The sequence below is a fragment of the Verrucomicrobiia bacterium genome (genome assembly GCA_035577545.1).
Taxonomy (GTDB): domain Bacteria; phylum Verrucomicrobiota; class Verrucomicrobiia; order Palsa-1439; family Palsa-1439; genus Palsa-1439.
In genome coordinates this window covers 57,672-115,342 of the sequence record DATLVI010000044.1, presented here as the reverse complement: position 1 = coordinate 115,342, position 57,671 = coordinate 57,672, and the positions used below count along the sequence as shown (strand labels likewise).

At 58.5% G+C, this 57,671-nt stretch carries 49 protein-coding genes, 1 tRNA gene and 1 other RNA gene (2 of these 51 cut by a window edge); 26 read left to right on the top strand and 25 right to left on the bottom strand.

Features of this window, described 5'->3' with window-relative positions; translation table 11 throughout:
* The 4 genes from VNL17_16355 to VNL17_16340 form a co-directional block, all read right to left on the bottom strand.
* Window positions 1-752 carry the 5' portion of a hypothetical protein gene (locus VNL17_16355; GenBank protein ID HXI85653.1) on the bottom strand. Its footprint begins 238 nt before the window's first position, so the window shows 752 of its 990 coding nt (coding positions 1-752); the start codon lies at window positions 750-752; its stop codon lies off the left edge, out of view.
* A gap of 71 nt (window positions 753-823) precedes the next feature.
* Entirely contained in the window at window positions 824-1,177 is a 354-nt protein-coding gene (locus tag VNL17_16350) for a hypothetical protein (protein ID HXI85652.1), read from the bottom strand.
* Complete coding sequence (locus VNL17_16345; protein HXI85651.1) at window positions 1,164-1,433, bottom strand: hypothetical protein; 270 nt, start codon at window positions 1,431-1,433, stop codon at window positions 1,164-1,166. Before VNL17_16345 ends, VNL17_16350 begins: the two co-directional genes overlap by 14 nt.
* Before the next feature lie 107 nt (window positions 1,434-1,540).
* The gene (locus VNL17_16340; protein ID HXI85650.1) at window positions 1,541-2,056 is read right to left on the bottom strand and encodes a hypothetical protein; all 516 of its coding nucleotides are present in this window, start codon (window positions 2,054-2,056) and stop codon (window positions 1,541-1,543) included.
* A 372-nt stretch (window positions 2,057-2,428) separates the two neighbouring features.
* Here VNL17_16340 and aroF point away from each other — a divergent pair, with 372 nt between their 5' ends.
* Complete coding sequence (gene aroF, locus VNL17_16335) at window positions 2,429-3,454, top strand: 3-deoxy-7-phosphoheptulonate synthase (protein HXI85649.1); 1,026 nt, start codon at window positions 2,429-2,431, stop codon at window positions 3,452-3,454.
* On the opposite strand, the gene VNL17_16330 is transcribed toward aroF, so the two are convergent.
* Entirely contained in the window at window positions 3,451-4,563 is a 1,113-nt protein-coding gene (locus VNL17_16330) for an LptF/LptG family permease (protein ID HXI85648.1), read from the bottom strand. The genes aroF and VNL17_16330 overlap by 4 nt on opposite strands.
* Window positions 4,564-4,568: 5 nt before the next feature.
* Here VNL17_16330 and VNL17_16325 point away from each other — a divergent pair, with 5 nt between their 5' ends.
* Genes VNL17_16325 through VNL17_16315 form a run of 3 tightly spaced genes read left to right on the top strand, consistent with a single transcriptional unit; the run spans window position 4,569 to window position 11,223 of the window.
* Window positions 4,569-7,430, top strand: coding sequence for a PD-(D/E)XK nuclease family protein (locus VNL17_16325; GenBank protein HXI85647.1), 2,862 nt, complete (start codon window positions 4,569-4,571; stop codon window positions 7,428-7,430).
* Complete coding sequence (locus VNL17_16320; GenBank protein HXI85646.1) at window positions 7,427-10,507, top strand: UvrD-helicase domain-containing protein; 3,081 nt, start codon at window positions 7,427-7,429, stop codon at window positions 10,505-10,507. Before VNL17_16325 ends, VNL17_16320 begins: the two co-directional genes overlap by 4 nt.
* 20 nt (window positions 10,508-10,527) lie before the next feature.
* Complete coding sequence (locus tag VNL17_16315) at window positions 10,528-11,223, top strand: PHP domain-containing protein (GenBank protein HXI85645.1); 696 nt, start codon at window positions 10,528-10,530, stop codon at window positions 11,221-11,223.
* Between the two features lie 9 nt (window positions 11,224-11,232).
* Here the strand turns inward: VNL17_16315 and VNL17_16310 are convergent, their stop codons facing one another.
* From VNL17_16310 to VNL17_16295, 4 genes are all read right to left on the bottom strand, one after another.
* Window positions 11,233-12,111 carry a hypothetical protein gene (locus VNL17_16310; protein ID HXI85644.1) on the bottom strand — a complete coding sequence of 293 codons (879 nt, stop codon included), beginning with the start codon at window positions 12,109-12,111 and terminating at the stop codon, window positions 11,233-11,235.
* A complete protein-coding gene (locus tag VNL17_16305) occupies window positions 12,108-12,881 on the bottom strand; it encodes a hypothetical protein (protein ID HXI85643.1) in 774 nt (257 codons plus the stop codon). The genes VNL17_16310 and VNL17_16305 overlap by 4 nt, the downstream gene beginning before the upstream one ends.
* Window positions 12,865-13,533, bottom strand: a complete 669-nt coding sequence (locus VNL17_16300) for an LON peptidase substrate-binding domain-containing protein (protein ID HXI85642.1) — start codon at window positions 13,531-13,533, stop codon at window positions 12,865-12,867. Before VNL17_16300 ends, VNL17_16305 begins: the two co-directional genes overlap by 17 nt.
* Window positions 13,534-13,595: 62 nt before the next feature.
* A complete protein-coding gene (locus tag VNL17_16295; protein ID HXI85641.1) occupies window positions 13,596-14,072 on the bottom strand; it encodes an HIT domain-containing protein in 477 nt (158 codons plus the stop codon).
* A 1,076-nt stretch (window positions 14,073-15,148) separates the two neighbouring features.
* On the opposite strand from VNL17_16295, the gene VNL17_16290 reads away from it, so the two are divergent.
* From VNL17_16290 to VNL17_16280, 3 genes are all read left to right on the top strand, one after another.
* Window positions 15,149-16,258 (top strand): thrombospondin type 3 repeat-containing protein, encoded by a 1,110-nt coding sequence (locus tag VNL17_16290; GenBank protein ID HXI85640.1) that lies wholly within the window; start codon window positions 15,149-15,151, stop codon window positions 16,256-16,258.
* A 70-nt stretch (window positions 16,259-16,328) separates the two neighbouring features.
* The gene (locus VNL17_16285) at window positions 16,329-16,811 is read left to right on the top strand and encodes an isoprenylcysteine carboxylmethyltransferase family protein (GenBank protein ID HXI85639.1); all 483 of its coding nucleotides are present in this window, start codon (window positions 16,329-16,331) and stop codon (window positions 16,809-16,811) included.
* Between the two features lie 283 nt (window positions 16,812-17,094).
* Window positions 17,095-17,865 (top strand): rhamnogalacturonan acetylesterase, encoded by a 771-nt coding sequence (locus VNL17_16280; protein ID HXI85638.1) that lies wholly within the window; start codon window positions 17,095-17,097, stop codon window positions 17,863-17,865.
* Between the two features lie 19 nt (window positions 17,866-17,884).
* Here VNL17_16280 and VNL17_16275 read toward each other — a convergent pair whose 3' ends face one another.
* On the bottom strand, window positions 17,885-18,337 hold the full coding sequence (locus VNL17_16275) for a cupin domain-containing protein (GenBank protein ID HXI85637.1): 453 nt from the start codon (window positions 18,335-18,337) through the stop codon (window positions 17,885-17,887).
* 159 nt (window positions 18,338-18,496) lie between these two features.
* Between VNL17_16275 and VNL17_16270 the strand changes: the two genes are divergently transcribed.
* Window positions 18,497-19,303: a hypothetical protein gene (locus VNL17_16270; GenBank protein ID HXI85636.1), complete on the top strand. Its 807-nt coding sequence runs from the start codon at window positions 18,497-18,499 to the stop codon at window positions 19,301-19,303.
* Between the two features lie 377 nt (window positions 19,304-19,680).
* Window positions 19,681-20,799, top strand: a complete 1,119-nt coding sequence (gene holA / locus VNL17_16265; GenBank protein ID HXI85635.1) for a DNA polymerase III subunit delta — start codon at window positions 19,681-19,683, stop codon at window positions 20,797-20,799.
* 18 nt (window positions 20,800-20,817) lie between these two features.
* Here the strand turns inward: holA and VNL17_16260 are convergent, their stop codons facing one another.
* Both VNL17_16260 and VNL17_16255 read right to left on the bottom strand, forming a co-directional pair.
* Window positions 20,818-22,545, bottom strand: coding sequence for a cytochrome c biogenesis protein CcdA (locus VNL17_16260; protein ID HXI85634.1), 1,728 nt, complete (start codon window positions 22,543-22,545; stop codon window positions 20,818-20,820).
* Window positions 22,542-23,105, bottom strand: a complete 564-nt coding sequence (locus VNL17_16255) for a TlpA disulfide reductase family protein (protein HXI85633.1) — start codon at window positions 23,103-23,105, stop codon at window positions 22,542-22,544. The genes VNL17_16260 and VNL17_16255 overlap by 4 nt, the downstream gene beginning before the upstream one ends.
* A gap of 170 nt (window positions 23,106-23,275) precedes the next feature.
* On the opposite strand from VNL17_16255, the gene VNL17_16250 reads away from it, so the two are divergent.
* From VNL17_16250 to VNL17_16230, 5 genes are all read left to right on the top strand, one after another.
* On the top strand, window positions 23,276-23,641 hold the full coding sequence (locus tag VNL17_16250; GenBank protein ID HXI85632.1) for a hypothetical protein: 366 nt from the start codon (window positions 23,276-23,278) through the stop codon (window positions 23,639-23,641).
* A gap of 49 nt (window positions 23,642-23,690) precedes the next feature.
* Window positions 23,691-24,242 (top strand): sigma-70 family RNA polymerase sigma factor, encoded by a 552-nt coding sequence (locus VNL17_16245; GenBank protein HXI85631.1) that lies wholly within the window; start codon window positions 23,691-23,693, stop codon window positions 24,240-24,242.
* Between the two features lie 319 nt (window positions 24,243-24,561).
* On the top strand, window positions 24,562-24,897 hold the full coding sequence (locus tag VNL17_16240; protein ID HXI85630.1) for a hypothetical protein: 336 nt from the start codon (window positions 24,562-24,564) through the stop codon (window positions 24,895-24,897).
* Complete coding sequence (locus tag VNL17_16235) at window positions 24,894-25,346, top strand: periplasmic heavy metal sensor (GenBank protein ID HXI85629.1); 453 nt, start codon at window positions 24,894-24,896, stop codon at window positions 25,344-25,346. Before VNL17_16240 ends, VNL17_16235 begins: the two co-directional genes overlap by 4 nt.
* An 18-nt stretch (window positions 25,347-25,364) precedes the next feature.
* Window positions 25,365-26,678, top strand: a complete 1,314-nt coding sequence (locus tag VNL17_16230) for a TolC family protein (GenBank protein ID HXI85628.1) — start codon at window positions 25,365-25,367, stop codon at window positions 26,676-26,678.
* Window positions 26,679-26,715: 37 nt separating this feature from the next.
* On the opposite strand, the gene VNL17_16225 is transcribed toward VNL17_16230, so the two are convergent.
* Window positions 26,716-26,967, bottom strand: a complete 252-nt coding sequence (locus tag VNL17_16225; protein ID HXI85627.1) for a hypothetical protein — start codon at window positions 26,965-26,967, stop codon at window positions 26,716-26,718.
* Here VNL17_16225 and VNL17_16220 point away from each other — a divergent pair.
* The 4 genes from VNL17_16220 to VNL17_16205 all read left to right on the top strand — a co-directional run bounded on the left by VNL17_16220 (window position 26,966) and on the right by VNL17_16205 (window position 32,263).
* Entirely contained in the window at window positions 26,966-27,913 is a 948-nt protein-coding gene (locus tag VNL17_16220) for an efflux RND transporter periplasmic adaptor subunit (GenBank protein HXI85626.1), read from the top strand. The two genes, VNL17_16225 and VNL17_16220, sit on opposite strands and share 2 nt — an antisense overlap.
* 9 nt (window positions 27,914-27,922) lie before the next feature.
* A complete protein-coding gene (locus VNL17_16215) occupies window positions 27,923-31,210 on the top strand; it encodes a CusA/CzcA family heavy metal efflux RND transporter (GenBank protein HXI85625.1) in 3,288 nt (1,095 codons plus the stop codon).
* Between the two features lie 82 nt (window positions 31,211-31,292).
* A complete protein-coding gene (locus VNL17_16210; GenBank protein ID HXI85624.1) occupies window positions 31,293-31,658 on the top strand; it encodes a hypothetical protein in 366 nt (121 codons plus the stop codon).
* A gap of 89 nt (window positions 31,659-31,747) precedes the next feature.
* Complete coding sequence (locus tag VNL17_16205; GenBank protein HXI85623.1) at window positions 31,748-32,263, top strand: hypothetical protein; 516 nt, start codon at window positions 31,748-31,750, stop codon at window positions 32,261-32,263.
* A 6-nt stretch (window positions 32,264-32,269) separates the two neighbouring features.
* On the opposite strand, the gene VNL17_16200 is transcribed toward VNL17_16205, so the two are convergent.
* The 10 genes from VNL17_16200 to VNL17_16155 form a co-directional block, all read right to left on the bottom strand.
* Window positions 32,270-34,813 carry a beta-propeller fold lactonase family protein gene (locus VNL17_16200; GenBank protein HXI85622.1) on the bottom strand — a complete coding sequence of 848 codons (2,544 nt, stop codon included), beginning with the start codon at window positions 34,811-34,813 and terminating at the stop codon, window positions 32,270-32,272.
* 25 nt (window positions 34,814-34,838) lie between these two features.
* Window positions 34,839-36,239, bottom strand: a complete 1,401-nt coding sequence (locus VNL17_16195; GenBank protein HXI85621.1) for an MFS transporter — start codon at window positions 36,237-36,239, stop codon at window positions 34,839-34,841.
* 118 nt (window positions 36,240-36,357) lie between these two features.
* Window positions 36,358-38,361, bottom strand: coding sequence for a Calx-beta domain-containing protein (locus VNL17_16190; protein ID HXI85620.1), 2,004 nt, complete (start codon window positions 38,359-38,361; stop codon window positions 36,358-36,360).
* Between the two features lie 239 nt (window positions 38,362-38,600).
* Window positions 38,601-40,955, bottom strand: coding sequence for a response regulator (locus VNL17_16185; protein HXI85619.1), 2,355 nt, complete (start codon window positions 40,953-40,955; stop codon window positions 38,601-38,603).
* Window positions 40,956-40,961: 6 nt separating this feature from the next.
* Window positions 40,962-41,480, bottom strand: a complete 519-nt coding sequence (locus VNL17_16180; GenBank protein HXI85618.1) for a YfiR family protein — start codon at window positions 41,478-41,480, stop codon at window positions 40,962-40,964.
* Between the two features lie 95 nt (window positions 41,481-41,575).
* Window positions 41,576-43,594, bottom strand: a complete 2,019-nt coding sequence (locus tag VNL17_16175) for a TonB-dependent receptor (protein HXI85617.1) — start codon at window positions 43,592-43,594, stop codon at window positions 41,576-41,578.
* 9 nt (window positions 43,595-43,603) lie between these two features.
* The gene (locus tag VNL17_16170) at window positions 43,604-45,235 is read right to left on the bottom strand and encodes a response regulator (protein ID HXI85616.1); all 1,632 of its coding nucleotides are present in this window, start codon (window positions 45,233-45,235) and stop codon (window positions 43,604-43,606) included.
* 50 nt (window positions 45,236-45,285) lie between these two features.
* Window positions 45,286-45,744 (bottom strand): response regulator, encoded by a 459-nt coding sequence (locus VNL17_16165; protein ID HXI85615.1) that lies wholly within the window; start codon window positions 45,742-45,744, stop codon window positions 45,286-45,288.
* The gene (locus VNL17_16160; protein HXI85614.1) at window positions 45,745-47,331 is read right to left on the bottom strand and encodes a PAS domain S-box protein; all 1,587 of its coding nucleotides are present in this window, start codon (window positions 47,329-47,331) and stop codon (window positions 45,745-45,747) included.
* A gap of 305 nt (window positions 47,332-47,636) precedes the next feature.
* Window positions 47,637-47,873 carry a hypothetical protein gene (locus VNL17_16155; GenBank protein HXI85613.1) on the bottom strand — a complete coding sequence of 79 codons (237 nt, stop codon included), beginning with the start codon at window positions 47,871-47,873 and terminating at the stop codon, window positions 47,637-47,639.
* 60 nt (window positions 47,874-47,933) lie between these two features.
* Here VNL17_16155 and VNL17_16150 point away from each other — a divergent pair.
* The 5 genes from VNL17_16150 (at window position 47,934) to recR (ending at window position 50,909) form a co-directional block, all read left to right on the top strand.
* Window positions 47,934-48,009, top strand: a tRNA-Thr gene (locus VNL17_16150).
* A gap of 9 nt (window positions 48,010-48,018) precedes the next feature.
* An RNA gene (ffs, locus tag VNL17_16145) (signal recognition particle sRNA large type) lies at window positions 48,019-48,281 on the top strand.
* Between the two features lie 35 nt (window positions 48,282-48,316).
* Window positions 48,317-49,978, top strand: coding sequence for a DNA polymerase III subunit gamma/tau (dnaX, locus tag VNL17_16140; GenBank protein ID HXI85612.1), 1,662 nt, complete (start codon window positions 48,317-48,319; stop codon window positions 49,976-49,978).
* Window positions 49,979-49,987: 9 nt separating this feature from the next.
* Window positions 49,988-50,299: a YbaB/EbfC family nucleoid-associated protein gene (locus tag VNL17_16135; protein ID HXI85611.1), complete on the top strand. Its 312-nt coding sequence runs from the start codon at window positions 49,988-49,990 to the stop codon at window positions 50,297-50,299.
* Window positions 50,300-50,312: 13 nt separating this feature from the next.
* Window positions 50,313-50,909 (top strand): recombination mediator RecR, encoded by a 597-nt coding sequence (gene recR, locus VNL17_16130; protein ID HXI85610.1) that lies wholly within the window; start codon window positions 50,313-50,315, stop codon window positions 50,907-50,909.
* Window positions 50,910-50,923: 14 nt separating this feature from the next.
* On the opposite strand, the gene VNL17_16125 is transcribed toward recR, so the two are convergent.
* Window positions 50,924-52,306, bottom strand: a complete 1,383-nt coding sequence (locus VNL17_16125; GenBank protein HXI85609.1) for a PEP-CTERM sorting domain-containing protein — start codon at window positions 52,304-52,306, stop codon at window positions 50,924-50,926.
* A gap of 197 nt (window positions 52,307-52,503) precedes the next feature.
* Here VNL17_16125 and mtnA point away from each other — a divergent pair, with 197 nt between their 5' ends.
* Entirely contained in the window at window positions 52,504-53,523 is a 1,020-nt protein-coding gene (gene mtnA, locus VNL17_16120; protein ID HXI85608.1) for an S-methyl-5-thioribose-1-phosphate isomerase, read from the top strand.
* 45 nt (window positions 53,524-53,568) lie between these two features.
* Here the strand turns inward: mtnA and VNL17_16115 are convergent, their stop codons facing one another.
* Window positions 53,569-56,727, bottom strand: coding sequence for a LamG-like jellyroll fold domain-containing protein (locus tag VNL17_16115; protein HXI85607.1), 3,159 nt, complete (start codon window positions 56,725-56,727; stop codon window positions 53,569-53,571).
* 265 nt (window positions 56,728-56,992) lie between these two features.
* Between VNL17_16115 and VNL17_16110 the strand changes: the two genes are divergently transcribed.
* Window positions 56,993-57,556, top strand: a complete 564-nt coding sequence (locus VNL17_16110) for a class II aldolase/adducin family protein (protein HXI85606.1) — start codon at window positions 56,993-56,995, stop codon at window positions 57,554-57,556.
* A protein-coding gene (locus VNL17_16105; protein HXI85605.1) for an HAD family phosphatase crosses the window boundary here: on the top strand, window positions 57,553-57,671 show its 5' end (the start). The gene runs 493 nt beyond the window's last position; the window shows 119 of its 612 coding nt (coding positions 1-119); its start codon is at window positions 57,553-57,555; its stop codon lies off the right edge, out of view. The genes VNL17_16110 and VNL17_16105 overlap by 4 nt, the downstream gene beginning before the upstream one ends.

The following is a 57,671-nucleotide window of genomic DNA, read 5'->3' as shown; positions in this document are numbered from 1 at the left end:
TCGGCGATTTGCCGGTGCTCAAGAACTTCGTAGGTAAACGTCCGCTCTTCATCCGCGGTAGTCAGTTGCCGATTGTCGGAATAAGCGTACCGCACCAGCGCGAAATTCTTCTTGGGGTCGAGGACGAAATCGAATCCCACGCAAATCTCCGATGCCGTATAGTGTACCCGGGTCATGCCGTTTTTGGTGTCCGACACAACGATGCCCTTAAATATCGTCGGTGCTTGAACCGGAGTATGTCTGACGGCCCCCCATCCTGTAAAAGTAAGTCCCGAGAAAAGCGTCTCTGCCGGTTCCGTGGAGTACTCCGGCTCTTTCCTTCGACTAGCCTGGTAGCCCGCGCACCGCGACTGCGCTACGCCCAGGAATTGAGTGCCATCGTAAAGTTGGGTCGTCTTGCTCAAGTAGGTGATGAAACCATCCCCGTCTCGAAACTCCGTCGTCCACATGGCCAAATAAGGCGCTGTCCCGTCGATCCATCGGTTGACCGAGGGATTCTGATCTAGGACGTACCGGCCTTTCCATTTGTTCTCGATGACACAAGTGAAAGTGGACGTCACCGGGGTGATTTTCCATGATCCGGTCGCGGCATCCCACAAGTATTCATGGGTATGGCCTTCGGTCTTCACTACGCCGATCTGTCCGTCCACGTGCTCCAGCGCCTTGAGAATGTCCTCCAAGGGAGGCGCTGCCAGCAACCGGGCTGGTAACCCAGCCAGGAGGCTCAGGATGATGACCGCTGCACGCTTCATAGTTGTCGAACGTTCAGACAGAGCGACGCGGGCGCTCGGCTGTGTTCGCTCCAGCGATTTGTTAACGGCCATCATAGCCGCTCCTCCAGCTTCTGGCCATTTCGCGAATACTCGAGGATCGTACCGGCCGGTGCGCCCAGGCGCAACAACTCGCGCTTGAGAATCGGCAAACCTTTCTCGAAATCCGACAGGTCAACATCGAGACCGACCCATTCAATGCTCCTCGTGCCGTCTGCGTTGGAAGCAGACAATCGCGTATCTCCGCCGTTCACCTCACCAACTGCCTCCTTCTTGAGTGCCGCATCCAATGGATCCTCGTACTTCGCGCTTCTGTCGCGTGGCCCGATTTGCTCGGGGATCCATACCAATACGAGCTGCGGCTCGTCGGGAGCCGATTCGGATGAAGCGATGTCAGTCTTTGCCATCTGTCTTGCCGTTCGTCTCTGGCTTCCGTCTCATCGCCATCCGCTCCATCTGCTCCGTGTGCCGACGAAGGCGCCGCTCCTCCAATCTCTCGCTCATTTCACCGTCCTCGAACCAACCCATGGTGCGAACGAGACTGCGACTGAACCAGTAGGCCGGCCATACCAATAAAGAGAATACCCATCGAAGTCTCCAGCCTGTCAGGATAACAACAAATACAGCTACGATAACGCCGCACAGAGTCCACTTCGTCTTCATGTTCATCGATTTTCCCGGCTAACGACTGCAACGGAGTCACACCCGATGACACCTTCTTCATCTGCTGGCCTCATCCGAAGGAACCAGCCGTATCCCACGTTTGAAGTTCATGATTGCGTTGGCTCAATCACAAAGAACTTCATATAAACATCCCGTACCAGCCGGGCATCATGCAGCGCATGGTGTTGCGTGTATTGTTTCGTATTAATCCCGAGTTCCGCAGCGAACTCCAACAGCTTCTCGGGATCCTTGCCGACGCCAAATATGATCGACGATAGATCCACGGGCAGCCAATAACAAGGCTGGTTGTCCACACCGAACAACTTGTAGAAATACAGCGTGTCGTAGGCGTTCACATAGCTGACCGCATACGGCTTTCCATCGCCCACAAATTCCTTGATCCTTTGCCGGGCCTCTTCACGCGTAGCGCGTGGGCTCTTCAGTGTGGGGATGATATGCTCCTTCACCCAATCACCGACGGGACCAGTATGTTCCAGTTCAAGATAAAGTTCTTCTCCCGATATCTTCACCATCCCAATCGACAGAATCTCGCCCGTATACGGATCGAGATTTGAAAACTCGGTATCGTAGAAAATCACGTTGTTGGAGAAAGGCCTGCGCATTTTTGAGTCCCTGCATTTTACCATAGAGTTCCAGCCCGGTCGGATCGTGCGCTGATTTGAATTGCGAAGGCACTGGATCAGATCCGAGCCATTGAACCCGGGACGGAACCCCGAGAAAAGCGCAAAAATACGGCCTACCCGGGTCATCACCGCCATTGACAAACAGCCTCCCGCCTGCTATCCTGCTTCACGTAAATGAAGGCAATTTCTCAGCACAGCACCGCAGTTCAGGCGTGGTATTGGTTTTATTTTAGCCAGCCCTGTCTGCGGGCCGCGTGTTGATGTAGGTAACGTTGACACCAAACCGTCCCGCGGAAGCGGGGCGGTTTTTTTATTGCCAAAAACCGTACCGCGCGTGGAAGGAGCAAAGGAATGATTATCGTGCTAAGACCGGGAAGCAGCGAACAGGAAATTCAACAAGTGGCCGACGCCGTGAAGAAGTTCAACTATGAACCGCGCCTGATCCGTGGCGTCGAGCGGACGGTCGTCGCCTGCATCGGCGACGAGCGCAGCCATCACACCCTCGAATCGCTCGTGGTCTTCCCGCAGGTGGAGAGCGTTACCCCCATCCAAAAGAAGTACAAGCTCGTCAGCCGCGAATACCAGGCCCGTGACTCCGTGCTCGATGTGGCCGGGCGCAAAATTGGCGGCGGCACCTTCCACGTGGTGGCCGGCCCGTGTTCGGTCGAGACTGCCACGCAGACAATCGAAACCGCGAAAGCGGTGAAGTCGTACGGCGCAACCCTCTTCCGGGGCGGCGCGTTCAAGCCTCGCACTTCGCCGTACGACTTCCAGGGTTTGGGCCGCGAAGGGCTGGAACTCTTGCAACAAGCCCGCGCGGCCACCGGCCTGCCGATCGTCACCGAGGTCCTGTCGCCCCAGGACGTCGAGATGGTCGCAGCCTGCGCCGACGTGCTGCAAATCGGCGCGCGCAACGCGCAAAACGTCCCGCTGCTCGCCGCCGCCGCCGCTTCCGGCAAGACCATCCTGCTGAAACGCGGCGTCTCCGGCCTGGTCGATGAATGGCTCCTCGCCGCCGAATACATCTGTTTGCACGGCAACACCAAGGTCATCCTCTGCGAGCGGGGCATCCGCACCTTCGAACATGCCTGCCGCAACACGCTCGACCTGAGCGCCGTTGCCGTGGCGAAAAAGGAAACGCATCTGCCGGTGTTCGTCGACCCCAGCCACGCCGCCGGCCGCGCCGATATGGTCCTCCCGCTCGCGCGCGCCGCTGTCGCCGTCGGCGCCGACGGCCTGCTGGTGGAAGTCCATCCCGACCCCGCCACCGCCCTGAGCGACGGCGGCCAGCAGCTCACGCCAAAACAGTTCGGCCAGTTGATGGCGGAAATCAGCCCGCTGGTCGAAGTGATGGGGAAACAGATGGGTTCCGGCTAAGCCCGCGCGACACGCCAGAGCAGCCACAATCCGAGAAGTTCGAAAAAGAGGTTTGGCGACCAAAGGATCGCCTCGGGGTAGAGGTAGGGACGGCTCTTGAGCGTGTTCGCGAGGACCGTCACAAAGTAGAAACAAAGCGCCAACCCCAGGCTCAGGGCTATGCCAACGGATGTTTCGCGCCGACTCGTCTTGATGCCGAGCGGGATGCCGATCAGGGTGAACGCCAGGCACGCGACCGCTCCCGCCACGCGTTGATGGGCTTCCACCAGGGCGGCGGCAGGATAAATCCCCCGTCGGCGCAGATCACGGATTTCTCCCAGCAGTTCGGAAAAGACCAGGTCGCTCAATTGCCGGCTGGCGCGCGCCTGTCGCAGCGCCCGGCTCAGGTCCATCTCGATGGGATAGCGCGCGGCCGTGGTGTCGGGGTGGATCTTATGGACGTTGGTCGGGTCTTTCTGGTCACGCAGGTCGCCGCGCACGTTGTACAGGTCGAGCAACAGTTTGTGCTCCTCCGGTTTCGCCGTAACGACGCCTTTTTCCGCCCGCAGGCTGGAGATGACGTTGTTGCTGTCGTCGAGTGTGTAGAGCATCACATCCTCGATCAGGTTCTCCTTTTTTCGGCCGGCGTAGATCACGTAGCCCGGAAAATCCTTGATGTACGTTCCTTCCTGGATCAACGCCATCGGCCGCTCCGAGCCGAGCCGGACGAACATCGTCTTGAACTGGAATTTGCACCACGGCGCCACGTTCGCATTGATGTACAGGCACAACACGCTCATCACCGCCGCGAGCAGGATCACTGGCGCCATTACCTGCCCGAGGCTGACCCCGCACGAGCGCATGGCGGTGATCTCGTTGTCGGCGCTCATGCGACCGAACACCAGCAGCGCCGTCGCCAGCATTGCCATCGGCAACGAAAAGCTGAGAATATTCGGCGTCACCAGCAGCACGAAGTACCCGACGATGTCCAGCCCCACCTTCTGGTTCACCAGCATGTCGCTGAGCTGCTTCAATATGCGCGCCAGCAACAACACGAAAGTGAAGACGCCCATCGTGAAAAACAGCGTGATGACCGCCTGCCGTGTGATATACTTTGACAGAATCTTCATTCGCTGTGCGTACGACTAGCAACTTTTCGCCTCCAACGCCACGCAAAATCCATCTCGGCCCATTTCAGCCGACGCTCGAAACAGCTCTCGCTGCCGAAATCGTGGCATTTCGGAAGGCCAACGGCCCGCTCGCGCCGCTTACCATTGTCGTTCCCACCCGCTTGCTCGGTCTGCATTTGCGGCGAAAACTTGCGAAAGACCTGACCAATGGCCACGCCAATTTGCGGTTCAGCACGCTTACGGACCTGCTGCCACCCGCCCGTCTCGCCCCGCGGTTGGGGCTCGAACTTCTTTGCGGCCAGATCACAAAAACGGTGATCCCGGCGGATGGTTATTTCGCGCCTGTCCGTGAAACACGCGGTTTTCGCGGTGCACTGCTGGAGACTTTCAAGGACCTCGAACAAGCGGGTCTTGCGCCTGACACGTTCCGAAAGGCCGCGGGCCGGTCAAAGAAGCTTTCCGAATTGGCCGCCGCCTATGCCGCGTATCGCCAGTGGCTCACGGAACACGATTTTGTCACAGAACCTGATCTATATTTGAATTCTGAACTCTCCGGCCAAAAGTCCACGGTCCTGCTCTACGGCTTCTATGATCTCACCACCGTGCAACGCCAATTTGTGAGCAAGCTGGCTCCCACCACGATCTTCTTTCCGTGGACGGGTCCCAACGCCTACGCCGAGCCGCTTCTGGATTGGTTCAAGTCACAGGGCTACAAATCCGTCGCACCTCCTCCTGCGGACAATCATCCGCCCACCACGATTCTTTCCTGTCCGGGTGAAACCAGCGAAGTCCAGGAAGCGTTGCGCGAGGCCTTGGCATTTGTGGGCAAGGAAGGCCGCACGTTCAACGACGTGGCGATCCTTTGCCGTAGCCGCGATCAGTACGATGCGGTACTGCGCGACACGCTCGCCAATCTCGGGATCAAAACCTATTTCCGTGGCGGCCGTCCGCTCGCGGAACAAAGCGACGCGCGACTCCTCTTGTTGTTGCTGGAAACGATTCGCTCCGATTTCAGTCGCGCAACGGTGATGGAACTGGCCGGCCACCTGACCCCGAGTTCGCATTGGGACGCGCTCTCGGTGCAACTGGGCATTGTCGGCGGACAAGAACAATGGCTCACACGCTTGGAAGGCGTCGCCTCGGACCCGACCCATGAACGGCGTCAGCGCACCGCCCAGCAGTCGCTCGCATTTATGAAACAGCTCATCTCGTTACTCGGCGGCTTGCCCGACGAAGCGGGGTGGAATGAGTACGGCACGAAGCTCGTCCGGGCTTTTCGTGCGTTGGGCGGAAAAAACGAGGCCGTAGTCGCTTGCGTTGAGGAGCTGGCCGAGTTGGAAGTGTTCCAACCGCGTGTGCCATTCGATACGTTTGCCGAGTACTGCCAGAAGTCGCTCGAATCGGCCATGGACCAACCCGAAAAATTCCAGGGCGGCGGCATCTTCGCCGGCGACGTGATGAGCGCGCGCGGTTTGTCGTGGCCGCTGGTGATCGTGCCGGGCCTCGTCGAGAAACGGTTTCCGCGCGTCATCCGCGAAGACCCATTGCTGCTCGATGATGAGCGTGCACGCGTCAGCACCGAGTTGCCGCGCAAATTGGGCGGCTACGATGAAGAGCGATTGTTGTTCTCGCTCGCCGTCGCGGCGGCCCGCGAAGAACTCGTACTGAGCTGGCCGCGTCTGGAGCCCGCCACGTCGCGTCCCCGCCTTGCTTCATTCCTGCTGTTGGAACATGCCGGGGCAACCAGTTTCCCGGACCTGGAGAAACAGGCGCGCATTATTCCACTCTCGCCGATCCGTGCCGTTGACGAACCGCTGACCGAACGTGAGTTCGACCTCGCGGCGCTGGAATCGCTCGGGGACAGGTCCCCCTATCTGCGGCAGGTATCGCCGCTACTGGCCGACGGTGTAACCAATGTCCACACCCGCTGGCGCGAGCGCCAACTGACAGCATACGATGGATTGCTCACTACTCCCGAGGCGTTGAAACTCCTGCGGAGTCGGTTTGATCTGGAAAAACTCATCATCAGCACCACGTCGCTGGAGGATTTCTTTGGCTGTCCATTTTATTATTTCCAGAAACACGTGCTGGGAATCGAGTCTTGGGAGGAACCCGAGGCCGCGCTTTCCATCAACGCCCTCGATCTCGGCTCGCTCTATCATTCGATCTTGGAGGATTATTACAAGTCGCGCGCGCGCGACGTTGTCGCGGTCGCCGAAAAGCATTTCCGCGAGTTCGAGCGGCGCGGTGTAACGGGCTACCCGACCGTCTGGGAAATCAAAAAACAGGTGGTCGTGGAGGAGCTGAGCGCCTTCGTCGAGCGCGATCGTGCGACCGCCGCCGGCTGGCAGCCGGCAAAATTCGAAGAGGAGTTTAATGGCATCGCCGTCGCGCCCCCCATCCGCCTGCGCGGCAAGATCGACCGCATTGATCTCCATGACGACGGCTCACGGGCGCGGGTTCTCGATTACAAAACTGGCAAGCAACCCCGGGGAGTGCGTGACGACTCACTCGCAGGCGGCGAAGCGCTGCAGTTGCCGTTGTACATCCTCGCGGCGCAGCAGTTATTGCCGAAGGCCACGGTCGAATCGGCCAGTTACCTTTACTTCACCTTGCGCGGCGGTTATCGCACCGTCATCTTCTCGCGCTCCGCGCTGGATGAGCAACGTGCGGCTCTCACCCACTTGCTGGATACGGCGGCCACGATGATTCGCAGTGGTGTCTTCGCACAGCACGCCACCGTGGAAGGCTGTCGCCGCTGCGATTTCCGCCCCATCTGCGGCAACGGCATCTTGAAGCTGTACGGCCTGAAGCAGGGCGACGCGCACATGGAAGAGTTTCGTGCGATCAAGGAAAAAGTCGAATGAAACCCGTTGATCTCAAGGAACGCGAAGCCGCGGCCACCGATCTAGACACGACGTTCTTCGTCGAGGCGGCCGCCGGCACGGGCAAGACCACGGCGCTGGTCGCGCGTATCGTCTCCGCCGTAGAGAGCGGGCGCGCCAGCCTCAGCGAGATCGTGGCGATCACCTTCACCGAGAAGGCAGCCGGTGAATTGAAAGTGCGGTTACGCGAGAAGTTGGAGGAAGCGCTCAAGGGGAACAAACGGAGAGAAGCTCTCTCGGACCTGGAGCGCGCACACATCACAACGATCCATTCCTTCTGCGCCTGGGTCTTACGGGAGCGACCGATTGAGGCCGTCGTCGATCCCTTGTTTGCCGTCGCGGACGAGCTGCAGCGGCGACTGTTATTTGAAGAAGCATGGGACGAGTGGCTCGAAGCCGAATTGGGGAAAAATCCATCCGCTCTTCGCCAAGCACTGATGTTCGGGGTGGAGCTGGACACGCTTCCGGAACTGGCGACGCTGTTGGTAGAGCATCGTGACCGCCTCGCCGCGGTGAAGTGGCCGACACCGGAGCCGTTGGATGTTGACGCTATTGTGGCCGAATTGAAATCCGCCGCGCCGACGGTGGAGCGCTGCCTGAAACATTTCACAGCGCGGAGCGAGAATGCCTACCTGCGAACACGAACGTTGTTGGATAGCCTGCCGTCGCTGTCGCGCGCCCCTTCGGAACGCAGGATTGCCGTCCTTCGGTCACTGGAACTGACCCCTCCAAAGGCCATGGCGCATTTGGACGACAAGGATGCATTTCGTGAGTTGCGGGACACAATCAAGCAGCTTGGTTCACTGCTGGAAAGTTTTGTAGCTGCGGCGGACCACAATTTCCTTGTGGAGCTTGTCGCCTGGCTGCGCGGATTTGTCGATCACTTCCAGAAAGCCAAGCACGACCGCGCGCTGCTGGATTTCGACGACCTGTTGGTGAAAACGCGGGATTTGCTCCGCGCGAACGCTGCGGTAAGGCGCGAGCTGCAACAGCGGTTCAAATTCGTGCTCATCGACGAGTTTCAGGACACCGATCCGGTGCAAACCGAAGTCGTGCTGCTGCTCGGTGAAGGCGCACCCGGCAAGCTGTTCGTGGTCGGCGACCCGAAGCAGAGCATTTACGGATTCCGACGTGCAGACATCGAAATGTATGCCGGCACGCGCCGCGAGATCGAGCGTAAAGGAAGGGTCCTGACCTTCCGCCAGAATTTCCGAAGCGTGTCCACGATCCTCGATTGGGTGAACGACGTCTTCACGAAAATCCTCGTCAAATCCACGGACGGCGACTATCAGCCGGAGTACATCGGGCTGGCGTCCTGGCCGAAGTTGCAAACGACCGACGCCGCCGTCACGCTGCTTCGTCCGAAGCAGTTGCTCAAGGCTAGCGCGGAGGAACTCCGCAAGGTAGAAGCGGCAACCGTCGCGCGGTACCTTCGCCAACAGGTGGACAGCGGCTCGTGCGAATGGGGCGACGTGGCGCTACTATTCCGCAGCTTCACAGGTGTCGAGACGTATGGCGAGGTGCTGCAAGAGCAGGGCGTGCCATTTCGCGTTATTGGCGGGAAGGGCTACTACCAGCGACAGGAAATCCAGACGCTATCATCGCTCTTGTCGTGCCTCGATAATCCCGCGGACAAACTCAATCTCGTCGCCACTCTTCGCTCCCCTTTATTCGGCTGGGCGGATGAACTGGTGTTCCTCACTTCCGCGACGCAGGGGATGGATTATCTGGCCGAGACGGCGACGGACGCAACCGAGCAGGTGAAACAAACCTTTGCCCTCCTGCGCGAGTTGCATGGATGCCGACATGATTCTTCCGTCGCGGGTTACGTCGAGCGCGTCTTTGCGCGCACCCGGATTTGCGAGGCATTTTTCGCGTGTCAGCCGGACGGGGCCCAATGTGTGGCGAATCTACTAAAAGCGCTTGAATTGGCGCGACAACTTGAAACCGCTGGTGTTCGTTCGGTGCGCGCGTTTGTGCGGCGGCTGCGGGACACGGTTGTGGGTGGGGTTGAGGAAGAACCTTCCCCCGCGAGTGAAGAGAGCGAAAACGTGGTGCGCATCCTGACGATGCACAAGGCCAAAGGCCTGGAATTCCCCATGGTGGTGTTGCCGGATCTGGCGGGCCGCTCCTCGGATTCGGGCGCAAAGCTGTTGTTCCGCCGCGACGGCGGTTGCGAACTCCGGTTCGCCAGCCGTCGAACGACGGGATTCGATGATGCCGACGCGGACCGCAAGAAGCGCGAGGAGGCCGAAGAGATTCGGCTGCTGTATGTCGCCACCACGCGCGCGAAGAAACGGCTGGTGATTCCCTGGTTCGCTGAGAAAGGCGGGCGGATAGATCTGCTGGCGCGCGGATTTGTGCCCGCCGCAAGCGCATTGGTGGAAGCGCCCAACTTGGAATCGCTGACGGCAAAGCAAGCCGTAGCGAGAAAATCGGACCTCAAACGTGGTTCGTCGGCGCAATTGATTGATAGACGGCGCATGTGGGAGGCGTCTCGGGCGAAGTTGTTGGCCCGCGCCGTGCAGTCGACGGTGCGCAAGAGCCCGTCAAAACTGACCGGCGAGTCGGAGCCGTCCCAAGAGGAGCCGATCGACACAGAAAGGGCGCGGGCGATGGATTTTGGCGTTGCCGTGCACGGCGCGCTGGAGACCGTGGATTTGCAGGCGACCGTGGCGGAACAACGGAAACAAATCGAGCAGTTCCTTGCGCAGGCGGGTCTGAGTGATGAAGATAAGCGCCGCGCGGTCGAAATAGCCAGCAGTGCCATTGGTTCCGATTTGCTGGCTCGAGCCCGCAACGCGGAGCAGCTTTATCGCGAACTGCCGTTCACCCAGGTTCTGGACGGGGGATTAATGGAGGGCAAGATTGATTTGCTGTTTTGCGAGAAAGGTCAGTGGATATTGGTCGATTACAAGACAGACGCTCGCGTGGAAGTGGACAAGTACACAGAACAATTGCGCGCCTACGAGGCCGCGCTCCGGCAAGTGGCCGGCATCGATCTCGCCCAGAAATTGCTCTTCTTTCTGGTGAACGGGACGGTGCAACAGGTGAACTGATGATCAAAGTGGATATGCACATGCACACGGGCGAGGACCCCAAGGACGGGTTGCGCTATCCGGCGACCGCGTTGATCGACCGGGCCGTCGAGCTCGGTTACGACGCGATCGCCATCACGCTGCATGGCCAGGTGATTGCCGACGAACGCGTGTTCGATCACGCCCGCGAGAAAGGCCTGCTGCTCATCCGCGCGGTCGAATGGAATATCGACGGCGGCGACGTGCTGCTCTACAACATCACGCAACGCGAAGCGCAAAAACTGGTCACCTTCGACGCACTGCGCGCCTACAAGCGCGAACGCGGCAAGGACATACTCGTGATTGCCCCGCATCCGTTCTACCCGGCCGGACACAGCCTCCAGGGCAACCTCGAACCGAATATCGATTTGTTCGACGCGATCGAGTACGCCCAGATTCATCTTCCATGGTTCGACCGGTTCAACCAACAGGCAGTCCGCGTCGCTCAAAAACACAACAAGCCGATCATCGCCAACTCCGACTCGCATGGCCTCTGGATGTTCGGGCGTCACTACACGCTGGTGGATGCTGAGCCCACCATGCCCGCGCTTTTCGAAGCGATTCGCGCTGGCCGGCTCCAGCCTCACAGCCCGCCGGTGACGGTGCGCGACTGCCTGCGCATGTTTGTCTTCGACCGGTTGCTGGAACGCAAGCCAGGCGAGGTGATGGAGAGTTTCCCGCCGGCCCGCGCCGATTGAGCTTGTGGTTCAGATCTCGAGCGTATCGTGGCGCGTGAATGACGAGGCGACGAAGTGGAACATGACGAAATACTCGAGCGCGAAGGGCAGGAAACCGAGAAAGCCGAGCAACGGCATCTCAAAAAATTTCACGCTCTCGCCGTGCGGGAAGACGTAGATCCATTTCGTGTACGCCCACATATTCCAGAATTCCCACAGGAACCCGCAGATCGCCCCGGCGGCCAGCAACTGCAACGTGCGCGACCAGTCGCCATGTTCCCAATCGCGGTAGATGCTCTGGGCCCCGCGCCAGTAGTTGAATGGCTCCAGCAAGAGAAACCAACCCAGCCAGACGAAGGCCCACAGATACCCGCGCGTGTTCTGAGGCATGAACGGCGGCGCGATGACAAAAACAACGCCGATTGCGACCGAGGCGATGAGGAGACCCCGTCTCCAGTGGACACTCGCCATGCGGGCACGCGCCAGGAATTCGTAGCTCTGCAGCAGTTCGCACGTCAGGAACAGGCCCGGCATGATCGTGGCGAACGAGACGGCGTAACCGAGCAGGCGGAGCGACAGGTCCGACGGCAGATTCAGGTAGCGCCAGCCCGGTATCACGCGGTTGTACGCCTCGAACAAACACCAGAAGGCGACCGAAAGGATGCACTGAACGACAAGCGACTGCCGACGGTCCGTCAATAGCGATGTGCCTCTGCGGCGATAGATGCCCGCATCGACAATCAGGATGTACGCCCACCAACAGACCGGTGTAGCGCAGGAGGTGATTAGCCACCACGGCACATTGGGCAGCGCGTCCGTCCGCGCACAAAAGATCGCCGTCTCCATCAGGAGGAGAATCACCAGGCCGATCGTGCCGTATTGGGGAAAACGGTGGCGGTAGCCGTTCATGGGCGGTCGGAGTCGGGATCGCGGGGATGGTCGAGCGCGGAAAGTTGTCGCAGCACGGCGTCCTTGCAACTCCACGCCAGCGACAGTGTCAGCGAAAACGGAAGCAGCAGCACGACGATGATCAGCAGATTGGCGCGGCCAAGGAGGAATCTCAATTCAGAAATGGGATCACTGTGCTGGAGAACGGCCATGCCGATGATGTACGCGATGATGCAGGCAAACGGCAACAGCAAAAGCCCGATGTTGCCGGAGCCGAACATGCGCGATTCAAACACCATGTCTTTCCGTCCCAGGGCCGCGGCCAGCACGGCGACCACGCGGTTGAAGGCGATCACATAGACGATTCCAGTGGCTGCAAAGGCCAGCACGTTACCGAGTAAATACGTGCTCATCGGCACCCGCCGCCACCAGTAAAAGAACAGGCAGAAGTAGGTCATCAGCATCGCCAGGGCGAACGCCTGCCGTATTCGTTGACGCCATAAACTCCCCAAGCTTCGCACCTGGTACAACCGCCACGACCCAATCAACGTGGCCAGCACGCCCACGCCCAGGAACGCCTCTGCAAACGGGGGCATGTCGATGGGCATGAGCAGTTGCGCGCCGGTCAAAACCGTCAGCAACAGCCCCCAGAAAACGAAATAGAATCCCTGTGCCAGCCGCACGTAATCGCGCGCGGGAACGTGGAGATCGACGACCACAGGAGTCTCGACGGCGGCGTCTGGATCGAGCTGTGTGGTCGGCTGCACGGCCGCGTCAATTATGTCCGACATGTTTGTTGGGGAGTTTGCCCTGCAGTGTTTTCCACAGTTCGAACTGCTGGATTTTTTTCTGCAGCAGTGCCAGCAGCTTTTTGAGCCGCTCGTCCGTGTCGAGCGTTTCCAGCATCGCCTGCTTGTCGTAGTAATCGTCCAGCAACGTATAGCTTACCAGGTCTGACAAATAGTCCGCGTTCTTGACGGAACGCAACGCGCTGAGCACCGCTTTCGGCAGTTCCGCCCCCATGCGCGCCCGGGCTTTCGCCAGTTGCGTGACCGCTTTCAACAACGGTTCGCGCTTGCCCTCCACCACATCCTCGGGAGCTTCCAGCGAATCCACCAGCGCCACGCGATACGGACGCTGTCTTACGTAGTCGGAAATCCGCACCCGCGCCACGCCTTCCAGGATCACGTTGGCCGAACCATCGGGCCGGGCCATGCATGTGCGAATCACCCCGATGCTGGCGATGGGATGGGGCGTGGGATTGCGGCCTTCGTTTTCCCACCCCTTGCGTAGCAACGCCACCGCAAACATGCGCTCGCCTTTCAGGCAGTCGGCCAGCATTTGCTTGTAGCGCGGCTCGAAAATGTACAGCGGCAGCAACACGCGCGGGAAGAGGATCGCATTCGGCAACGGCATCACCGCGATTTGCTTCGGCAGCCTCACGCCGCATACTATAACCGCAGCCGCGGCGTGCGTCAAAGTGTTCCGTGAACAGGAGGTTACCACTACTGCAGGTTCTTCACGAGCAGCGCATACAACTCGTCCAACGCCTGCGGCACGACGTGCGTATCCGCCAAAACCGGCATGTAATTCGTGTCGCCGTCCCAGCGAGGCACGATGTGCATGTGGACGTGGTCGAGCACACCCGCGCCGGCGCACCGGCCAAGATTGATGCCGATGTTGAACCCGTCGGGCTTGATGGTCCTGGCCAACAATTGTTTGCACCGCCGCGTGAGCGCCATCAGTTCCGACAGTTCCTGTTCGGAAAGATCGTCCAGTTCGCCCGTGTGCTTGTAAGGTGCGACCATCAAATGGCCCGCGTTGTACGGAAAGGTGTTCAGCAGCGCGAAACAATTGCGCTCGCGGATGACGACGTGGTTCTTCGCATCGTCCGACTCCTGCGACTTCCGGCAAAAGAAACAGCCCGTCTCCTTTTCCCCGAGGATGTACCGCAACCGCCACGGCGCCCAGAGATGTTCCATGTGAAGGTTTATAGTCAACTACCACGCGAACGACAAGCCGAACCGCGAGGGCAACGGTGGAGCCAAGTTGGACGAGACGCCGCGATGTAGTTTTCGCGGCAACCGCAGGTCGTTCTCGTCCCTTGCGTTCGCCTCCCTTGTAGCCGCGGCGCGGCGCCCAGTCTTTGACCCATCCGCATGGCCTTTGGCGATGGCGGAAGCCTTGGCGAAGTAGGCTCGCCACGTTCCCCCGGTTCTTCCTTTCCTTCCGACCGAAAAAACGGACCCATTTGTCATTTTTCTGTAATCTACGCAACCCATTCTCCTCGTGCCGTATAAATGCGATTTCTTCAACATTACAAATGGCTTCGTTTCGCAGAAAGCGTGTTTTAGCGTCGCCCATCCCCCTGTAGCCGCGCTCGGTGAGCGCGGTCTGCTAGTCCAATTCCGTTGTGCGCCGGTCTCCCGACCGCGTACTTCATTCGACCGTAGGTCTCCTGATCGTCTCGGGCTCCGCGCTCCGTTTCGCTCCCGTCCATAATTCACACGCCGACCATACTCCACACCACCACCCCGTGTCCAGCAAAATTATCGATTAATGATAATTCCCCGGCATCTCCCCGGAAGTTGTAGGCCGCAAGCCGAGTCAGACGGAGCCGAGTCTGCGAGACGCCGCCGTCGTCTGCGGCAAACGCGCCTAGTATTTGCCGGTGGCGCAAACCCCCACGCGGCGGTGATAAAACAGGGGTGGGTTGCCTCGTCAGCGAAGATAAGGGCGCACCACGAACCACTGCCGCATCAGCGCTCAGCCCGTAGCGGAATACGCATTCATTCGGACAACTTCTGCTGAGGGAGCGGGCTATCGCGGCCAGCCGATGGGCAGTTGATTCGCAGTCGGTGGTGTCCGAGTTTCCCGATTAGCCAAGACGAGACTGGTCCTGCGGTGTTCTCTCCGGCAAAATCGTCACAGAAATACCTTGACGTCCCTATGTTTACAGGCGTACAAGCCAGTGATTATCTAACTTGTGGGGCCGTCTTTCGACCCTGTGCGTCCTTTCTGCGGATACGTCGGTTCGCAACTGAAACGAAGGTGGAATGTGAGAAACTATTCAGCGGTACTGGCGGCATCACTCGTGGCAATCGCTTCAATCTATGGCGTGCTAAACGCCAACGCCCAAAGTATTTGTTCCGACGTGTCCGCCACCGCTGTCAACGGCGTATCTCTTGGCAACGTCGTTGCGGGCCAAACGTACAGCTATCAGGCGTCGGGAGTCGTCGGGTATAATCTCGACGGTTGCCAGTCCGATCCCGACGGCAATATCGTAGCCGGGGCTTGTAGTCCGGCCACTGGCGACGACAGCTTCACGTGCCCCGGTCTAAAGGCGTTTTCCCTCGTCGGCAAGGTCAACGGACAGTGCCTCCAGTTGGGAAGCAGCGGTACATTCGTCGCGCCGTCCTCAGGTTCGCTGGTCCTGTACTTTAACGACAGTATCTACGGCGACAATAGCGGTTCCTTCAGCGCGTGCGTCACTCCAACGCAAGTACAGCAGCCGTGTGCCAGCGTTTCAGGAGCGGCGAGCGGCGGCGTTTCGTTTGGCAACGTTGTGATGGGTCAGTCATACAACTATCAGGCGTCGGGGGTCATCGGGTATAATCTCGACGGTTGCCAGTCCGATCCCGACGGCAATATCGTAGCCGGGGCTTGTAGTCCGGCCATTGGCGACGACAGCTTCACGTGCCCCGGTCTAAAGGCATTTTCGCTCGTAGCGAAGCTCAATGGACAATGCCTCCAGTTGGGAAGCAGCGGCACATTCGTCGCGCCGTCCTCAGGTTCGCTGATCCTGTACTTCAACGATAGCATCTATAGCGACAATAGTGGCTCGTGGAATGTCTGCCTAGCAGCGCCGTCTGACGACAGCGATTTGGACGGTGTGCCGGACGACCAGGACGAGTGTCCGAACACTCCGCCGGGAGCAATCGTCAACAGCCACGGCTGCAGCATTGATCAACTTGTGCCTTGTTCAGGTCCGGCCTCCGGCGGGACGTGGAAGAATCACGGCCAGTACGTCTCCGCCTTCGTCGAAGTCTCCACGCAATTCTTTGTGGACGGACTCATCACTCCGGACCAGTTTCACGCCATGGTTCCCAAAGCCGCGCACTCCGCCTGCGGCAAAAAGCGAAACAACAGACAAGCTCTACATAACTGAGAGTTGAGGGCAACCGCCTGGCCCCGTGGATCCTCACTCGACGAATATTGTGTTATTTGGATAGCTGCAAATGTTTTTCCGAGCACTATTTGCTTTCCTCGCCTTGCCGTGTGTCGTTGCCGGACTCATTCCGGTTCTGATTGCCCGGGGCGATACTAACCGGCATGGCGGTTCGGCAATCGGCTTCGGAGTTCTCGCGCTCGGCGTCGTGCTCCTGCTTTGGTGCGTGCGGGACTTTTATGTCTCGGGGAAGGGGACGCTTGCGCCGTGGGATCCGCCAAAACGTTTGGTGGTGGTTGGACTCTATCGCGTCGTCCGCAACCCCATGTACGTCGCGGTGCTGACCGTCGTGCTGGGTTGGACCCTTGTTTTTGGTTCCCTGTGGCTGGCCTTCTACATGGTGACGCTGGCCATGGCCTTTCACCTTCGCGTCCTGTTTTACGAAGAACCCCGGTTGCGTCAGCAATTTGCCGCGGAATGGATCGCCTATTCCACAGCCGTCCCCAGATGGCTGCCCCGCTTGGGACCGGGGAATAACGGATCCCGCACCTGACGTCCTGATTCCGCACTTGACCTCATTTCGCCGCCTGATAGCTTTTCTCTCGGAACCACCGCCATGCGAAGACGAAACCTTAACCGTTCCCGATCTGAGGCCTTACCTCAAACCCTGACGAATCTTTGAAAGAATCCTCAACATGCGCCGACCGCCCAACTCCAAACACAGTTTTTCGTGGGAGGGGCATTCTTGCCCCGACCGGTCGCGACAAGAATGTCGCTCCCACAGCCCGTTCTTCAAACAAGCGCGGGCTTTCTTGGGCGCTTTTGTCGGAACATTGATGCTTCCAATCATTATGACCACCCACGCCCAGGATTCCACAAATGCCCCTGCAGCCACGCTCCATCCGGCGCTGTTCCTCGTCGGCGATTCCATCATGCGGACCGGCAACGGCACGGGCGAAAATGGTCAATGGGGTTGGGGCTCGGAGATCATCCCGCTTTTCGACCCCGCGAAAATCCATGTCTACAACGAAGCGCACGGCGGCCGCAGCAGCCGCTCCTACATCGAGGAAGGCCTGTGGGACAAGATCCTCGACCGCCTGCAACCCGGCGATTTCATCCTGTTGCAATTCGGCCACAACGATTCGTCCAATTCACAAAATTACCCTGACCGCACCACCATCATTGGCAACGGCGACGAATTCATTCACTTCGGGGTCGGCGCTTCCAATAAAGTCGTCCACGCCTACGGCTGGTATCTGCGCCGCTATGTGAAAGACGCCAAGGCCAAAGACGCGACCATCATCATCTGTTCACCTGTTCCCCGCAATGTGTTCATCAAGGGCAAAATCAAACGCGGCTTCGACGGTTACGCCCAGTGGGCCGCCGATGCTGCCAAGGCCAGCGGCGCTCTCTTCATCGACCTCAACACCATCGCCGCCAATCGCTATGACGCTCTCGGCGAGGAGAAGACCGCAGCTTTGTTCTCAGATTACCAGCACACCAAAAAAGCCGGTGCCCGCCTAAATGCCGAGTCCGTAGTCGAAGGCCTCAAGCAATTGAAAGACTGCCCACTCGCCAACGACCTCGCGGTCGCCCCGGTTCACTGAAGCGTCTGGCTTGACCGCTTCAAGTTTTCGGTGGCCAGTCGACCCCCTTTAATTCAGGTGGTAATTGCGACGGATCGACCGGGTAAAACAGGCTCATATCTCGCTGTTGGTTGGGTTCGAGTTCGGCTTCTGGAGCTCCCACGATCAGCCAAAGAACTTCCGACTCCGTATCGTTGAACACCTGGCGCAACAATCGCGGCCCCACCAGCACGCCGCCGTATTGAGGCACCGTCAGCGTCTCTTCCCCGACGCGGATGCGGCCGACTCCTTCCACGACAAAATAGAACTCCTCCGCGCGCACATGCTTGTGAAGGGTATTGGCGCTCTTGGGAGGGAGCCGCCAGAGCCTTGCCCCGAGAATCTGGCTGCCAGTGCGTTCAAGGAAGTCCGCGTTCGGAATCCGCATGATGTTCGACGGTCGCCACTGGAGGTCCTCGGGCTTTATCAACTGGTAGCCTTCGATTGCTTTCATAAGTTTTGCCGAACAGTGTTAATAGGGTAAACTCACTTTGTGATTTCACAGCGATTGGGCCGAAAAAACAAACCCAAAACAGCGGCGGCGCGGCCCGGCGTCCGCTTGACGAACGGCTGCGAAACTTCTAGCCTTCGCATCGCCACGAGACACAACATTATGCGCCATCTTAAACGCCTGCTTCTTCTGGTCGCCTCCGTGCTGCTCCTTGCGTCGCTCTGTGTCCTCGCCGATGACGATTCGGTCGTCCTCAACTCGGGGGAGATCATCAAGGGGAAGATTACCGCCGAAACCGACGCCGAAGTGTCGATCGAGATCTCCAACGAACGCCACACGGTTTTTAGCACGCGAACCATTGCCCGGTCCGATATCAAGGAGGTCCACAAACTCACGCCCGAACAGCGCCAGGAGGGCGCCGCTTACGAGGCGCTGGGTCGTTACCAATTAAATCCCAACCAGGAATTCAAGTCCGCCGAGTACGCGGAGGGGATCGCCGCTTTCGACAAATTCTTGGCCACTTGGCCTAACTCGGAACAAGCCACGAACATCGCCGCTCGCCAGACCGAGTGGCGCTTCGAAAAATTCGAGGTGGATAACGGCCGCGTCAAGTTCGCCGATAAATGGATGCCGCCGGACGCGAAAACACCGCTCGTCGAGCGACAGCTGCTCCATGATACGGAACAGGGACTTCAGGCTCTGGTGCCGATTGTCAAGGCGGCCCATGCGCGGGTGGACGCGGCCCAAAAAGAGCATAATTTTCTGCACAGCACCGCTGGGTATAAGGGCAAGGTGCTGCCACATCCTGAATACGAACACGTCATGGCAAGGTACGCGGCCAACGATGCCGAAATTCCCAAAGCCAATTCTAATCTGGCAGCGGCTATAAAAAAATTCGACGAGCTATTCGCGCAATACCAGAAACTCGGCGGCACAGTGGATTACCGGGAACAAATCAATGCGAAGTAAGTAGTTAGTCGGCTGGAAATAGATAGGTCCTTTCCGATGGCGGAATACCCCTGGCAGCAACGAGGTGATGAACCGGAGAAGGCCTCAACGGCGACGGTTTCCCGGCGTCAGGTGATCGCGGATCGTCCTCGCCACGTCCCGAATTGCGGGTCTTTAGAAATGGGCTCAGCAATGCATGCACGATTCTCTTGAAAGTGAAAGCGACCCTCGCGATTCGCTGCGGGACGCAGACAACGCGTCCACCAAGAAACTCCGGAAGTGTAATAGGAGTCGTCATGTACACAACTTCTACCGCGAATCGATGATGAGCTCAAGCCGGTCTTCGACTGACCCTGCTTGACACCCCGCCGCGTCATCCGCAAACTGCAGCCATGCCTGTGGCGGCCACAAAAACCAAATCCATCTACCTCATCGGCGGTGCGGACGAGTTTTCCATCAAGGAAACGGCGGCCAAGCTCGCGGAGAAGCTGGCACCGAAGAAGGCGGGGGAGTTTGGGTTGGAGATCATCGAAGGCTCGTTCTCGAATCAGGACGAAGCGCTCAAGATTCTCTCGCGAGTCCGCGAAGCGTTGAACACCGTCGGCTTGTTCGGCGGTGGCGACAAGCTCGTGTGGCTGAAGAGCACCGAACTGCTGGCCGACAACCCGACTACGCGCACGGAAGCCGTCAAAGACGCGCTGGCGGAACTTGGCGATCTACTGAAAGGTGGTCTCGGCGATGGCGTGGTGCTGCTCATCAGCGCCATCGGTTGCGACCGGCGCAAGTCTCTTTACAAAACGCTCGAGAAAATCGGCGAGGTGCAATTCTTCGAGGCGCTCGAAGAAGGGAAAGGCGATGCCGACGAGGAAATCGAGGCGTTCATTCGTTCAAAGCTGAAGGCCGACGCCAAGACGATGAACCCGGAAGCCGTTCAGGCGTTTCGCGACCTGGTCGCGCCGAATCTGCGTGAGATCGCCAACGAACTGGAGAAGCTGATCACCTATGTTGGCAAGCGCAATGAGGTTTTGCCAGAAGATGTTCGCGCAATTTGCTCCGCCTCACGCCAAGCGGTGATTTGGGAACTGACCGACGCGCTCGGCGCGCGCCGCATCGCGCAGGCCATCGCCGCGCTGGAGAACCTCCTCGACTCCGGCGATCAACCGATCGGGATTTTGATGATGTTGGTCGCGCAGTTCCGCCTGATGCTGCTCGCGCGGGACTTGATGCAACGCAAGCTCATCACCGCTCGCGACGGTCAAGGCGGCAACTTCGAGTTCGTGAAAGCGTTCGAGCACCTGCCCGAGCCCGTGACCGCCCATTTTCCGCGAACGAAGGAAGGCGCATTGCCGAATGCCTGGCGTCTCTACCGTTGCGCGCTGGCCGCGAAGAATTTCACTACAACGGAATTGATTCGCGCGATGGATTTGCTGTTGGAGGCAAATCGCCAACTCGTGACGACGCAATTGGATGATCGGCTCGTCCTCGAGGAAGCGATCGCCAAGATCGCCCGGAAGTAGCCGGCAAATTCGTACCGGCTAAAACGGATTCAGCAATTGCGGCGGAACGTCGGGTGCGCGGGCAACGGGGGTATTCGTGGGGGCGATTCCCTTCGCCTTTTCCAGCAAGCCGAGAAGCTGGTTCGCATCGATATATTCGACCTGCCGCAACTCGGTATGCTCCCGACCGTCAGGGCCCAGGAAGAGAATCGTCGGCACGCCCCAAATGCCGAAATCCTTGCGGATTTTTTCAACCTCGGGCGAGCTTTCGCGCGTGAGGTCGGCCCGTACCATGGCGACCTGGTTCGTCTGGCCGATTACGCGCGGATCGTGGAACGTGGTCCGCTGCATCTTCCGGCACGGGCCGCACCAGTCGGCCGTGAAATCGATCATCACCGGGCGATGCGCGGCCGCGGCCTGCTGGAGGTTGGCAATGGAGTAAGGCTCCCACACGATCCCGCCTGTCTCCGACATCGCGGCGTTTTGCCAGAGCGGGCTGGTAATCCACGCCGCCACCACGAACAGCGCCACGCCGAATACCCGTTTGACCCAAACCATCCACATGCCCGACTTCGGTAGACGCGTCAGCAACCCAGAGAATGTCCCCAGCACGACGTACGGAAGACCCAATCCCAGCGCGAGCGCAAAAAACAGCCACCAGCCGAGCCACGGGTTGCCGGTTTGGCCGACGAACGCCAAGAGCGCAACAACGAATGGCGCCAGGCATGGTGCGGCGATCACGCCGATCACGGCACCCAGAAAAAACACACCAATATAACCCGCCTTCGACGACAAACCAGTGGCCTTCTGCATGAGAGCTTGCGGAGGTTGCAGCTCAAACAGCCCGAACATGCTCAGCGCGAGCGCGACCAGCAACAACGCGATGCCGACAAGCACGAAGGGACTTTGGAGCGCGGAACCGAAGAGCGAGCCCGTGAGCGCCGCGATCAGTCCAAGCGTTGAATAAGTCAGCACGATGCCGAGGCAATAAATCAGTGACGATATGAACGCGCGCCGGGCATTCCGCTCGCCGCCCTGTCCGCCAAAATAACTCACCGTAATTGCGATCATCGGATAGACGCAGGGTGTGAGGTTGAGCGCGAGCCCACCCAGGAAAACAACGAGGATTGTGACGAACCAACCACGCTCGCGCACCAGTTTGGCAATCGGACTGACATCCTCATTTGCCCCGGCGGTAACGAGGCGCGCCAACGGCGCTGACCCGGTCGCCGCGCCGAAAATATCGGGATGAATGGGCTGCGGCCTCTGCGACGCAGGGGTAACTTCAGTTTCAATAGCAATGGGAATGGTCTTCGGCGCAATGCAGACCTGATCGTTGCACGCCTGATAGCGTAGTGAGCCCTCGAGCTTCACAGGCCCGGGCTTGGCATCCGCACTGACATGTCCCTCGGCAAAGATAATCGCGTTGCCCGTGTAAAGCGCGACCGGTTCATCCGACCATGACACCCTCGTCGTTGCACCTTTCGGATACACGATGCGGTCGATAACAATCGAGGCAGCCGACGGCAACGTGAGCGTGGTCGGAATGAGCCCTTCGGCATTGGCGGGATTGGCATTGATATGCCAGTGTTCGGCGACATCGATGACGACCGCGACACGGAAAGGCGCATCCGCTGCAAGTTTGTCGACCGACAAGACCGTAGCGATTTTGGCCTCGCCTTGCGGTGCGCCCGCTTGCCCTTCGCCGGCCAGCGGTGCCAGTAGAGCCAGCGCGAGCGCGATCCAGAATGGGCGGAAACGACTCATTGCTTGAAAATGGCTCTCAGATCAGCTTCGAGGGTATTGGCTTCGGTGACGCCGACATATTTCTGGATGATGTTTTGGTTCTTGTCGATGACGAACAGGGTGGGAATGGAGGTCAGGCCGCCGAAGGCTTGAATGATGTCATAGTCGGGCGGATATAACGGGAAGCCCAGTCCCTGTTGTTCGGCGTAGGTCTTCATCGGCGGGGCGCCGGGCTGTTCAAAGACGAGGCCAAGTACTGCCAGGTTTGTCTCGCCGTAATCCTTGAGCAGGTTGCTCAAGATCGGCACTTGCTTCTGGCTGGGGCCGTCCCCGGTGGCGAAAAAGCATACGATCAACGCCTTGCCTTTGAAGTCGGTGAGCTTGATGGTTTGCCCCCGCCCAATTTTCAACGAGAACAGAGGAGCAGGCACTGCCGTGCGAATCTCGGGTGTTGCCGAATGGGCGTCGTTCGTCGCCCCGAACGCGCGGCCCAGCAGCAGGATCACCAGCAACAGGACGACGAAGCCCACAACCAGGGAGATCATGAGGCGACTCAACGGCGCATTTGATTTGGCATTCATTATCCGGGTTTCCACCGCTCCATTTCCAACCCCCCAACGAGAGAATGGTTCGCGCCACACTATTACTCAACTCCTTCCCGGTGCGCAAGTGTGGCCTTTGCGCGGCTCCAACCGGCTGGCTGTTCCTTGACACATCACTGCTAACGGTATAAGCTATGTCACTAATGCGCATGGCTTTGAGACTCGTGGCAGTGCTGGTTGCGATTTCCCTCATGGGTAGCTTGCCGGTGCGTGCCGAGCAATGTGAACCAACGACGGCGCCTTGTCACGATACCCAGCCACAGTCGATGAATTGCTGCCAGCCGACGCAATGCCACTGCAATTTGTCGACGCCGGTTCCGCCCGCGCCGGATTCCGTGCCGGCCAGCGCCAACACGATCACGGGGCATGAGCTCGTGAAAGTCGCGTCGCTACCGATGGACGCAATGTTCCTCATGGGCGACGAATATCTTAACGTGCGCCCGACCGCCAAAGCCGATACCTCACTCCGCAGCAACGCCGATTCGTATCTTTTGACGCATGCTTTCCTGATCTGAGACCTGATGCCACGCCGGTGGTGTCTCTTTTGTCTGTCTCAGATCAGTCATGCAATTACACGAACAACCAGATTCCGAAATCATCCGGCTAATCCAGTCGGGGGACGATTCCGCATTTGACGAATTGATGGGGCGTTACAAGCGGCCCGTCGTAAATTTCATCTTTCGCATGCTTGGTAACGCGGACGACGCCGACGATGTGGCGCAGGAAGTGTTCGTGCGCGTCTATCAGAAGCTGGATACCTACCGACCAGCGACAAAGTTCTCCACGTGGCTTTTTGCGTTGGCCCGCAACGCGGCGATCGACCGTTTGCGCTGGCGCGCGCGACATCCCACTGAGTCGATTGATCCCGAATCCCCCCTGGCGGCCCCAACGGATACTGCGAAAGAAGTCGGCGCGCGCGAAATCGGCGCGTTGATCGCGGCGGCGGTGGCTGAACTCCCCGAGGATCAACGGACCGTCCTGGTGCTGTCTGAATATCAAGGAATGTCGCATGCGGAAATCGCCGCGGTGATGCGCTGCTCGGAGAAATCGGTGGAGTCGCGCCTTTATCGCGCCAAACAAACGTTGCGGACGGGGTTGCGCCCCCTGTTGGAATGACGCGCGCGTGTATCGCTTTAACCACGCTGATTGATTCAGAACAGTGCGGTTCGGAATTCGGGGATTGGCGGACAACTCTTGACGTGACGGAATCATTTGCGGTTACGAGAGTTGCGGGATATTCGCTTAAGCGACACAAGGTTGGCACGGCGCATGTTAATAGTCCCGGCAACCGCGCGCGATGGTGCGCGACACCGAAACAGTTCGGTGTCGTACCTCACCAACACCACCGCCAAAGGCCTACCTTATCCCGTCGGAAGCTGAAAGCCCTCGCTGGAAACGGCGAGGGCTTTTTTTGCCCCCGGCGTATTACCAGTTGATGAAACAGAGTGACGACAAGCTAAGCGCCTTCTTGAAGCAATGGCGCGATATCGAACCACCCGGCAATTTCGAGGCCAACGTGTGGCGTCAGATTCGCACCGCTGCTGAGCCGGCGGTCGAGACGGTCAACTGGATTGACGTGATCGGGCGTTTGTTGTGGCAGCCTGCCTGGTCAGTTGTTGCCGCCATGGTGGTTGCGGTAGTCGTTGGCGTCTGGGGCGGTATTGCCTCGGTTCCCCAACTAATCAACGGGCCGGGGACGGAACTCCGATTCCTTTCCTCCGGCACGCTCGTGGGCAGCTACGCGCAAATGGCATCGAAGAAGGCGCAATGAAAAAGACGCTGACAGCACTCGCGGTTTTGACACTCCTCGTTACGGCGGTTTCCTTCGGTGTGGCACGCTGGTCGGTACACTGCGCCATGACCGCGCCGACCGTGAATATGAACGATACGGCGTTGCTCAAGCGCGAGCTGGACCTGACCGACGCGCAAACTCGTGACATCGAAAAGATGGGGACTGAATTCCAAGCGCAGTTGAATTCTTTCTGCGCCGCTCATTGTTCAGCACGAATGGCCCTGGGCGATGAGCTGGCGAAGTCGAAACCGGACCCGGCAAAATGCAGCAACTTCATTGAGAAAATGAATGCGGCGCAGGCGGGCGCGGAGCGGGTAACGCTGGCGCACATATTGAAAGTGCGGGCGTTGCTGAACGACCAACAAGCGCAGCGTTACTCAACCATGATCCACGACCAGGTTTGCAGCTTGCCCATGGGCTCCTTGTAAACCAACCCGATCCCAATCATGCGAACCAAAACAACCATCCGGAACGGAACTTTTGCCCTTCTGGCCATGCTGGCTGTCGTGACCGTCGTAAGGTCCGAGCCGAAGGAAATTACCTCCAGCCTGACATTGGATCAGGTCATCGCAGAAGCGCTGCGGAACAATCCCCAGGTGCGGTCGATGCAAGCCAAATGGGAAGCGGCGCAGGAGCGTCCAACGCAGGAGCGCACGCTGCCGAATCCGGCGTTGACGTTCAAAGGCGGAAACGGGGTCGACGATTTCAACTTCCCGAGAACCCAGGAAACACGCGTAGGGGTCGAACAAACATTTCCCTGGTTCGGCAAATTGGGTCTGCGGGGAGAAGTCGCTGAGAAAGACGCGGCCATCGTGCATCACGAGCACGAGGCGATGGAACTGGAAGTGGTGGCCTCCGTGAAGGAAGCCTACTTCGATCTCTACGCGGTGCAACTCTCGATGTCCATCACCCGTGCCGAAGAAGACGTGCTCAAAGAGATCGAAACGATTGCTGAAAGCCGGTACGCCACGGGAGCCGCGAGCCAACAGGACGTGCTCAAGGCGCAGACGGAGACCACCATGCTCAAGCAGCAATTGCTGGACTTGGAGCAACAGGAAGCCACGGCGAAAGCCAAACTCAACTTGCTGTTGGATCGCCCGGCCGATTCGCCTCTCGGTCTAGCTGTCTCGCCGCCGGTCCTCGAAACGGAGGTTGACACGGGCAGGCTGTTTGATCAGGCAGAAAAGGGTCGACCCGAGATCCGTCGCGCACAGATGGATATCGAGCGCAATGAAGCCCAGCGCAATTTGATGAAGAAAGAGTTCTACCCCGATTACCGGCTCGGGCTGGAGTACGGCCATATGGAGGGGGGGTACACCGACTTTTCCGGTTCCGAAAACCAGCTGATGGTCACCATCGGGTTTGACCTGCCGATTTGGCGGACGAAATACCGCGCGGGTTTGCGCGAGGCCGAGAAGATGATCGAATCCAGCCGGGCCACCCTTGAAGCGGCGGAAAAGCAAATCTCCTACGACGTGCAAGATGCGCATTTCAAGTCACTGACCGCCAGGCGCACGGTCGAACTCTACAAGAACTCTCTGATACCGCAGGCTGCAGCCCGATTCAAAGCCAGCGAAGTCGCGTACCGCACCGGCCAGGTAAGTTTTCTCGAATTGCTCGAAAGCGAGCGATTTTTGCTCAACGCACGCGTCATGGAGGCGATGGCGGAAGGGAATCTCGGCATACAACTGGCCCGCCAGGAGCGTGCCACCGGTGCGGGCGTGAAGTACGTCTCGCGCTCAAGTGGCGTGAACAAATGAAGGAATAGTCCATGGAAACTCCAACACAATCACCTCCTCAATCTCGCCATCGGTCGTTGTCGCGGATCTTTGCCATCATGGTGGTGATCGTGCTGATGGTGGCTGCGTTTTTCTTTGGTCGAAGCTTCACGCCGGCATCGCCCACACCGACTGCTACGGGAATGCCGTCTGCCGGCGCGAAGGGGAGATTATACCAGTGCTCGATGCACCCGCAGATTGTTTCCGACAAGCCGGGGAAGTGCCCGATTTGCGGGATGAATCTTGAGCCCGTTGAAGAAGTGGCTCCCATGAGTGCCTCCAAGGGACACAAGCTCCTTTTTTATCGCAATCCGATGCGCCCTGACGTGACTTCGCCGACCGCAATGAAAGACGAAATGGGCATGGATTACATCCCGGTCTATGAGGACGAAACGGCGGCCGAGAGCGAAGTGCCGGGGCATGGCTCATTTACCTTGTCCGCCGCCCGTCAACAACTGATCGGCGTGACGCGCGGCAAGGTCGAGCCAAGAGACCTCCGCATGGAGATCCGTACTGTCGGTCAGGTCGCGTACGATCCGGACTTGTATCAGGCGATTGTGGAGTATCGCAATGTTGTCAATCTGACGGGCGCGGAGACGGTTGTGGCCAGCGCCGCATTGCGATTGCGGCAGATGGGCCTCTCGGACGAGATGATCAAGGAGTTGGGTGACGCCAATCATGACCCGAAGAATCTCCTTCTCCCAGGGAAAGAGGTCTGGGTGTACGCGCAGATTTATGAATACGAAATGGACCTGGTACACTCGGGCCAGCCGGTCACTATCACCGCGCCATCCGTGCCCGGATCGGGCTACACGGCGAAGATCGTCGCGGTCGACCCGATCTTGAATGCGGCGACCCGCACCGCGCGCGCTCGCATCCTGGTGGCCACTCCGGGGGAGAACCTGCGGCCCCGGTCATTTGTCCAGGTCAGGATTGAGGTTTCATTGGGCAATAAACTGTCCGTGCCTTTCGATGCGGTCCTCGACACCGGCGAACATCAGATCGTGTTTGTGATCAAAGGGCCTGGTGAGTTCGATCCGCGCTCCGTCAAACTGGGAAGGCAAGCTGACGGCTACTACGAAGTTTCGTCGGGGCTTGAAGCCGGCGACGAAGTGGTCACGTCCGCCAATTTCCTAATCGACTCCGAATCGCGATTCAGATCCGCGCTGGCTGCATTCAAGAAAACCGCTGCGCCAGCCGCGTCCGCCGCACCCTGAGAACCGGCCATGGTCGAGCGAATCATCGAATTCAGCGCGAAGAACAAGTACCTCGTGATGATCGTTGTCGTGGCCGCGATGGCGGCGGCCACCTGGTGCGTCAAAAACCTCCGTCTCGATGCGATTCCCGACCTGAGCGATACGCAGGTGATTGTATTCAGCCGCTGGGATCGCAGCCCCGATATTATTGAAGATCAGGTGACTTACCCAATCGTGACCGCCCTGTTGGGCGTGCCCAAGATCAAGGCGGTTCGTGGGTTTTCTGATTTCGGATACTCGTATGTATACGTGATCTTCGAGGATGGCACCGATATCTACTGGGCGCGCTCGCGGGTCATCGAGTATTTGAGCAAAATCATTCCCCGGCTGCCGCAAGGCGTCCAAACGGAAATGGGCCCGGATGCCACCAGCGTGGGGTGGGTGTACCAGTACGCACTGGTGGACAAATCGGGTAACCAGAACCTCGCCCAACTTCGCAGTCTCCAGGATTGGTATCTGCGCTACAACTTGCAGGCCGTGCCCGGGGTTTCCGAGGTGGCCGCCGTCGGCGGGTTTCAGAAGCAGTACCAGATCAACGTCGATCCCAACCTGCTATTGGCCTACAACATCCCCTTGACGCAGGTCATCGACGCTGTCCGCAAGGGCAATAATGATGTTGGAGGGCGGTTGCTGGAGTTTGCGGGCACCGAGTTCATGGTGCGAGCGCGAGGCTATGTGAAATCAATCGACGACCTGGAGAAGATCGTCGTCGGTGTCGATGCCAAATCCGGCACGCCGATCCTCGTCAAGCAAGTCGCCCGGGTGGCGCTCGGCCCGGATATACGGCGCGGCGTGTCGGACCTCAACGGCGAGGGTGATACCGTGGGCGGCATCATCGTCATGCGGCAAGGGGAAAACGCACTGAATGTCATCCAACGCGTCAAGGCCAGGATTGAAGAGTTGAAACCCACGCTGCCCGAAGGGGTGGAAGTGGTTACGACCTACGACCGATCGGAGTTGATCGAACGCTCAATCCACACACTGAAACATTCCCTGATTGAGGAAATGATCATCGTGAGCATCGTCATCCTGATTTTCCTGTGGCATGTGCCCTCGGCCATTATTCCCATCGTCACCATCCCCATTTCAGTGTTTCTGGCGTTCATCCCTTTTTATTTGATGGGGTTGACCGCGAACATCATGTCCCTGGCCGGCATCGCCATTTCCATCGGCGTACTGGTGGATGGCGCGATTGTGGAAGTGGAAAACGCCTACAATAAGCTGGAACAATGGCAATCGGGCGGGCGCGTTGGGGATTACCATGCCATCCGGCTACAGGCACTGAAAGAAGTCGGCCCGGCGGTGTTCTTCTCGCTGCTGGTGATCGCCGTGGCGTTCTTGCCGGTGTTCACTCTGGTTGATCAAGAAGGGCGGCTGTTCAAGCCGCTGGCGTTCTCCAAGAATCTGGCGATGGCTCTCGCGGCGGTACTGGCGATCACCCTTGATCCCGCTTTGCGCATGATGTTCACCCGGATGGATTATCATGATTTCCGTCCGCGATGGCTGAGTTGGGTGGTCAACACGATAACCGTCGGAAAATATTATCCCGAAGAGAAACACCCTGTCAGTCGCGTGCTGTTCCGAATTTACGAGCCGGTCTGTCGTTGGGTGCTGGAGCATCGGAAGATCACCCTGGGCGTCGTTCTGGCTTTGCTGATTTCGACCATCCCGGTTTACTTCAAACTCGGCCACGAGTTCATGCCGCCGCTTAACGAAGGGGCGTACCTGTACATGCCGACCGCCTTGCCGGGTATGTCAGTGACGGAAGCGCAAAGAATCCTTCAGATCCAGGACCGGATTTTGAAAGGGTTTCCCGAAGTCGAGACCGTATTCGGCAAAGCGGGGCGCGCCGATACGTCGACCGACCCGGCCCCATTCTCGATGGTTGAGACCACGGTCACCCTCAAGCCCGAAAGCCAATGGCGCACCGTGAAACGCTGGTACTCCAACTGGCCACGGCCCTTTCGCCCACTGTTTTCATACTTCGTGCCCGAGCACATTACGTTTGAAGAATTGCAGGACGAGATGAACGAAAAGCTGCGTTTTCCGGGCATCCCCAACATTTGGACCATGCCGATCAAGAACCGCATCGACATGCTTTCCACCGGTGTCCGCACGCCGATTGGGATCAAGGTGCTGGGCCCGGATCTCAAGGTCGTTCAAAAAATCGGTGAAGACCTGGAGAACATCATCCGTGACATTCACGGTACCCGCACCGTCCTGGCCGAACGCACGGCCGGCGGCTTCTATCTCGATTTCGTGCTCAAACGCGACGAACTCGCCCGGTACGGACTCAGCGTTCAGGATGCGCAGGAAATCATCATGTCGGCTATCGGGGGTGAGAATGTGACTACCGCCATCGAAGGGCGTGAACGCTACAGTGTCAACGTGCGCTACGCGCGGGAGTTCCGCGACGACATTGAGCGGCTCAAGCGCGTGCTGGTACCCACGGCCAGCGGCGCGCACATTCCCCTGGCGGAACTGGCGGACATCCGCATGTTGGAAGGCCCGTCCATGATCCGTAACGAGAACGGCCAGCTCGCCGGCTACGTCTTCGTGGACATGGTGGGCCGCGATGTTGGGGGCTATGTCGAAGAAGCGAAGCAGCGCGTTCAGCAGAATCTCAAGATGCCCAAAGGCTACACGCTGATTTGGAGCGGCCAGTACGAGAACATGGCCAGAGTCACTCAACGGCTGAAAGTGGTGTTACCGCTGACTGTTTTCCTGATTGCCCTGCTGCTGTACGCGAACACCAAATCGGCGGTGAAGGCCGGGATGGTCATGCTGGCCGTGCCGTTCTCGCTCGTTGGCGCAGTCTGGCTACTGTACCTGCTGCACTACAACATCTCCATTGCGGTGTGGGTTGGAATGATCGCCCTGATGGGGTTGGATGCCGAGACGGGTGTGTTCATGCTCTTGTTCCTTGACCTCGCCTATGAGGACCGCGTTCGGCGAGGTCAAATGCGCACGTACAAAGATCTTGAAGAAGCGATCATGCACGGCGCGGTCAAACGCATCCGGCCCAAGATGATGACCGTCACCGCCATGTTCATGGGGCTGCTGCCGATCATGTGGTCAATGGGCAGCGGCGCGGATATGATGAAGCGTGTCGCCGCACCGATGGTGGGCGGAGTGCTTACTTCGTTCATCCTCGAATTGCTTGTTTATCCAGTTCTTTATTCCATCTGGAAATGGCGGTTTGTGATGAAGGAAGGCACGCTTGTCCCGAAAGCCCTCGGGGAGGTTCCTGCAAAATAACTGGAACGATTCAGTGAGTTCAAGCATGTTAGTAATAGAGTCCGGTTTCCAAAAACCGAACAACCAATCAGAGGAGGAGTGGATGAAAAAGCTCGTTGCATTGAGTGTCGCGGTTGCCGTTGGTTTGATCATGGCCTGGAGCGTGCAGGCGGAGGATCAAAAGACCGATGCCCAAGTGACCGTCAAGGGTGAGGTCGTCGATATGGCTTGTTACCTTGACCACGGCGCTCACGGCGAAAAACACGCTGAGTGTGCGGCAACCTGTATTGAGTCCGGTTTGCCGGTGGGAATCAAAGGCGAAGACGGCAAGACCTATTTGCTGATCGGCGAACACAAACCGCTCAACAAAGCCCTGGCCGCATACGCGGGCAAGACCATCACCGTCAAAGGCAAACTGGCCACACGCGATGGAATCAACATGATCTCCAACGCGGAAATCCAGAAATAGTCAGGAGTCGGCGGGTGGAATGATGGGCGCGCACCCTGGGGATTTGTCGCGTATATCAGGGTCGTGCCCGCAAATGAACGGCGAGTACCATGCCTGAATTCCACGATTTCCTCCAGCAGCTCAAACAGCCCGAATATGTCCATGTCCTGCTCAACCCAATTCCGGTCTACGCCATGTCGTGTGGAATCCTGGCGCTTATCGTTGCCCTGATTCTGAGAAGCCGGCAGGCGCAAATCACGGCGTTTGTCGTGGTGATCTTCGCAGGGCTTTCCGTGTGGCCTGTCGGGGAGTATGGCGAACGCGGCTACGATCGCGTGTACTCGATGTCGAACCAGGACGCGCAGCAGTGGCTGGATGTCCACATGCACCGGGCCGATATCGGGTCGTGGGTGTTTTATGCAACGGCAATCGTCGCGGCGATCGCGCTTATTCTTCCGCGGTTCCGTCCACGCACGCAATTACTGCTGGCTCTTGCCACGCTCGTCTTCTCGTTCGCCTCACTCGCGGCCGGCGCCTGGATCAGCCACGCCGGTGGCAAAGTGCGCCATTCCGAATTCCGCGAGGGCCCGCCTCCCAGTCCCGTGCCGCACGAAGAAGGGCATTAGTCGAGGTTAGTCGTCGTCAGCCTTGTTCTTGGGGTGCGGGAATACGAACCCGGCGCGGGTGGGCGGGGGCATCGGGGAATCGTCGCCGCGAACGGAGCGCCAGATGACTTCGTTGAGGAGCAGATCATCGACGGCGTCCTCCTTGGAGAAGTCCATGGTGCGCGAAGCTTTCTCACCCCAGGTAGTCTTCGTGTTCTTTTCCTGCAAATCGATGCGGGCGGGGAGGGCGGTGTACGGGCGCACATCAGGCGTGCTTTGGAACGCATTGAACATTGGGGTGGCGGCGGCATCAAACTGGGACATCGGTTTTAGTCCAAGGATCAATTCGATTGTTCGCAACATGCTGCTGGTGGAGTACATGATCGAGTCGACAAAATGGCGTTTCAAGTACGGGCTGACGACGAGCCCCACCGTCCGATGCGCGTCGACGTGGTCGGCGCCGTTCTGCGCGTCGTCTTCCAGGACGAAGATGGCGGTTTGCGACCAGAACTGCGAATGGCTAATGCCTTCGATGATCCGGCCCAGGGCGGCATCGTTATCCGCGACACAAGCGCTTGGCGTTCTCTTGTCCAACCGCACACCAAAGGTGTGGTCGCCGGGCAGTCGAACGACTTGCAGGCGCGGCATGTCGCCTTCATCCTCGAATCGCTTGAGTTCCTCCAGAAAACGGTCCGCCCGCTTTGCGTCCGGGTATTCCAGGTCGAAGCCGCGGTATTTCTCGTCGATATGGCCGCGCAGGGTTTTTACGCGCGCCACCGCCGGATCGTCTGCCGTCTTCCCGTTGGCGACGAATTCGCCGTAGCTGCGGTAGCTCACGCCGGTTTCCGCGGCGCGGTCCCAGAGATAACCACCGGCGGGGGTGGCCATCGGGAAAACTCCCTCGGCGGGGTAGATATACTTCTTGTTCTTGTTGTGGCCGTACTGGAGCGGCCACGACTTTTCCACGAAATCCGTGGCATACGCCCCCATCGTCCACTCATGACCGTCCGCGCTGATTTCGGCATCGGCGTAGAAATTGTCGAAGAGAACAAAGTCGCGAGCCAATTGGTGGTGGTTCGGTGTAACTTCCTCCGGAAACAGGCAAAGGTTCGTATCGCCGTTGCCTTCCGTCATGTCGCCCAGGACCTGATCGTAGGTGCGGTTCTCCTTGATGATGTAGAAGCAGTATTTGATCGGGCTCGCATCGCCGGGCTGGAGCGGAATCGGGCTGTCATTCGGACGGGTGGCGGAAACCGTTGCGTCCGGTTTGAGCGGACTGCAACGATACGCCGCCACCGTATCGGCCACGAGTTGCTTTCTAAACGCTTTCCGATCGGGCAGATCGATCACGCTCAAGGTCCCGCGAAGAAGTTCGGCTATATATTGTGGCAGCGTTTCGGCCCGGCTCTTCCGGCCGGGTTGCGGGCCATTGGGGTTCGCCCTGGAAATGACTCCCTTACCATTGCTAACCAATAGACGGTGACCATCGGGCGTCACGCGTACGGAAGTGGGATACCACCCGACGGGAATGAAGCCGAGCGAACGACTGTGTCCCGGCTGGCTGACGTCGAACACGGCGATGTTGTTGTTGTCCGCGTTGGCCACGAACAGGGTCTTCCCGTCCGGCGTTAACGCCAGGCTGTTGGGAGTGGAGCCGGAAGGCCAATTGGCGTAGAGCGAAGCGGAGAGCGTTTCCAACGCTTTGCCCGTTCGCGTGTCGAACACGGTCACAGTATTCCGATTGGCATTGGCAACGAAGAGCGTCCTGCCGGAAGCTGTCAGCAGCATTTCATTGGGATGTTCCTGGGTCGCCCAGCGGGCGGCCACTCGCTGTGATTTCAGGTCGACCACGACCACTTCCGCATTGCCCCAAAGGCTCACGTAGAGTTTTTTGCGGCTGTTGTCGAGGCAGCAAGCATAAGGGAAGACGCCGGAATGATTCAATTCACGTTCGGTTGACCGCTGAGTCGTCGTAACGGTTTCAAGGTCGGACCCCGCCGGCGTCAAGGGGATATCGATTACCTTGCCTTTCTGCAGATCGACTTCGGAAACGCTCTGGCCGTACAGGTTCGCGACGCAGAGTGTTTTGGCGGCGGCATCCAGGACCAGTCCCGCGGGAATGCCAACGTCCTTGATGTCCCGCAGGCGGATTTCGCGATGATCCGAGAGAAGCCCATCCTTGAAATGGAAGCTGTGGACCAGTTCTTCGCTGGCGCCGCTGCAGAACAGAAGCGAACCGTCGCGGGAAAACGCGATTCCGTAGAAAGCCTCTTCGAGCGGCGCATTGGTCACGACGTTCTCGGTCACCAGGTCCACCACCATGATTCCATGATGGCTATATCCCGAGTGCAGGATTGCGGCGAAGCGCCCCTGGGGATGTACCGCGATGTTGACCGGGAAATCACCCAACTCGATTTGTCGTCCCACCGGACGCAGCGACCACTGGTTGGGCAACAGCACCGAGCCATCGGCCCGTTGACCGGGCAATTGGACCAGCGGCTTGTTTTCCTTCGCCGTCGAACCAATTGCGCTCGCGAACAAAATGGCCAGGCCCAATGTGAGTTTGCGCATAAGATTTTCTCCTTAACCCTCGTGTTCAATTCTTGTAGCCGTGGGCCTTCGCCGGCCAGGCGGCGATGAACAGCAACGTGCCCACGACTGCGACGACCATCAAACCACGAAACGCTGCGTCCCAGCCATAGTTCTGTACGAGCGCCCCCATGCCCCAGCCGGAAAGAAGCGTACTGGCGTAGCCAAAGATGCTGGTCAGGCCGACGGCAGTTGCGGCGGCGCGTTTGGTGGCCAGATTGGCGCACGCTATGGCGAGCAAACATTGCGGGCCGTACACAAAAAAGCCCGTGGCGCAAAGCAGCCCGGTGATTAGCAATTCTGATTGCGTTTGGATCTTCCAAAAAAGAAAGACCGAGACACCGGCGAGCGCCATGTAAACGACGCAGGCGCGCACGGCGCGTCCGCCAAGAAACCTATCGGTGATCCAGCCGCCGAGCAATGCCCCGATCAGCCCGAAAACCTCAAAACCGGCGATCATTCCGGCGGCGTGCATGATCTTGATGTGCTTGGCTTCCATGAGCATGGTCGCGCCCCAATCGAACACAGCGTACCGAATGGTGTAGACGAAGAAATTCGCCGTCGCGAGGAGCCAAATGTATTTATTGCGAAATACCTGTTTGAATACGAAGGCCTTGAAATCCGCGCCCGATTCTTTTTCCGAAAGTTCAACGTGCGTGCCTTCCAGTTCCGGCAACCCGACGGAGGGCGGTGTGTCTGCCAGCAGGAACCAGAGCAAAACGGCGACCACGATGGCGATGGCCGCGGGAACAAAGAAACAAAGCCGCCAATTCGGCGGGAAGAAATATCCGCTGAGCAAAAATCCACAAAGCAGGACAATGAGAATGCTGCCGATGTTGTGGGAAGAATTCCAGATGGAAAACTTGGTGGCCAGCTGCTTGGGGGGAAACCAATTCGCCATCAATCGCGCGCAGGGCGGAAACCCCATGCCTTGAAACCAGCCGTTGATCATCCAAATGATGCCAAACGCCACCACGGCGGAACTCAGGCCGAACAGGATATTGAGCAGCGCCGATGCGATAAGGGCTACCGCCATGAAGACGCGTGCGTTGGAGCGATCCGCGAGAAAGCCGTTAAGAAACTTGGATACGCCGTAGATCACACCGTGCAGGGTCAGGAATAATCCCATGCTTCCCTTGGTGATACCCAGTTCCTTGCCCATCAAAGGCATGGCGAACCCAAGATTTTTTCGAACAAAATAGAATGTCGCGTAACCCAGGATCGAAAAAACCAGAACGTGATTCTGCCAGTAGCGGTACTTCCGCGAAATTTCCTGCGGATCGGTCAGCATGACCGCTGCCGGCGGCGCCGGTTGGAAAATCTTCAACCACCCTGTGACCGGGGGGCGGACCGCAAGCGGTGCAACCACTGGTTCTCCGGCCACGTCTGACTCAGGTTGATAATCCAAGACCCGTTACCTCTCAAAACACCAAGAACACACGATTGGTGAGATTTCGTCAAGACGCAAACCCTGCGGCGATTACGGTGTGATACACTGCTCGGCGCAAACGGTCGGACGGGAACGGCTATTGCAAGACGTGGAAATCACCCAGGGTCTGATCGTTGTTGGTGCCGTTGTTCGCACTGGGGGCACGCCAGTGGAAGATTGGGGTCCGGACTGTAACTTCTCCAATATGTTGGCTGGCTGCGACACCGAACTCGATCCCGCCGTTGTCAATGACGACGCTGGAAAGCTTGACGCTGCCAACCAGGGAAGCGGCGAGATCGCTGTTTTCAAAACCATTGGTGGTCGAGCGGATGGTAACGCTCGCGAGGCGCAGGTCCGCTACGAATTCACCGCTGGTTAACGGGCTGTCGGGATCGTCCGGCGTGTAACCAACGAAGACGGTGGAATCAATCATCTGGAAAGCGCTGATGGAACCAATGCTGCCATTGGCGACGGTGATATTGGCGCCGCTGATCATGCCGGACACAGCGAGATTCTCGAGGGCAAACTGATTGGTCTCGATGCCATCGCCGGATAGGGTAATGGTTCCCCCGAAATCACCCGGAATAGCGTTACGTTTGTCGCCCTTGATGGAGATGCTGCCGATCCGCGGTGCGTCGATCGTGGTGTCCTCGCCAAAGCGCGCAGCGCTCAGCCTTTTGAGCCTGCTCCCGAGGGCGATGGCGCTGCCATCGTCAATGTTGTGGGCCGTGATGCTGGTGTTCTGGTTTACAGAACCGTTGGCGATGATAACCGCGCCGTTGAGGAGGTCGTGGATCTTCAGTTCTCCCAGGTAGTCACCCAGTTGGATGCCATCAACCCCGACGACATCAAAATCCCGCGCGTCGATGAGACGGCATCCACCATCCCCAGTGATATGGTCAATCTCCAGTAAACCCGTTCCCGCCTTGTTCTTCTTGACCTTGATCGTGAGAACGCTGCCGGAGTCGGTCGCGGACAGATCCAGGGCGAGGGGCTCAAATTGGGAAGCCGACATTGTCCCGGCGAATTTTAGCAGCAGCGTTACCACATCACCGTCCGAATTTGTGAATGTAATCGACTGCGGGTTGTCGTTGACGATTGTCACCACGGCTGTGTCTTGGGTGAGGGAACCTTCCGCGGGATTGGACAGCGTCACATTGACAGTCTTGTTGCTTTGGAATGTCTTGAATTCCAAAATGGAAAAACTGAAACTCGACTGGGAAGCGCCCGGCGAAAAGATGAGTGTGCCGCTGGTGCTGAAATAGTCGACGCCATTAATTGCTGTGCCGTCACTGGTGGCATAATCGACGCTATTCTGGTCACTGGAATCGCCAAACCGGATTGCTGTGATTATGGCGTGACCGACATGTTCGCGGACGTTGTAGGTAGCCGCGCTCAACTCAATAACCTGCGGGCCCGTCGCGATGATTGTCAACTGGGCGTGTATGGGACTGCCCAGGGCAGCGCCGCCGGTGGGATTGCTAAGCGTCAGATTGACCGTCCGGTTGGTTTCGAGAGCGCCCAAGGGTGGGCTTATGATCGGAATTTCGAAGGTGTTCGTGAGGACTCCATCAGCAAACGCGACCGTCCCATTCGTCGCTGTGTAGTCGACCCCGGCCTTCGCCGAGCCGTCGCTGGTGCTGAAATCGACCGCTACTGTCCCATTCGTCCCGTTGGTTCGGACCACGGTGATAACCGCGACGTCGTTCGTATCATCCACCGAGAATGTTCCCCCCGCAAACTGCAACTGTTGCATTGCGTTATTGATAATCGTGAGCACGGCGCTGGACGGGCTACCCAGCGTGGCAGGTCCGGTGGGGCTGGACAGGGCAAGGTTGACGGTCCGGCTGGATCCCGGCACACCGTTGTTCAGAAGGGTGATTGGGACTGTGTTGGTTACGATTGCCACCGGGTTGGTCGTGACTTGCGCGGGAAAATTCTCAGTGGTAGAGACAGCAACATAGTCCACCGTGGCCGTGGCAGTACCATCACTAGTCGAAAAAAGCACCGAAGCCGTAGCATCCGTACTGCCCGAGAAAATGATGGTGATAAGCGCATTGCTTTGCGACAGGTTCGCGGTGTAAGCAGATTGGCCAAACATGACGGTCCCCGTCTGCGCGCGCACCAGACCTGGGAAGAAGATTGCAGTACAGCTGGCGATGAGTAACGAAATGAGAAATCGCGGCGGTCTGAGAGCACGACTCCCCACGCCACTTTCCGCCAGAATGAAACCCCCTGAGCCAAAGCCTTGACGCCGCATATTCTGCACAGACCTACTTAGCGCCTCACAATTGAAAATGCAAACTTTGAATTCAATCGCGACGCCCGACCGTCGCTGGTTTAAGAACGGCCATCAAGGACGGCGCGCAATTTCTGCGCAAGCGCGGAAGGTGTGAACGGCTTTTGCAGGAGCGCTACGCCTTCACGCAGCACTCCCTGATGGATGGCGGCGTTCTCCGTGTAGGCGGACGTAAAAAGTGTTTTGGTTTGGGGATGCAAAGCGCGAATGCGGTCGGACAATTCTTTGCCGTCCATTTGCGGCATCACGATGTCCGTGAACAGCAAATCGATATGTCCGTTGTGCGGTTGCTGGATCAGGTTCAAGGCTTCGAGACCATTGGCAGCCACCCGCACGGTGTAACCCAACCGCTGCAACAACAGGCTGACCATCTCACGCAGCGAGGGATCATCCTCGACCAACAGGATCGTTTCGGTCCCGCGCGGGAGATCGGGTAACGCAGGCTTTGCCGTGGAAAGGTCTGTTCGCTGTTCAACCCGGGGGAGATAAATCTTGAACGTGGTGCCTCGGCTGGGTTCGCTGTAAACGTTGATGTGGCCGCCGCTTTGTTTGATGATGCCGTGGCACGTGGCTAATCCCAATCCCGCGCCTTCGCCGACACCCTTGGTCGTGAAGAACGGCTCGAAGAGATGCGCTTTGACTTCCTCGCTCATACCGGTGCCCGTATCCGAGATGGCGAGCATAACGTAATCTCCCGCCTTCACCTCGGGAAAGCGACTGACGTACTCTTCGTCGAATGTGACCAGGGACGTCTCCAGCGTGAGTTTCCCGCCACGACGCATTGCTTCGCGGGCGTTAATGGCGACGTTCATGATGACCTGCTCAATTTGTCCGGCGTCCGCCTTCACCGCTGGCAGGCCAGCGGCGGGAACGATGCGCACATTGACATCGCTGCCCATCAAGTGGCTCAACATGCCTTCCATGCTCGTCAGGACCCGGTTTAGATCGAGGGTGTCCTGCCGCAGGAGCTGTTTGCGGCCGTATGCCAGAAGTTGCTTGGTCAGCGCGGCGGCAAGATCGGCGGCTTTGCGGATGGCGATCGCGTTGGCACAGTGCGGACTTCCCGAGGGAAGATCGCCGAGCAGCAGTTCACTCTGGCCGATGATCGCCGTCAGGATGCTGTTAAACTCGTGGGCGATCCCACCGGCCAATTTGCCGACCGTTTCCATTTTCTGGGATTGAACCAACTGGGCCTCCATCTGCTTGCGCTCGGTGATGTCGGTGACAATGCCCGTGAGACGAACCAGATTGCCAGCGGCGTCGTGGACTTGAAAACCACGGTCATGGACCCAGCGGACTGTGCCGTCGGGGCGCGCGATCCGATACTCAACGCTCACGCTGGGTTCGCTTCGCGTAAGCGCGCGGAAGATGGCGAAGACGCGCCCGCGTTCCTCCGGCAGGATGGCTTCAGCCCACTGGTGAGGATTGGCATAGAGACTTTCCGCGGAACGGCCCCAAATCAGTTCATACCCCGGACTGACGTAGAGCACTTCTTTCTGGTCGGGCGAAGTCATCCAGAATACGTCGGTGATGTTACTCGCCAACTGGCGGAATTTCTCCTCGCTTTGGCGCAGTGACTCTTCCGTCCGTTTGCGCTCGGCATTTTCCACCTGCAAGGCTTCGTTGGCCTTCTTCAGGTCAGCGGTGCGTTCGGTCACGCGTATTTCAAGTTCGCCGCGCGCCGACTGCAACGCGGCGTCCCGCTGCTGAATTTGCGCGAGCATTTCATTGAACCCGACCACCAACTGGCCGATTTCGTCGTTGCTTTGTTTTTTCGCCCGCAACGAATAATTTTTGTCCTGCGCCACGGCCCGCGCCACCTCCGCGAGATGCAGGATCGGATTGGACACCAGCCGCTGCAACCGGCTCGACAACACAAGGGCGACCAGCAATGAGGTGAGGAACACCAAACCCACGATCACCACATAACTCATGCGGCGCGCCGAAAGGTTCTTCAAGTTTGACGCGACAAAAATCGTGCCCGTCATCACGCCGCCCTGCTTGATTGCGCGAAACAGGTGCAGTTCATCGCTGGTGAATTCCTGGCTGGTGGGCTGGACCGCAGGCGGTACAAACGATGAAGCGGTATCCCGCTGGTAAACGGCAAACACCCGGCCATCCCGGGAATAAACGCTGGCAGAAACGATACTGTCATCAGCGCGCAACCCACCAAGCGTTTCCTTGGCGGTCTTGGGATCGTTAAAATCAATGGCCGCCGCGCAGTTGTTGCCGATGGCATCGGCAAGAATGGTAATCTTTTCGCTCAACTCCCGGCGGAAGGTGACCGTGTCGTAGGCGATAAACGCGGCACAGGCGAGCAACAGCGCAACGCTGCTGGTCAGCATGATGATCAGCATTTGCTTGCGCCGGAGCGAGAGATTTGTCAGAAAGCGCATAGATCTTTAGTTGGTCTTGCCTTTCACCACATCCGCCACCGCCAGCAATCGGGAACTGATGGTCAACCCGGCTTTCTTTGCCGCCGCGAGATCAATGTCGAGTCGGACATTTCCATTTCTGAGCACGAAGGAAATGATGCCACCGTTTCGCGCGAACGGTTCGTCCTCGCCTACGGTGAGCACGGGCAACGCCCTGGTTTTATCCAAAATTGCGCCCATACGGGAGGCTTCCAATCCGCTGATGAACAAAATGTGGCAACCGTTCAATTCCGAGTCTGCCGCAAGATGTTTGATGACGAAAGGCCGGCCGTTGACGGTTTTGCCCTCGACAGCCTGACGCAGATCGTCATCGAACCGATCTTTCGCCATGACCCCGATGACGATGGGCGCATTGGGGCCCGGGAACGCCGCCGCTGGCCAGTCCACGTATTTGGCGAAGTTGAAGAGAAAGGCGGCTTTGACCTGGTACTCGGAAGGCAACTCTTCTTTCGCGGCGGAAATCGATGTTCCGGCGATCCATCCCATTGTTATTACGAGGAGCGCGCAGCGGACCGCCCACAGATCACTCCGGCGGCGCCCCCCCCCGCGCGGCTCCCGGGGCGCTCGGTGAGGGATGCCGGTCAGTATCGCCATGTGACCTTCCCGTAAAATCCGCGTGGGACCTCGACAGTCGGTGCGCCGATGGTGCTCGCTTGCTCGGGATGGTGGTCGTCCAGAAGATTCTGCCCCACGACGGACAACTCCCAATTGGGCGTGGGGCGGTAGGACAAACGTACATCCGCCGTGACGTAAGCTGGTACCTCTTGGACGTTGTCCACGTAGCGCAAGTCTGCATCCAAGCTGAGGGAGCGAGTGAAATCGCACGAGGAACGCAGCACGACCTGATGCGTGGGGGCGTTCAATTCGTCCCCCTTGGCGACGGTGGTGGGTTGTCCCCGCAGGTGCATCAACAAGAGCGTGTAACTGGCGGACAAACGCCAGAAGTCCGTCGCCGCGTAGGTCACGACCGCTTCACCACCGTAGGATTGGCCTTGGAGGGTGTTCTCGGGTTGAACCGTTTCGGTGCCGACTGGTACACCCGGAGTGAAACCGGTTGGTACCTGACCTACAAGCTCGCTGTAGTTGTTGTAGAACGTGGCCACATCTACGCTGACGCGCCGACCGGGCTGGATGCGATAACCGAGTTCGTAAGCCAGCACATCTTCAGATTTGAGTTGGGTGTTGCCGACAAATGTCGGCACATAAAGCCCGCCGCCGGGACCGACCACAGGCGCGCCCAAGGCGAAGGTGATGAACTCTTTGCTTTCCGCCTCACTGGGTGTTCGCACAGCACGGGACACCGCGGCCCAGACCGTCTGGTTTTCAGTCGGCTTGAACATGAGGCGGGCGCTGGGCTGCACTTCAAATCCGGTGAAATCGTTATGCTCGACTTTCGTACCCGCCGTGAACGTGAGCTTGTCAGGGATGATCTTGAGTTCGTCCTGCACAAATGCGCTAAAGAGATTCACGGCGAGCTCATGCCTGAGGATTGTGATTGCCGGGCTGTTTGCTTTGAATAACTGCGAGTCGGTGAACCGATAGCCGAGCCCCCAGATAACGTCATTGCATTCACCCAGCCCAAAGGTGTGCTGTAAACTCAGGTCGGCAGTGTCCAACGCGACCTCGGCCAGGGTATCGTTCCGGTACGTGTGGTCATAGTAGGCCTGCACCTCATAACTCGAACGATCGGAGATGCGTTGCGTCCAGCGCCCAAGAGTATTGAAGCCGTACATGCTGCCGTCATGGTTGTCCAGATCGCCGGTGTAGCCGTCTCCCTGCCAGGTCATTTGGCCGTCGTTGTGTGTGTAGTGATCGACGCGGTAGCCGGCTTTGTTGATGTCCCAGCTGTCATTGGCCGACTGCCCGTTCGCGAACTCAAAATTGTCATTGAGCTGGTAGGTGTCGTAGACGCGATAGTAGGTGTCTTCGTTGATCTTGCCGCCGTAACGCGCGCCGCCCAACGCCAGGTGCTCGTCACCGCCGCCGCCATAGACGAGATCTCCCTGGGTATCCCGGGCGCTCTTGCTTATAATACTGATCACGCCGTCGACCGCGTTGGCGCCCCAGACCGTTGCGCCCGGACCGCGGATTACTTCGATTCGGTCCACATCATCGAGGAACACTTGCTGGGCGTCCCAATAGACTCCGGAGAACAAGGGCGAATAGACGGTGCGACCGTCAATCATGACCAACAGCTTGTTGGCAAATTGGGAATTGAAACCGCGCGCGGAGATTGCCCAATCGCCAGAATCAATCGCGGCTACCTGTAACCCGGGTACCAGTCGCAACGCGTCCGCCACGGTGGTGGCGCCCGAGCGGTGCAGGTCGTCATTGCTCAAAACAAAAATGGCCGCGGCAGCGTCATCGAGCCTTTCCTCTTTCTTGGAAACAGAAGTGACTTTGAGGTTGACCAGATCTTCCAGGGAAAGGTCCGCCACCGAATTGGTTGACGACCTGGCCGAAGGTGAGCTGGAATCCGCCGCCTCGACGCCGCCGGCAACGAGCAGCATCAGTCCGGCAAATGCACCCTTTCTGCCGCATCGGTTCAACCAATCGCCGATGCCCGAGTCAGTTTCGCCACTGGATGAACCGGGTTTCATAAGGGCGGTCTATACAGTAGATGCGAGTTTTTCCAATCGGATGGTTGGGTCGAAGACCTCTTTTGCATTCAATCCCGCGACAGACTCGCCTTCGTCATCCAGCAGTTCGCGCACAGTGCGGGAGAGGGTCGCCGGGGTATAGGGCTTCGGCAGAAACGCGACGCCGGGCTCAAGCACGCCGTGTTCCGCAAGGGCGTCGTCGGTGTAGCCGGACGTGTAGAGGACTTTGAGATCCGGGTACGTCGCCTTCAACCACTCGGCCATCATTTTGCCGCCCATTTGAGGCATGATGACATCCGTGACAACCAAACGAATCGGCTGGCCCTTTGTCTCGCGAGCCATACGTAACCCCTCCTGACCGTTGGCCGCCCGCAATACGCTGTAGCCGAGAGATTCCAGAACACCGCAACCCAACTGACGCACGGACGGTTCGTCCTCCACAAACAAAATCGTTTCCGTGCCCCGTGGCATTGTTCCTCCCCTGGCGACCGGGCGTACCGAGGGCTCCAAAGCCCGTTCAACACGTGGAAAATAAATCTTAAAAATCGTGCCTTCGCCCAACTTGCTGAAGACATCGATGTGGCCGTTGCACTGTTTGATGATGGTCTGGCAGGTTGCCAGACCCAGGCCGGTGCCTTTGCCCTTCGGCTTGGTCGTGAAGAATGCTTCAAAGAGGCGGGCTTGCACTTCATCGGTCATGCCGGTGCCCGTGTCACAGACCGCTAACATCACATAATTTCCGGGGGCCACGCCTGGGTGCGCCTGTGCGTAGTTCTCATCCAATGTGACGTCGCGCGTTTCGATGGTGAGCTTGCCACCCTTGGGCATGGCATCGCGGGCGTTGACGACCAGGTTCATCAAGACCTGTCCGACGTAGCCCGAGTCGGCTTTGACACGGCCCAGTTCTTTTCCTGACACGATTTGCAGTTCGATATTCTCATCGATCAGGCGTCGCAGCATTTTGTCCGTCCCAGCGACAACTTCGCTGAGGTCGAGGACGACGGGCTGGACTGTCTGCTTGCGACTGAACCCCAGGAGTTGACGTGTCAAACCCACGGCACGGTCGGCGGCCTGCCCGATCTCTTCCACTTCTTTCCGCAGGGGATCGTTTGGGGGAAGCTTGGTCATCATTAGCTCGGTGTTACCCATAACGACTGCCAGCAGGTTGTTAAAATCGTGCGCTATCCCGCCGGCGAGTTGACCAAGCACTTCCATCTTCTGGGCTTCGATGAGCTGTGCCTCAAGCTGCTTGTGATCCGTGCGGACCTCGATCTCCTGCATCGCGCGGCGCACGGCAGGCGCAAGGCGTGAGAGACGTTGCTTCAACACGTAATCCGTCGCTCCGCTCTTGAGTGATTCAATCGCGAATTCCTCGCCGAGCGTGCCCGAGATCAGAATAAAAGGCACGTCGGGACATCGTTTCCGCACCAGTTCCAGCGCGGACATCCCGTCGAAGGTGGGCAGCGAAAAGTCCGAGAAGATAATATCGAAGCCGTCCTGTTCAATTGCTGCGGCGAAGTCAGCGCGAGTTTCGACGCGCTTGATTTCGCAGGGAATGCCTTCGGCCTCGAGAATCGACGACGCCAGGTCGGCGTCGTTTTCGTCGTCTTCCAAATGCAGAACGCAAAGAGGGGATTTCATTCATTACTCCTGCTCCCCTTTCATAGCAATCATCCTGCCATTATTGAGCTTTAGACCCTTTCTGCTACGTGATTTGGAGGTGGCTCATTGATGGCCGCCCAAAAGATACCCAGTTCCTTTACAGCTTTTATAAAGTCTTGAAAATCAACTGGTTTAACCACATACGCGTTGACGCCCAATTTGTAACATTCGGCCAGATCGGGCGCTTCACGGGAAGAAGAAAGCACGATAACAGGTATCGTTTTCAGTTTTTCATCCCCCTTCATCTGTCGCAGCACTTCGATCCCGTTCAGTTTCGGCATTTTCAGGTCGAGCAGTGCGAAGATGGGGTTGCCGTTGAAGCGGGCCACGAATTTTCCGCGGCGGTACAGATAATCCAGCGCCTCCTCGCCATCGTGGACGACCGCCACCTGGTTCGCCAGGTGGTATTCCTCCAGCGCCGTCAGCGTCAGTTCCACATCATTGGGATCGTCTTCGGCCAACAAAATGGTTTTTATCTCAGCATTCATTCATGTCTCCTTTGGTTTTGGGATTGAGAAGTAAAATGTCGCGCCCTGGCCCACCGCGCCTTCCGCCCACACCCGGCCCCCGTGGCGCAGGATGATGCGCTGGACGTTCGCCAGCCCGATGCCGGTGCCTTCGAATTCATTGCTGGCATGTAAGCGTTGGAACACGCCGAAAAGCTTGGCAGTGTATTTCGGATCGAACCCGGCTCCGTTGTCGCGGACAAAGATGATGACTTCATTGTTCTCAGCCGGGGCGGAACCGACTTCAATGGTGGCCGGGTCGCGTGTGCGGGTGAACTTCACGGCATTGGCAAGGAGATTGACCAACACTTGGCGCAGCGTCGGGCGATCCGCCTGCACTTCGGGCAGCGGACCGATTCTCCAAACGATGTTCCGTCCCCGGGTTTCGCCTTGGAGATCGGGCAGCGTTTCTTTGACGAGGTCATTCAGGTTGACGACGGACTTCTGCATTTCAACGCGTCCGACTCGCGAAAACGCCAGCAAATCGTCAATCAAATCCCCCATACGCTTTGCGGACGTGGAAATCGTTTGCAAATATTTGTGACTCCTTTCCGAGAGAACGGGCCCGGCATCGCCCTTCAGCAGTTCCACGAATCCCGCCACATGGCGTAACGGCGCGCGCAGATCGTGGGAAACGGAATATGAAAACGCCTCCAATTCTTTGTTGGCAACTTGCAGTTGCGCCGTACGTTCGACGACGCGTTGCTCCAACTCGACATTCAGTTGGCGAATCTCTTCGGCGGCCTGCTCGCGCTTGGTGATGTCGCTGATCGTGACAACCGCCATTATTGGCTGGCCACCCGCGTCATGGACGAGCGTGCCACCGTAACTGAAGACCCGCAGCCAATCGGTCTGGATGCGCCGGATGCGCGCCTCCAGGTTGCGAAGCGTCTCGCCGCGCAGGATGCGGGCAAGCGGCCATTGATCCACAGGCCAGACGTTGCCGTCCATGCCAGAGAGCTCGAATATGTCAGCGAATTCGGTCAGGTGACGACGGGTTTCCTCCAGGGTGGCAAAGCCGTGCATGTCCAGCGCCGCCCGGTTGAAATGAAGCAACTGGCCGTTGAGATCGGAAACGGCCAATCCTTCGGTGAGGTTTTCGACAATCGTCTGATATCGTGCTTCGCTCTGCCGCAGCGCCCTCTCCGTCAGTTTGCGCTCCGTGATGTCGCGCGCTATTTTCGATGCGCCGACGACCTTGCCCGTCGAATCCTTGATGGGTGAAACGGTGACCGAAACATCGACCAGCCGGCCATCCTTGGCACGGCGCACAGTCTCAAAATGCTGAACGCTTTCACCGCGCCTGATCTTTCCCAGGATTTGTTTCTCTTCATCCTGCCGATCGGCTGGGATCAACTGCATTATCGAGTTGCCAAGCATCTCGGCCGCGGAATAGCCGAAGATCTTCTCGGCCCCGGTGTTCCAACTCGTGATGATGCTGCTCAGGTCCTTGCCGATAATGGCATCGTCCGAAGATTCAACGATTGCCGCCAGCCGCGCCATGGCTGACTCTGACCCTTTGCGCTCGGTGATGTCGGCGCCCAAATCCACGTCTTGATTATCCTTCACTTACCTCCATGGAAATCACGAATGATCACATCGGCTACAGGGTGGTCTTGGTTTTTTCAGCCATCGTAAAGTCTTCACAGTGGCAAGTCATGACACGAAGTGCGACTCATTGGCGTCTTGGCCTTTATGTCGCCAGTTTAACAAAGGCCCATTGAATGTCTATCAGGGAAAACACCTAGATAAGGCGCGAAGGCAGCAGTTTGGCTTTACGCAGGCCTCCCATGTCAACTCTTCGTCGTCGTCAGTCGATTTGCTTGCGCGGGAGTAAGCGTGGCTGGAAGTATTACACGCGGATGACTCAAACACTAACGCGCGTTCATCATGCCTTTTAGCACGGCTTCGAGTCCGGCCCTTCCCGCACCTTGCTCCCGCAGTTCCGGCACGCCCCAACCATCGTCGTAGAGCCGGAACTCTTGAATATTGTCTTGCTGAGACAGCAATGCTGCCGTGGCGTTGACGGTGTCGCAAGCCATTTGGGCGCCCCGGCGGAGATTCGGACCTGCGTCCCAGAGTGCATCGCGATCGGGTAAAGAGAAATGCATAGCCGATTCGATTTACTTGCGTGCCGCCGCAAACGTGGCATAATGCCGGACGCAAATTTTGCCGATGTAGCTCAGCTGGTAGAGCAACGGTTTCGTAAACCGTAGGTCGTCAGTTCGATCCTGACCATCGGCTCCAGATTTTTGGTCGTGCTAGGCGGGGAGTTAGCGGTTCCCTGCACCAGCAACCCGCTATAGCTGGGCCGAATTCCTCGCCGAGGCGGCGATGTGGGCGAGCAAACCGCGGGGCGGCGTCGAAGGTTGGGTCCGATGCAATGGTTGCTTGCGAACCCCGCCAGGGTCGGAAGACAGCAACGGTAAGCTTGATGTTCCATGTGCCGTCGGGGTGCCTGGCCGGAGCTTCAACCGCGGCGCGCAAACCGATGTCGTTTGTCGAAGCGAGGTGCACGATCATTCTTTCAGTGCGATGGTTCTGGGATTAATTCATGGCGCAGCAATATCAGGTCCTGGCGCGGAAATGGCGCCCGCAGCAGTTCGACGATGTCGTGGGGCAGGAGCACGTCACCACCACGTTGAAGAACGCCATTGAGCAGAACCGCCTCGCGCACGCCTATCTCTTCGTCGGGCCGCGCGGCATCGGCAAGACCTCCACCGCCCGTATCTTCGCCAAGGCGCTCAACTGCGTGAAAGGACCGACCGCCACGCCGTGCGACAAGTGCGACAACTGCCTCGAAATCACCGAGGGACGGTCGCTGGACGTGCTGGAAATCGACGGCGCTTCCAATAACGGCGTCGAGCAGGTTCGCGAATTGCGCGACACGGTGCGCTACGCGCCGGCCCGCGGCAAGTTCAAAATTTACATCATCGACGAAGTCCACATGCTCACCACGCAGGCATTCAATGCGCTTCTCAAGACGCTCGAGGAACCGCCGGCACATGTGAAGTTTATTTTCGCGACGACTGAACCGCAAAAAGTGTTGCCGACGATTCTCTCGCGTTGCCAGCGGTTCGATCTGCGGCGAATTCCCGCGAACCTCATCGTCAAGCACCTCAAGGAGATCGCGAAAAAAGAAAAAGTGGCGATCGACGACAAGGCGCTGGCCGCTATCGCGCGCGGTGCGGAAGGTGGCCTCCGCGATGCGGAAAGCACGCTCGACCAACTCATCGCGTTTTGCGGCAACAAGATTGCCGAAGCGGATGTGCTTTCGGTTTTCGGTCTCGTCGCGCAGGACCGTATCGCAGCTCTCACGGATGCGGTCCTCGACGGGGAAACGACGAACGCGCTGAAAGTGTTGAAGGACCTCGACGACGCCGGCAAGGACCTGCAACGCCTCGCGGCGGATTTGCTCGATCATTTTCGCAACCTGCTGGTCGTGACGTTGGGGGCGGAAGGCGTCGCGTCCTTGCAACTGCCCGAGTCCGAAATGGAACTGCTCGTGGCGCAGGCGAAGCGCACGGATTCCGACGCGGTATTGCGGGTCATCGACGCGCTGGCGGCTGCCGAGGGACGGCTGCGCTACGCGTTGTCCAAGCGCGTGTTCTTTGAGATTGCGCTGGTGAAGGCCGTGAAGGCACGCGACATGGTCGGGATCGATGGTTTGCTGAAAAAATTGAACGAGTTGAAGGGCGGGCTGCCATCAAGCCCCCGCGGGAACGATCTTCCAGTCACGAAGACCGCTTCCGCGGCGCCAGCGAATCATGTGCGGGAGACCGCACAGACGAATTCAGCGGCTTCTGTGGACGAGGCGTGGGCCTACGCGGTGGAACATCTCGGGAAGGTCACGCCGCTGGCGAAGAGCTATCTGGTTGGGACCCGTCCGCTTGGCCTGCGGGGCAACGTGCTGATCGTGCGCTTTGATCCCGAGTTCGCCGATCGCAAGGAATTCGCCGACCGTCCCCGTAACATCGAGGTGTTGCAAGCGAGCTTAAAGGAGAAGTTACGGATGGACGTCGCGTTGAAATTCGAGGTTGGGGAAGCCACCGCCGCGACGCCAGCGAAATCATCCGCGTCTTCGCTGGGGAAACCGGGAACGTCTGCCAGGGCGGCCGAACCCGCAAAAATGAACGTCGATGATTTTAAGAATGACCCGCTGATCAAAAAAGCGCTGGAGATCTTTAAAGGAACAATCGTCGAAGTCAGAAAGTGATGGTGAAAAATGGCCGGACTAGGGAAATTTCTCAAACAAGCCCAGAAGATGCAGGCGGAAATGACGCGCGTGCAGGAGGAACTGGCGCAACGTGAAGTCGAAGCGTCGGCGGGTGGGGGAGCCGTAAAGGCCACTGCGCGCTGTGACGGCACTATCGCGTCAATCAAGATCGACCCCAAGGTCGTTGACCCGAAGGACGTCGAGATGCTCGAAGACCTGATCCTCGGCGCCGTGACCAATGCCCTGCAAACGGCGAAGAAGACGCAGGATGAAGAGTTGGGGAAGGTCACCGCCGGCATGAACCTCCCCGGCATGATGTAGCGGCGCGACGCCGATGGATTATCCTCAGCCCGTCCAAAATTTAATCGCCCAGGTGTCTCGCCTGCCCGGCATCGGCAAGCGGAGCGCGGAGCGCATCGCCTTGCACCTGCTAAAGGCCAACGGTGACACGAATCGGTTGCTGGCCCAGGCGATCCTCGATGCGAAGGCGAAGATCCGCAACTGCTCGCGTTGTGGCAGCTACACCGAGAACGATCCCTGCGAGATTTGCGACAGCCCGCGCCGCGAGCAGTCCTCCATCTGCGTGGTGGAAGGCCCCAACGACATCCTCACCCTGGAACGCGCGGGCGTGCACAAGGGCGTTTATCATGCGTTGATGGGACGGGTCTCACCGTTGAACGGTATCGGTCCCGAGCAACTCCGCATCGCGGCGTTACTTGAACGCGTGAAGCGGGACAAGCCTACAGAGATCATCCTGGCCCTGGGTGCCGACGTGGAAAGTGAAGCGACCGTGAACCATCTGATCGATCTGCTCAAACCGCTTGGCGTTTCGGTCAGCCGCATCGCGCTGGGGTTGCCCGTTGGTAGCGCCTTGGAAACCGCCGACGAAGTCACACTCTCCCGCGCCCTGGAAGGCCGGCGAAAAGTTTAAAGTCCGCGACGCGTTCAGGAATTGCGGCGACGCAGCGTCATCAGTCCCAAAAGTCCCGCGGCCGCAAGCACCAACGAGGATGGTTCAGGAACAAACTGCACCCGAATATCCGTCGGGTCGTAGATGACGGTATAATTGGGTGTGACCGTACCAAACGTACCTGAAACCGCGAAAGCCGTCGCTACCGTGTAGATATTGCCCACCGCGCCGCCGGAGAGCGAGAGAAGGCTGTTCGCATTCAACGTCAGGTTGCTGGCGACGGCCAATAAGTCATTCTGACCCGCCAAGAGGCCGAGTTGGATGGAGAGTGTACTGTTGCTGCCGAGCGTAACGTTGCCCCCAACATTCAACGTCCCAAAGCCAAGGCCTGGCGCGACCGTGCTGCCGGACAAGCTGTTGATTGAGGCGGTAAAAGTGCCAGTGCCGTCAATCGTCCCGACATTGGCGATGACGCGCGATTGATTAGTGGCGATGGAATTGCCGGCAGCGCCATCGAGATCGACCAGTGTGAGCTTTCCGCCATTCATGAAGACAGTGCCAAAATTCGTGACGGCAGGCCCGTTGACCCACGAATTGGTCGTGCGCCGGATTTCAAATGTGGCGCCGCTATCCACCTGAACAAACCCCGTCGGCCCATTTTGGAAACCACCACGGCTGAATGCGTCGCGCGGATCAATCCGGAGTGTGCCGGCCCTGGCGAAGAGCGAACCATTGTTGACGAACGCGCGGTTTCCGCTGCCGAAATTGCCGGTAAACGCGCCCGTGCCGGTCCCATTCATAACTACTGTGCCATTGGCATTGTTGGTAAACGCTGTCACCTGGCCATAGTTGATCGCCACGATCTGGTTATTGACCGGTGTAAAGGCAATCGTGCCAGCATTGACGACCGGAGTGCTGCCTCCGCTGTTGAGGAAGGTGCTAAAGCCGGAGGTTGAAGAGGCGTTGGAAAGAACCAGCGTGCCCGCCGATCCGCCGCCCGGACGCAGGTCAAAAGTGAGGCTTGAGTTGGTGCCAATCAATGAGTTGGTAGTGAGAATCAGCGTGGCGTTCTTACCGATCTGCACACCGAAGGTCGAACGGAAAAGACCTCCACCCTGTTGCACCGTCACCGAAGCGCTGCCGAGTCCATTGGAAATTGCCAGGAAATTGATGGCATTCGTGATGCCGACGCCGACAGAAGATCCCATATTGGTGATGAGCTGCGCTGTACCGAGGTCGTTGGTGATGCGCACGTCGTCTGCTGCGCCCGGGGGGAAAGTACCTTGCCAATTGCCGCTGGTGTTCCAGTCAAACGTGCCGCCGGTGGTAGTTGACCAGCGCGATTCCGCATACGCCCTATGGGTACACGTAACGATGAAAACGGTAGTGGCTACAAGAACAGTAAGCTTAACTCGCATAGCAATTCTCCCGTCTGTGACTTCTTTGGACCCGATACCAACTCGCTGAATACCGAAACCTATTGCTTCTCCAGCCATATTTATATCGTAGAACGGTTTATCAAGTCAACACCGCTTTTTATACATTTTCGGCCTTTTCCTATACAACTTCTGTGGTCTTGTCGGTCTCTCCACCCTTCGTTACAGTATCCAGACTCATGAAAGTCCGGGGCAAGAACTATCGCGCCGTTTGGATGGAAGGCCGCCATGTCGTTGTCATCAACCAGCCGCTGCTCCCGCATCGATTTGGCCTGCTGCGGCTCAAAAACCATCGGGAAACCGCGCGAGCCATCAAAACGATGACCATTCGCGGCGCGGGTACCATAGGGGCTACTGCCGCCTGCGGCATGGCGCAGGCCGTGTTGGAGGGAGCAGACCTCGTTCGCGCCTATCGCACCCTTCTCGAAACCCGCCCGACGGCGGCCGACTTGAAGCACGCGCTCGATCGCGTCCGCGCCCAAGCTGGTTCCGCGAAGGAGGCCATCGCTGAAGCGCAGGCCGTCGCCGACGAGTATGTCGCCCGCGCCAAACAGATCGCCGAGGTTGGCCTGCCGCTCATCAAAAGCGGTTCGCGCATCCTCACGCATTGCAACGCCGGCTGGCTGGCGCTGGTGGACTGGGGCAGCGCGCCCGCCCCGATCTATCTCGCGCATCGCCGTGGCCGAAAGGTCTTCGTCTGGGTGGACGAGACTCGTCCACGCAATCAGGGCGCGAACCTCACGAGTTGGGAATTCCTCCAAGAGGGCGTCCCTCACAAGATCATCGCCGATAATGCCGGCGGTTTTTACATGCAACGCGGTGAAGTGGATTTGTGCATCGTCGGAGCCGACCGCATCGCGGCCAACGGCGACGTCGCCAACAAAATCGGCACGTACCAGAAAGCCGTGCTCGCTCGCGAGAACGGCATCCCGTTCTACGTGGCCGCGCCGAGTTCGACGATCGACCTGAAATGCCCGAGCGGAGACAGCATCCCGATTGAAGAGCGCGACGAAGACGAAGTGCATTACATATCGGGAAAGACTGCCGGTGCGAAGCTGGGACGAGTCCGCATCTCGCCAGCGCAATCCCGCGCCGGCAACCCCGCCTTCGACGTGACCCCAGCAAAATACATCACCGGAATCATCACGGAGCAGGGGATCATAAAGCCGGGTGAGATCCGCAAGCAGTTCAACAGGTAATGGCACTCCGCACGCCGTAGTAGCGGGCGGAAAAGTTGGTGGCGCTCAAGGATAGGAAATATCGATGCGGTAGAACTTCTGTGGCGGTACCGCGTTGGTGTCGGTGATCGTGACCTGATTACCGTTCGTCAATGGGCCGGAATAGGCCGGAAGCGGCAGCCAGACCCCGCCGACAAGATCGGTGCTGAACTGGGGTGTGTAGGTGCGGCCCGTCGCCAGCGGGTCGAAGAGCAGGTTTTGCTGAGAGGTTTGGTTGGTGTCACTGGCAATCTGCAGGAAGAATACCGACGTGGGATCCGTCGGGTTCAGCCCGGCCACGTACTTGAACAGGTTATTCTGGCCCGTATTATCGAAGTCACAGGACGCACAGGTGGTGGCACCGGTCGTGGAACTGCTCCCGAAATACTGCAGACGCCACCAATTCGCGATTCCGTCGCCGACACTGTCCGCGCCGTAGACCTGGGCGATCTGATTGGCGGACAGGGCGCTGCCGTAGATTCGCACATCATCGAGAATGGCGTCGGTCTTGTACACCACACCGCCGCCGGGGCGATTGCCGATAGCGAGGCTGTCAGTAGTGACCGCGAGCGGACCGCCGGCGGGCTGTTGCGCGACCAGTTGCCCGTCGATATACAGGCTGATGAGCGAGCCGTCGTACGTGCCCGCGATGTGGTGCCAGGCGCCGTTCGACGGCGGAGTGGCGACGACGGAGCCATTGGCGACGCCGCTGAGGAAGAATTGGAGTTGGCCGGTATTGGTAATGCAGAGGCCGTACTGGTTGAAGGACGCGCCTTTCTCGATGAAGCGGGGTGAATTGAACCAGTCGGGCGAGTTGATCCACGCGGCGAGGGTGATGCCATTCACGGGGTTGAGCGATGCGGCATTGGAAACCGTCACCTGAGTCGAAAAGCCGTCGAAAGACAGGGCGCCGTTGATCATCCCGCCGGTCCACGCGCCGCTGCCGAGAACCACGGTGCCGGTATTGGTGTTTCCGGAGGAATCGAAGGCCGTCGAGCCGGTCCCCTCGTCGAATGTCCAGTACGCCAGCAGATTGGTGGCGCTGGTCGCGGGCAACGTTATCGCGCAAGCGGATGCGGAATCCGCCGAAGTTCCTCCGAGGTTGTTGGTCGCAGCGACCGTGTAACAGTAGTTCACGCCCGATGACAAACCGGTATCGGAATAGGTGGTCGCGGCAGTCGTGGCGATCTGGGAACCACCCCGCTTGACGATATATCCCGTCGCACCGCCGGAAGCGGACCAGGCGAGGTTGATCTGATTGGTGCCGCCGGTGGTGGTGGTGAGGCCCTGCGGCGTTGGGGGTGCGCCGGGGATATTCTGCGACATAATCAGGACACTGTAGGGAGCGATGGAGATCGTGGCGGTGTTGACGGCCACCGTGGTGGAGAGGCTCCCATAGTTGCCATAGTCGGAACCGTACTTGGTAAAGTCACTATTGAGTTGCGTGTACCAAATGCCGGTATGGGGGAAGCCGCTGATATTGTACGCGGGCCAGTTGGTGTTCGCGAAATTGCAGATGACGATGACATCGTCTCCCACGTTGCCCGTGTTCCATCGACGGTAGGCGATCAGACGATTGCTGTTGTCCCGCTGAATCGTGCTTGTATTCAAGCCCTTAAGCCCAGAAGAGCGTCCGTCGAGATTGCGGCGCAAGTGAATCAGGTCCTGATAGAGCGAGACGATACCGCTGTAGGTATTGGTTCGCGACCAGTCGAGCGGATTACTGGCGCCGAACTGGGCGGTCGTGAGCAACTCCGCGCCCTGCAAAATCATCGGGATACCCGCCGTGGTGAGGGTGACCGCCGCGCCGAGCGTGGACAATTTGCGCGCGTACCAGCCGGTGGGAGCGGCGCTCGCGATTAGGACCGGCATCCGCTGGCCGCCATTTAGGTCGCCCGCCGAATCGTGCGTGTCGGTGAATACGACGTTCCCCCACCCGGATGCGCCCTGACCGTTGTGATTGATATTGACCGCACTGTCGATGGCGCTCATGTTGCGCGCGGAATCGTTGGTCACCGTCAGCTGCGAAACCAGATTGTTCTGGAACGGGCTCGAGTACCAGGTGCTGTCGAACCCGGCCGTACCGCTCAGGTAGCCGGAGTTCTCACCGATATTGATTTTGCCCACGTAACCCGTATGAATCAGGCTGCTGATTTGCTGGAGAAGACTTTGCACGTCGGCGATGAAAATATTGGTGCCCGCGTCCGAGGCGTTCATGAAGTCGTACGGTGCATCCCAGCGAAAGCCGTCAACATGGCATTCACTGAGCCACATCGCGATACTGTCGCGGATGAAATTGCGGACCTGGGTGCTGCTGGCATTGGGACGGGGACCCCAGGGCGTGCAGCACCAGCCATTTGTCTGGTTGAAATAGATCCCGCCACCATTCAGTCCGCCGTCGTAGCCATCGAAGTCCCACAAGCCATATGCCAAATCCCCGCTGGACCCGCCGTTATCGCCGTAGTGGTTGTGGACCACGTCCACGAGCACGGCGATACCAAGTTGATGGGCGGTCTTCACGAAGTTCTTGAACGCATCCGGGCCGCCGTAGCTGCTTTCCACGCCGAAAAGATCATCGGGGTTGTACCCCCAATTGAAATTTCCGGGGAATTCGTTGATGGGCATGACTTCCACGGCGCTAACACCGAGCTGCTTCAAGAAGGCGAGCTTGTTGGTGGCATTGATAAATGTGCCCGGACTGCCGGGCGAACTCGGATCGTAAAACGATCCGATATGCATTTCATACACGACCGTGTCACTGAGGGCCGGGGTGGAGAAGGTGTCACCCGTCCAGTTGAAATTGGTTGTATTATAGATAATCGAGTTGCCCGACTGGGAAATCTCCTGGCGACAGCGGGGGTCCTGCTTGTAGGTGCTGCCGTTGAGGAAATACTTGTACTGCTGACCGGCGGTGGCGCCCGGGACATCAACCGACCAGACGCCACTTGTTCCTTCGGAGAACAGTGGCGTGGCCGTCGTGGAGAAACTATTGAATTGGCCGGGGACAGTCACGCTGGACGCGTGCGGTGCCCAAACGCGAAATGTCACCCCGCCACTGTAAGGGATCGAACCCCAACCGGGACGGGAGGACGGAACAGCGCTGGCGGAAAACGGTTTACCAACAATAGCTAAAAAAAACAGGCCAACGACAAACAGCGGACGGACACTTGAGCGGCAGCGATTCATGATGTGACGCACGTATTTACCTCAACAACCAAAAGACTCCCGAACATCGGGCCACTCGCCGCTTTATGGAATCACGGGACGAATCCCTTGAGACTGCTCTCCGCGAACGTGGCTGGAGATCCGCTTCCTTCGAAAAAGCATACCCTTCCTCTGTCACGAATTCAAGCCATATGACGGAGCTTGGGCGTTTCAGGACGCCGCCGCATGGATAGGGCGTCACAGGTGAGTTGCGTTCACGCGCTGAAATTAGGACACTGGCCGGGCTATGGGCGAGGTTTACACGGGAACAAAGTTTCGCACGGTCTTCGCGCGGCGCGCGGTCTCGGGCGACGAGCGGTTGGGTGAGTTGCTCAAGTGGTGCCGCCGCTGGGCTGCGCTGGGCCTGGTCGGTGACACGGTCGGCAACCTGAGCTTTCGCACTGTCAACGGTTTCATCATCAATCGCACCGCCGGCGATCTCGGCGGGATCACGCGCCAGGAATTTGTCGAGGTGCTCGAAGCCGACCGCGCCGCGCGGCAGTTGACGGTGGCGGGTCTGTACGAACCTTCCAGCGAAAGCCTGATGCACGCGGGCATTTACGCGGCCCGGCCCGAGGTGGACGCGGTGTTCCATGGTCACAACGAGAAACTCCTCGCGATGGCGGAGAGATTGGGCCTGCCCGTCACAGCTCGCGAACAGCCGTACGGCACCGCCGAATTGGTCGCCGAAATTTTGCAGGTGCTCGACGGCCACAAGTTTGTCATCATGCGCAAACACGGGTTCGTCTCGCTCGGCGGGACGATGGAAGAGGCGGGGCACACTGCGGAGGAAGTCTTGCAACGGTTATGAACGGGATCGACGCGGTCATTTTTGATTTGGGCAACGTGTTGCTGGCGTTTGACGAGAGGCGCGCCGTGGAACGCCTCGCCGCGCGCACGGGCAGGACGCCGCAACAGATTAGCGA

Coding starts and splice junctions, on each gene's coding strand:
- VNL17_16350 (HXI85652.1), bottom strand. CDS start 1,177: ATGGCAAAGACTGACATCGCTTCATCCGAATCGGCTCCCGACGAGCCG.
- VNL17_16345 (HXI85651.1), bottom strand. CDS start 1,433: ATGAAGACGAAGTGGACTCTGTGCGGCGTTATCGTAGCTGTATTTGTT.
- VNL17_16340 (HXI85650.1), bottom strand. CDS start 2,056: ATGCGCAGGCCTTTCTCCAACAACGTGATTTTCTACGATACCGAGTTT.
- aroF (HXI85649.1), top strand. CDS start 2,429: ATGATTATCGTGCTAAGACCGGGAAGCAGCGAACAGGAAATTCAACAA.
- VNL17_16330 (HXI85648.1), bottom strand. CDS start 4,563: ATGAAGATTCTGTCAAAGTATATCACACGGCAGGCGGTCATCACGCTG.
- VNL17_16320 (HXI85646.1), top strand. CDS start 7,427: ATGAAACCCGTTGATCTCAAGGAACGCGAAGCCGCGGCCACCGATCTA.
- VNL17_16315 (HXI85645.1), top strand. CDS start 10,528: ATGCACACGGGCGAGGACCCCAAGGACGGGTTGCGCTATCCGGCGACC.
- VNL17_16310 (HXI85644.1), bottom strand. CDS start 12,111: ATGAACGGCTACCGCCACCGTTTTCCCCAATACGGCACGATCGGCCTG.
- VNL17_16305 (HXI85643.1), bottom strand. CDS start 12,881: ATGTCGGACATAATTGACGCGGCCGTGCAGCCGACCACACAGCTCGAT.
- VNL17_16295 (HXI85641.1), bottom strand. CDS start 14,072: ATGGAACATCTCTGGGCGCCGTGGCGGTTGCGGTACATCCTCGGGGAA.
- VNL17_16285 (HXI85639.1), top strand. CDS start 16,329: ATGTTTTTCCGAGCACTATTTGCTTTCCTCGCCTTGCCGTGTGTCGTT.
- VNL17_16280 (HXI85638.1), top strand. CDS start 17,095: ATGCTTCCAATCATTATGACCACCCACGCCCAGGATTCCACAAATGCC.
- VNL17_16275 (HXI85637.1), bottom strand. CDS start 18,337: ATGAAAGCAATCGAAGGCTACCAGTTGATAAAGCCCGAGGACCTCCAG.
- VNL17_16270 (HXI85636.1), top strand. CDS start 18,497: ATGCGCCATCTTAAACGCCTGCTTCTTCTGGTCGCCTCCGTGCTGCTC.
- VNL17_16260 (HXI85634.1), bottom strand. CDS start 22,545: ATGAGTCGTTTCCGCCCATTCTGGATCGCGCTCGCGCTGGCTCTACTG.
- VNL17_16255 (HXI85633.1), bottom strand. CDS start 23,105: ATGAATGCCAAATCAAATGCGCCGTTGAGTCGCCTCATGATCTCCCTG.
- VNL17_16250 (HXI85632.1), top strand. CDS start 23,276: ATGGCTTTGAGACTCGTGGCAGTGCTGGTTGCGATTTCCCTCATGGGT.
- VNL17_16245 (HXI85631.1), top strand. CDS start 23,691: ATGCAATTACACGAACAACCAGATTCCGAAATCATCCGGCTAATCCAG.
- VNL17_16240 (HXI85630.1), top strand. CDS start 24,562: ATGAAACAGAGTGACGACAAGCTAAGCGCCTTCTTGAAGCAATGGCGC.
- VNL17_16235 (HXI85629.1), top strand. CDS start 24,894: ATGAAAAAGACGCTGACAGCACTCGCGGTTTTGACACTCCTCGTTACG.
- VNL17_16230 (HXI85628.1), top strand. CDS start 25,365: ATGCGAACCAAAACAACCATCCGGAACGGAACTTTTGCCCTTCTGGCC.
- VNL17_16220 (HXI85626.1), top strand. CDS start 26,966: ATGAGTGCCTCCAAGGGACACAAGCTCCTTTTTTATCGCAATCCGATG.
- VNL17_16225 (HXI85627.1), bottom strand. CDS start 26,967: ATGGGAGCCACTTCTTCAACGGGCTCAAGATTCATCCCGCAAATCGGG.
- VNL17_16215 (HXI85625.1), top strand. CDS start 27,923: ATGGTCGAGCGAATCATCGAATTCAGCGCGAAGAACAAGTACCTCGTG.
- VNL17_16210 (HXI85624.1), top strand. CDS start 31,293: ATGAAAAAGCTCGTTGCATTGAGTGTCGCGGTTGCCGTTGGTTTGATC.
- VNL17_16205 (HXI85623.1), top strand. CDS start 31,748: ATGCCTGAATTCCACGATTTCCTCCAGCAGCTCAAACAGCCCGAATAT.
- VNL17_16200 (HXI85622.1), bottom strand. CDS start 34,813: ATGCGCAAACTCACATTGGGCCTGGCCATTTTGTTCGCGAGCGCAATT.
- VNL17_16190 (HXI85620.1), bottom strand. CDS start 38,361: ATGTTTGGCCAATCTGCTTACACCGCGAACCTGTCGCAAAGCAATGCG.
- VNL17_16185 (HXI85619.1), bottom strand. CDS start 40,955: ATGCGCTTTCTGACAAATCTCTCGCTCCGGCGCAAGCAAATGCTGATC.
- VNL17_16180 (HXI85618.1), bottom strand. CDS start 41,480: ATGGGATGGATCGCCGGAACATCGATTTCCGCCGCGAAAGAAGAGTTG.
- VNL17_16175 (HXI85617.1), bottom strand. CDS start 43,594: ATGAAACCCGGTTCATCCAGTGGCGAAACTGACTCGGGCATCGGCGAT.
- VNL17_16170 (HXI85616.1), bottom strand. CDS start 45,235: ATGAAATCCCCTCTTTGCGTTCTGCATTTGGAAGACGACGAAAACGAC.
- VNL17_16165 (HXI85615.1), bottom strand. CDS start 45,744: ATGAATGCTGAGATAAAAACCATTTTGTTGGCCGAAGACGATCCCAAT.
- VNL17_16155 (HXI85613.1), bottom strand. CDS start 47,873: ATGCATTTCTCTTTACCCGATCGCGATGCACTCTGGGACGCAGGTCCG.
- dnaX (HXI85612.1), top strand. CDS start 48,317: ATGGCGCAGCAATATCAGGTCCTGGCGCGGAAATGGCGCCCGCAGCAG.
- VNL17_16135 (HXI85611.1), top strand. CDS start 49,988: ATGGCCGGACTAGGGAAATTTCTCAAACAAGCCCAGAAGATGCAGGCG.
- recR (HXI85610.1), top strand. CDS start 50,313: ATGGATTATCCTCAGCCCGTCCAAAATTTAATCGCCCAGGTGTCTCGC.
- VNL17_16125 (HXI85609.1), bottom strand. CDS start 52,306: ATGCGAGTTAAGCTTACTGTTCTTGTAGCCACTACCGTTTTCATCGTT.
- mtnA (HXI85608.1), top strand. CDS start 52,504: ATGAAAGTCCGGGGCAAGAACTATCGCGCCGTTTGGATGGAAGGCCGC.
- VNL17_16115 (HXI85607.1), bottom strand. CDS start 56,727: ATGAATCGCTGCCGCTCAAGTGTCCGTCCGCTGTTTGTCGTTGGCCTG.
- VNL17_16110 (HXI85606.1), top strand. CDS start 56,993: ATGGGCGAGGTTTACACGGGAACAAAGTTTCGCACGGTCTTCGCGCGG.